Raw genomic sequence first — 57671 nt, forward strand, 5'->3', positions numbered from 1 at the left:
GATGGTGAGATGGTGAGATTTTACAGTAGCATTCTTGCTTGTATACCCAATTGTTCATTTCTGCTTTTCTGGTTAGACATTACCAACCCATTAAAATCTCAGCCCCCTGAGATTCAAAAATCATGAAATCATAGAATCCCATAATTCAGTGAATGTTAAAATTCCGACCGGTATGATTACAAGCTTCTTGTGAGATAGGAAATTACTCACTGTCGCCAATTAAGGGCAATCTATTACGGATTCCATAATCTTAGAATCTTTAAATCCTGCAATCACAGAATATACATTTACCCCCTTTACTTCAGACCATGCACTTTAACTGTGACGTCGGGAAAGGAATCACAGAATCCCCTAATCATAGGATTTTGTAATTCAGTAATCCTTAAATATTGAAATCCTCCGATGCAAACCTTATAGTAGCAACTCAATCCTATGATTCATGGATTTTAAAATCTCAGAATCCTATGATTACAAACTTTTTGAATCCTAAAATCTCAGAGTTTTGGGATGCAAGTAATTCACCGAACGCTTCATCAAGAGGGTGTTATGGCAGCGAAAATTATTTCCTTCCTCAACGGGAAGGGCGGGGTAGGGAAGACCACGACGTCCATTAACATTGCTACCTGTCTTGCAAGACAAGGTCACAAGGTCGTGATGGTCGATACCGACCCACAAGGAAGTATCAGTAACTGGTACGACGATAGCAAATGTCAGTTCGACCTGGCTGAAGCCGCCTCTGAAAAAGAAGTCTACACCGTACGTAAGCAACTGAAAGAATATGATTACGTGGTAATTGATGGAGCTGCTGCAATTTCAGCAATTTCTTCGGCCGCTGTTATGGTCAGTGATTTGGTACTGATACCAGTGACACCGTCACCTTTAGATTTTGCAGCCTGTGGCGCTATTCTTGCCGTCGTCGAGGCACGCGAAAACTTGCAGCCGGTGATTGCGCGTTTCCTGATCACTAAAAAGGTCGCATCCGCTAAGATGCTGGAAGTCCTCAAAGCCTCGATTGCTGATACAGGCGTTCCTGCATTGCGTACCGGCACTACTCAGCGCCAGGTTTACATACGTACAATGATGGACGGCGGCACTGTTTTCGATACAACGGATGGTAACGCGAAGGGCGAGATTGAAATCATGACAAAAGAAATTACGGAGTTGTTGAAATGAAAATGAAACTTGGCCAGCACAGACAACTGACTACAGCACTGGACGCTGTAGCTAAGCCACCAGCTTCAGTTAAAAAATTGCAGACCAACATTGACGAAGAGTTGCACCGCCGCTTCAAAACCAGCTGCTTCCTGCAGGATCGCGAGATGAAAGACGTATTGACGGAGTTGATCCAGGGCTGGCTTATCAATAACGAACGCTCGTGAGTCACTGATCTTGCGCCGGAACGGGTCAAAGCAGGCCCGTTTCTGGCAAATACCGCACTAACCCTCTGCAAGATAACAAATTTCTACTCTTTGATATTTTCCTGAACACCCTCCCAGCATTAAAGAAGATCCCAAGATCAAATAATGTTTTGTTTCTTTTTAAAGTTTAGATCTTTCTCTTTAAGGGCTGTTTTTCACTTTATATATTAATAAGTTACACGTGCAATTGTGGAGAGGTTTCCTGTCTGGGGTGGAGATAATTCCTGTTGGATGTGGATCCTTTTCATGATCAATGTAGAGCTTTTTCCTGTGGATAAAGTCTTTATGGATCAGGAGATTATCGACGTGGAGAGATTTCCTGTGGATATCCTGCCTCATCCGATGCTCCTACGCCTATTCTAGCCAATTCTTCGCTAACTTACCGTCAGAAAACAGTTTTTCTACAAGGTGGAGGGATTTCCTGATCTCTTATTTTATCCATATGTGGAAGAATTTCCTGTGACAGCGTCACGTGATGCCCTAACTGTCACTTTTGGATCGTGAACCCACTAGATCTGGCAAACCAGCTTCACTTTATTCACAGTAAAAGAGCATATGTGGAGAGATTATCTGATCCCTGATTCCTCTTATGTGGAAGAATTATCTGATCATCTTACGTGACAAAGAGAAGTGAATAAGTCACTTAATCACGTTAAATCAATTAGTTAATATAACAGGTGACAGTGTCACATACTTATATGTGGAAACATTACCTGATCTCGTAACAATAATGATGCTCGTAAATTTGATCGGATAAATGATTTCTCACCCACAGGTGGAAAGATTTCCTGATCCCTTGGCAGACTATACGTGGAGACATTTTCTGTGATCCCCCCTGAACACTTATGTGGAGAGATTTCCTGATCTCGCGATCGCCTTATGCTACATGTGGAAAGATTATCTGATCCCTCTGGGAGACATATGTGGAGATTTTTCCTGATGATCGTCCGGGGCAGGGCACTTTTGCCGCTTCTGAAGAAGTGAGAAGTTGATCACAAACCGATTACGTATGATTAATAGACATTCTCGCGACTCATGTGGAGTGATTTTCTGTAGTCCGGAATGAATTCTGGCTTTTCATGTTCCTCAATAATCGCGATCTTCCAAAATGATCTTCCACGGCATATGTGGAGTGATTTCCTGTAAAAAGTGTGATGATCCAAGATGTTAAAAAAAGGATCCTTTGTGGTTCTGAAATCAATATGTGGAGGTTTTTCCTGATCTGTCTTTTTCGATCCTTACTTAAGCAATTGAAGTATAAGGAATAAATAACACCTGTTTTTACTTTACGTTAGTATTTTTTATGTGGAATAATTTACCTACTTTCCACCTATGGATCCTGCTACATGGAACTGAATAAACTGACCGTAGTTCAGGGGAACGATCTTCTGGAAGGCGCTTACAGCGTCACTCTGGATGAAATGCGCCTGCTGAACCTGGCTCTGGCACAAATTGATAGCAGGAAACCGCAACCGGACACGTTGTACCGTCTTTTTCCTCAGGATTATCAGCGTATCTACGGGGTAAACCCGACCAGCAGCCACCGGCAGCTGCGCGAAGCGGCGGAAAGCCTGATGAAAAAACCGGTGACGATCTATAAACCGGACGTCAAAACCGGCAAGGTGCGTACCGTGCAATTGTCCTGGTTCTCGCGTCTGGAATACGTCAGCAGTGACGATCACAGCGCGGTGGTACTGAGGTTTGGGCAGGATGTTGCGCCGTATCTCTATGAACTCAAAGAATCTTTTACTAAGCTGAATTTTGCCAACATTGCAAAACTCGATACACCGTTCTCCGTTCGTCTGTATGGCTGGCTAATCAAAGCCAAGAACCTCTATGGGCGCCGCAGCGGTAAAGCCATTGAAGTGACCCTGGATCTGAACTGGATGCGCGAGAAGGCCGGTTTGGCGGGCAAATACGAGGACTATCGTGACTTCCGCCAAAAGCTGCTGGAGCCAACGATTAACCGGATCAATGCCAATACGGATATCTCCGTAGTCTGGGAGCCGGTGAAGCAGGGCAGAACGGTCATGTCCATCAAGTTCGCCTACGTGGATGAATCCACGCCAGAGGCCAGCAAACCACTGCGTCCGCGTTTACCACGTCGTCCGCGTGCTGTGGCAGGCTCTGCGCTGGAAGGTGAATGGGCGCGACGCTGTATCGGTATCTTTGAAGAGTATCGCGATAAATTAAGTGCTTACGATGTGGATGAGAAAGCGACATTGCCGGATCTGCGCAAGCTTGCGGGCTGGTACAAGATGATTGGCGAGAAGAACAAACAAAAAGAGATCCTCTCGGAAGTCAGCGCCCGTAGCAAGAAAACTGCCGCCTAACCGCCGCACTGTTGTATCAGTCATCACGCGTATCTGTCACAAGATACGCCGTTTTTTATAGCCCGCGATCCCAAGGTCTTCGCTGGTCTTTCTTTTAGGATCAGCTTCTTCGCGGGGCTAAAGAGTTAGTAAGTACTTACTGGGTGTGATCAGGAAAAGTTTCCACATAACCGTTTTGGCGACTTTTACAGCAAGCTCTTTAAAAGCTATAAGCCATAATTTTTCGTTGTTAGACAAGGACAAACCCCAACCTTACTCTTCGTCATGTTTTGTAAACTGCATGCACACTTATTGAAGAGGGATGTCTTTTGGCTACAGTACCGAATTCTTTCAAAATCGCATTACTGGCCAGCGCCGTAATGTTTTCTTCTTTTGGATTTGCTGATGACGTGCTCAAAGAAGGCATCACGCCAGCTACCGATGCGAGTCAGGTACCTGCTTCGGCAAAACTGCGCACCGACACCGTGATCGCAGGGATCTCCGAACCGCAGGGGATTTTCAACCCGTACTTCTTCGTAAACGGGTGGGATGAGAACGTCACTAACGTAATCTTCGCACGCCTGGTCGACTGGGACAGTCAGGGCAAGCTGGTTCCCGGTCTGGCTGAAAGCTGGACGGTGAGCCCGGACGGTAAAACCTACACGATAAAGCTGCGCCCGAATCTGAAATTCAGTGACGGTTCACCGCTGACGGCAGAGGATGTCGCATTCACCCTGACCGTGTTGTATGACCCGAAATACGATGGCGACACAGACATCACGCTGGCACACATCGCAGGCGGTGATGACTATAAGCAAGGCAAAGCCGACAGCGTCAGCGGGCTGAAAGTGGTGGATCCGCTGACCCTCCAGGTGACGACTACCCAGCCGGGCGCGACCACGCTGCAAAAGATCGGCGGCCCGGTGCTGTCGAAAGCGTATTACGGTAAAGGCTATCAGCGTGGAAATCTCGATTATCTGCGCACGCTGCATGGCAAACCGCTCGGTAACGGCCCGTATGTCTATGACAAATACATTCCGGGGCAGGAGATCCGTTTCCACGCCAATACCAATTATTACCGTGGTGTCCCGCCAACCCCGCGTTTCATCTACCGCGTCACCAATCCATCGACCAACTTCCAGTTATTCCAGACCGGTGATACCGATTACGATGCGTTCACTTCCCGTCCGGATGATATCGAACAGCTGAAATTACTCGGCTTTGCCAACATCAACCTGTATGGATCCAGCGATTACAGCAAGATTGAATTCAACCTTAAACGTCCGGCGTTGCAGGATGCGAAAGTGCGTCAGGCACTGATCTACGGGCTGGATCGTCAAAAACTGATCGACGTGGTTTATCAGGGCTACGGTACTGTAGCCATCGAGCCAATCTCGCCGATCTCCTGGGCTTACAACACGGAAGGCGTGAATCCGTATAAATTCGATCCGGCGCAGGCGAAGAAATTGCTCGATGAAGCGGGCTGGAAAACCGGCAGCGACGGCATCCGTGTAAAAGACGGAAAACGTCTGGAACTGACGCTGTTAGTAAGCAAAAAAGTGCTGAACGATGCGCTGATCCCGATCGCTAAAGAGGATTATCAGAAAATTGGCGTGCTGCTGAAACCTCAGGTGGTGGACTTCAATGCGCTGATGTCGCAGCGCAAGGCCGGTAATTACGATCTTGCGTCCTTCAGCACCAGTACGCTGAACGATCCGCACGATGGCGTATGGGACTTCTACAGCACCGAGGCCGCCGTTCAGGGCTATCACAATGCCGAAGTGGATAAGCTCATCAACGAGGGTAATGCCACGCTGGATATCGAAAAACGTAAGCCAATTTATCATGAACTCTATAAGGTGCTGGCTAACGATCCCCCGGTCATCTTGCTCGGTAACCGTAAGATTCTGTCGGCCAGCAGCGCCCGCGTGACCGGCTTCAAACCGGACATCTATAACGGTCTGACCGGCAGCCTGCCGGATGTCAAAATCGTCAAATAATCAAAATCACGTTGCTGCCGGTCTTGACCGGCAGCTTCAATGAGAAAGTCATGAGAAATTTCATTCTGCGTCGTTTGCTTCAAACCATTCCGATGTTGTTCCTCGCTTCATTGCTCATCTTCATGCTGTTTGCCAAAACGCCGGGCGATTTCATCGACGGAAACATCACCCTTACGGCACAACGCGCTGCCGAGCTGAAAGCGTTATACGGCCTCGATCAGCCGTTAATCAGCCGCTATCTGCACTGGCTGGGGAATCTGTTACAGGGCGATCTCGGGTTCTCGCTGCAATATCAGATCCCCGTCAGCCAGCTTTTGAACCAGTACATCTGGAACTCCTTCCTGCTGGCGACTATCGCGATGGTGCTCTACTGGGGGATCGCGCTGGCAGTGGGCATTGTCTCGGCGATGAAACCCTATTCGCTGTTCGATCACGTGGTCAGCGTGGTGATTTTCGCCGCAATGTCCTTTCCGACATTTTTCCTCTGTCTGCTGCTGATCAAATGGTTTGCAGTGGATCTGCACTGGCTGCCGGTGGGCGGTATGACCAACACGGGTAGCGACGCCACAGGCTGGGCCTGGGTGATGCAGGTGGCGGCGCACCTGGTGCTCCCGGTGGTGGCGCTGGTGATGCTGCAGGCGGGCAGCCTGACACGCTATTTCCGCGCCAGTATGCTGGATGTCGTGCGTATGGACTTCATTCGCACCGCGCGCGCCAAAGGGCTGCGCGAACGCACGGTTATCTTGAAACATGCGCTGCGCAATGCGCTGCTGCCGATCATTACGCTGCTGGGATTCGAGCTGCCGGGGCTGTTTTCCGGTGCGCTTATCACTGAGAAAGTCTTTAACTGGCCGGGAGCGGGGCACATTCATATCGATTCGCTGGCGGCGCGTGATTACCCGGTGCTGATGGGGTTCACGCTGTTTCTGGCGGTGTTAACTATTCTGGGCAACCTGATTGCCGATGTGCTTTACGCGTGGGCTGACCCGCGCATTCGTGTGAGGTCGTGATGTTCGGATCGTTATTTTCAACTAACCGCCGGCTGCGCGACGCACAAATCCCGGTGATGGCACAAGTGACACCGTCACCCTGGCAGCAGGCGTGGAAGGCACTGCGCGAGAACCGGCTGGCGATGTTTTGCCTGATCTTACTTGTGGTGATGGCGGTCTGGTGCGTAGTAGGCCCTTACTTTTCGCCCTGGCGGGAGGATGCCACCGATGCCCTGATGATTAATAAAGCACCGAATGCGCAACACTGGCTCGGCACAGATTTTCTCGGGCGTGACGTTTACACCCGTCTGCTGCTGGCAGGGCGCATCTCGCTCATCATCGGGCTGTTGACGATGCTGCTTTCGGTGACACTTGGCTATCTGCTGGGTGCGGTATCGGGTTATCTCGGCGGCGTGGCCGATAAAATCATCATGCGGTTTGCCGATCTGGTGATGACGATCCCCAGTTTGCCACTGCTGATTGTCATGGGTGCGATGCTGTCGGAACTGGATTTCTCGCCGGATTCACGCGTCTACATGGTGATTGTCATGCTCAGCCTGCTGGAGTGGCCCAAGCTGGCGCGTCTGGTTCGCGGCCAGATCCTGTCACTGCGCGAGCGTGATTTTATGCTCGCGACGCAGGTGCTCGGTCTGTCATCGCGCCGTCGTTTGTTCGGCCATTTATTGCCGAATACGGTCCCGATTTTGGTGGTCATGGCCACGATGGCCGTTGCGAATGCCATCCTCAGCGAATCCGCACTCAGCTATCTCGGTCTGGGTGTGGTGCCGCCGACGCCGTCGTGGGGAAATATGATGGATGCCGCCAACAGCCTGATCGACTTCCAGCGCCGTCCGTGGTTGTGGATGCCACCGGGTATCGCGATTTTCATCACCGTGATAGCCATAAACGTACTGGGCGATGGCCTGCGTGATGCGCTCGATCCCAAAATGAAACGGAGCAAAAAATGACTCAGCCATTGATCCGTTTTAATCAGCTTTCTCTCTCTTTTTCCAGCGATCAGGGGCGCGTGCGTGCGGTGCAGGACGTTACGTTTGACGTTCAGGCCGGACAAACCGTCGGCATTGTTGGCGAATCCGGCTGCGGCAAAAGCGTCACCGCCATGTCGCTGATGGGGCTGTTACCGCCTCAGGCGGCGCGTATCGACGGCGGCGAAATCTTATTTCAGGGGCGTGATCTGCTTAAATTGCGTCCGTCGCAAATGGCCGATCTACGCGGCAATCAGCTGGCGATGATCTTTCAGGAACCGATGACGGCGCTAAATCCGGTGCTGACGATTGGCGAACAGCTGGTCGAGCCTCTGATCCGCCACCGGGGTGAGTCACCGCGAACGGCGTGGGCGCTGGCGACGCAAATGATTACCGACGTCGGGCTGGCGCGCGCCGAAAGCCTGATGAAGAGTTACCCGCATCAGCTTTCCGGCGGCATGTTGCAGCGCATCATGATAGCGATGGCACTGAGCTGCAAACCGCAGCTGCTCATCGCCGACGAACCGACGACCGCGCTGGACGTCACCGTGCAGGCGCAGATCCTGCGTTTACTGCGCGAACAGGCACAGCGGCATCATATGGCGCTGATGCTGATCACCCATGATTTAGGTGTGATTGCGCAAATGGCCGACCACGTGGTGGTGATGTACGCCGGTAAAATCGTTGAGCAGGGGGCGACTGCTGAGGTGCTGCGTAACCCGCTGCATCCGTACACACAGGGGCTGATAGCCTCCAGGCCGACGCCAGGCGAACGCCGCCGCCGGTTATATTCCATCCCCGGTCAGGTGCCAGATTTGGCCGCCTTGCCGCCTTACTGCGCGTTCACCGATCGCTGTGACCGCGCGACAGAGCGTTGCCGTCAAGGCATTCCGCCGCTGGAAGGGCAGTCGCGACAGGCCGCGTGTTTTTACAGCGGACTGAGTCCGGCGAATGAAATGAAAAGCGGGGAGTTGCCGTCATGAGCACGGAATATCTGATTGAAGTCGATGGGCTGAAAAAACACTTCCCGATCCGCGATGGCGTATTCGGGCAGGAAACCGGCCAGGTGCGCGCGGTGGATGGCGTCAGTTTTAATATCCGCAAAGGCACCATTTTTGGCCTGGTGGGAGAGTCCGGCAGCGGCAAAACGACCGTCGGGCGCACGTTGCTTGGGCTGTATGACAAAACGGCAGGCAGCGTGAAATTTCGCGGGGAAGATCTGCACCGGCTAAAACCCAAACAGCTGAAAGCACTGCGGCCTAAAATTCAGCTGGTGTTTCAGGATCCCTACAGTTCGCTGAACCCGCGGATCCGTATCGGTGACGCCATTGGTGAAGCAATGCTGGAACACAAGTTGTGTACGCGCGCACAACTGCACGCCAAAGTATTGGAAGTCATGAAGATCTGCGGCCTCTCGCCGCTGCATTACAATCGCTTCCCCCACGAGTTTTCCGGCGGTCAGCGCCAGCGTATTGGCATCGCCCGCGCGCTAATCCTGCAACCGGAATTTATCATTGCCGATGAACCCATTTCTGCGCTGGATGTGTCGATTCAGGCGCAAATCATCAATCTGTTCTCGGATTTACGTGACGATCACGGTGTGACGTTTCTGTTTATCTCCCACGATCTGGGCGTGGTTGAGCATCTTTGTGACGATGTGGCGGTGATGTATCTTGGTCAGCTGGTGGAAACTGCCAGTCGTGACGCACTGTTTCGCCAGCCTTTGCATCCCTACACGCAGGCGCTGCTGGCCGCGGTGCCGACCCTCGACCCTGACAGCGAACCGGTGGCGATGGTCAGCGGTGAAATTCCGGATCCCTCCAGACCTCCTGCCGGATGCCGTTTTCACACCCGCTGCCCGCTGGCAACCGAACGTTGCCGCGCGGAAATCCCGCTCTTGCGTGACGTGGAAAACGGCCATCGCGTGGCCTGTCATCTGGTCTGATTCACCTTACTTTTGCGCCGGTGAGGAGGTTATTCCTCCAATACCCGGCGGCTTTCCATCTGCATTTTCTTTCCGACGGCCTTAGTCACTTCGATCACTTTCTGCGTGGCGGGTGACAAAAATGCCCCTTCCAGCCACGTGATCCCCACGCGGCGTTCCATTACCAGCTGCTCGTTATCGATACGGATCAGACGCGAAATAAACTCTTCTTCCGCCAGAATATTTTCAGAGAGAAAACTCAGCAACCCGCTTTTGGCGATCAAACCGGGAACGGACGCCAGCGAGCTGATTTCTACTTTGACGTCCGGCGGCGGGCAATGGTTCTCGTAAAAGATCCCGTCCAGCCACTGGCGCATCGACACGGTTTTAGCCGGTAAGATCCAGCCGAAGCGGCTGAGGTCGCGCAACGAAGTGGGTTTGCCAGCCAGCGGATGGTCACTGGAGGCGCAGACCACCACGCGGTCGGCGGTGACCGGAAGTTGTACGACCGGGCTTTCGTAATTCACCAGCGGGCCAATAATAATGTCTATCGCGTGGCGTTCCAGCAGAGTGAACAGCACGTCGTTCATGCCGATCTGAATTTCCAGCTTCATGTTCGGCACCTGCGACTGCAACATTTTGCAGATTTCTGGCAACAGGAACTGGGTTGAGGAACCTGAAATCCCCACGCGCACAATACCGCCTGCACCGCTGCTCAGTTCATTCATCACTTCCGTTATCTCATGATACGAACTTTGCAGCGCCAGACCACGCTGATAAAGAATGCGACCCGCCTCGGTGAGCTCCAGCCCGCGACCTGCCCGTTTGAACAGTTTTATGCTGAGTTCTTTCTCCAGACGGGTGATAGATTTGGAAAGTGCAGGCTGAGTTATATTTAAATTTTGTGACGCAAGTCTCAAATTCATTATCTGCGCTGCTGTCACAAAGTAGTCCAGGTCTCTGTTATTTATCATGTATTCCTGAAATTCATCGATTTGGTAATAAAATATAGTAGAAGGCATGAGAGGCAGGGTCAATAATCTCGCGATCTTCGGGGTCGCAGGCCTGGCGTGGCCGGTTATTGCGGCAGCGAATCCGCCTGTTTTAAGTAAAATAAGAATCTGAGTACATCTATGAAAATTGTCAATTTCGTCATCAATAAAGAACACACAAAAAGTTTTGGCATCCTTAACGCTGACGGCATCGTCGACGTGGGCCTTCACGCCGGGTGCCGGGATATTAACGAATTCATGGCGCATTACCCGCTCGACTCACTGCAACGTTACGTCGCACTGTCTGCTGATCTTCAGTTGAACGACATAAGTTTTCTGCCGGTCATTGACCGTCCGGGTAAAATCTTTGGCGTGGGCATGAACTACGCGGAAAAGCGTAAAGAATTTAACGAAACGAATCCGGCACCCACGTTGTTTATCCGCTTTGCGGATTCTCAGGTAGGGCATAACGGCACCGTGATTAAACCGGCATCAACGAATGAGTTTGATTACGAAGGCGAGCTGGCGATTGTTATCGGGCGCACAGGCCGCAACATTTCAGCGGAAGACGCGCCTGCCCATATCGCGGGCTACAGCTGCTATATGGATGGCTCGGTGCGTGACTGGCAGCATAAATGGTACACCGCCGGAAAAAACTGGCCGTCTACCGGGGCGTTTGGCCCGTGGCTGGTGACTGCGGATGAAGTGGGTGACCCGCAGAATCTGAAAATTAAAACCTGGCTGAATAACCGTCTGGTGCAGGACGACACTACCGCCAACATGATCCACACCATTCCGCAGATCATCGCTTATATCAGCACGTTTACACAGCTTTCACCGGGGGATGTGATCATGACCGGTTCTCCGGGCGGCGTCGGTAAAACCCGCGTTCCTCCGCTGTTCCTGCATCAGGATGACGTCATCGAAGTGGAAATCGAAAACATTGGCCGTCTGACCAACCGTATTCAGGATTCGGCGCTGTCCGGGATCGTTCAGTCCCAGACAGCGGCCTGAACACATCAACGTGTTTGATTAACCAGAGGCGCCGTCTGTTCGGTGCCTTTTCCTTTTACGACCATCAGATATGTCAGCGTAAATGACAGCCCCAGAGACAGCGTCACGCCCATCAGAACATAGATAAAGTACGGGCCGATGTAGGCGGGCAGGCTGAAAATACTCGACAGAATATAGCCGTACAATCTCACTCCAAAGAAAGCGATGAACGCAGATGCCACCGAACTGCTGATTGTCGTCGCGATAAACGCTTTTTTGTAGCGCGTCAGTACGCCGAACAGCGCCGGTTCGGTGATCCCCAACAGCCCTGAAATCGCTGCCGACAGCACCACGGATTTCTGTTCGCGGGTTTTGACGTGGAAGTAAATCGCAAAGGTTGATCCGGCAATCGCCATGTTGGCCATAAACATCATCGGCATCAGCATGTCCCAGCCCTGATCGGTGAAGTTTTGCAGCGCGATCGGCGTCATGGCGTGATGCATCCCGGTGAGGATCGCCACCGGACGGATCGCCCCAACGATAAAGCCTGCAAACACCGCCGAGACGTCAAATAATCCCTGGATCCCGAACGCCAGCAGTTTACCGAGGTAAATCCCCGCCGGGCCGATGACCGTAAGCGAAACCAGCGCGGCGATAAACAACGTCAGGGTGGGTGTGAAAACGGTTTTCAGCACGTCCGGCATGATTTTATCCACCCAGCGGTGGATGTAACTCAGCGCCAGTACCGAGAAAATCACCGGGATCACGCTGGCCGAATAGTTGAAGACCGAGACCGGCAGCACATCCATAAAATACAGCGCGGTCGGTGCGCCAGCGGTATGGCTGGCCAGCGCTTTCGCGGCGTCGATGAGCGTCGGATACATCAGGCATGCCGCCACGGCGGCTGCGAGGTATTCGTTGGTTTTGAAGATCCTGGCTGCGGAGACCGCCAGGAAAAAGGGCAGAAAGTAGAAAACACCGCTGGCGATCAAATCAATGATCATCACCGTTTCGCTTTTTCCCGAGATAATTTTCAGCGCAATCAGTCCGGCAAGTAACCCTTTGATCATCCCCGCACCTGCGATGGCCGGAACGATCGGCCCGAACACGCCGGAGACTGTGTCCATGAACAGCGAGACCAGGCTTTTGCGTCCTTTTGTGGAAACATTTCCTGTTGCCCCGGCGACCGGTTCCAGCTGTGACACAATAGCTTCGTACCACACATTAACCTTTGGCCCGATGATGATCTGAACCTGATCGCTCTGGCTTTGCGCACCTAAAACGCCCGGCAGATTTTTAATCTCTTCCCACGCGACTTTATTTTCATCCACTAAATCAAAACGCAGACGCGTCATGCAATGCCAGACTTTATTTATATTTTCTGCACCGCCAACCAGTTTAATTACTGACTGCATTGTTTCTGTATTCACCCTGGAACTCCGCGACGAAAGGTTTTGTCAGATGGGAATGAAGTGTAATGACGCACGTTTTTAAAAACAAACCAATAAAACCGGATCTTCATCACATAACTGCATTGCAAAGCCAGCTTATCAGCGGTAAAAGCAAAATTGGTACGGTTTTAAGGGGCTATTCGAGGTGCTTTCAGACCAAAATAAAATCATCAATTTAAGGTTTACAAGCGGGGCGAAAATACGTTGAAATAACCTCAATACGAATATTCCTTTGCCATTTTATTCTGCTGGCAAGTCAGACTTTCATTATGAATAGTATTAAGGATTTCTCATGCAGCCTGTGCTGATTACGAATATTGAATGCCAGATTACCCGCCCGGATCGCCATAATTTAGTGGTAGTGAGAATTGAAACCGACGGCGGCGTTTTCGGGCTGGGCTGTGCGACGTTCCAGCAACGTCCGCTGGCGGTCAAACTGATGGTGGATGAATACCTGAAACCGTTGCTCGTTGGCCGCGATGCTAATCATATCGAAGATTTGTGGCAGATGATGATGGTCAACGCTTACTGGCGCAACGGGCCGGTGATTAACAATGCTATCGCAGGCGTTGATATGGCGCTGTGGGATATTAAAGGCAAACTGGCGAATATGCCGCTGTACCATCTGTTTGGGGGGAAATCGAAAGATGCGGTGACCGCGTACAGCCACGCCGCCGGGGAAACGCTGGAAGAACTCTACGTGAAAGTGGACAGTCTTCTGGCCGAAGGTTACCGCCATATCCGCTGCCAGCTGGGCTTTTACGGCGGTAATGCGCGTGATTTCCACAGCACGCGTGAACCGTCGGCAGGCGCGTATTACGATCAGGATCAGTACACAGATAACACGCTGGCGATGTTCAAAGCACTGCGTGAGAAATACGGCAATCAGTTCCATATTTTGCACGACGTTCACGAACGTTTGTTCCCGCAGCAGGCGGTGCAGTTCGCCAAAGCCGTCGAGCAATATCGCCCTTACTTTATCGAAGATATCCTGCCGCCGGATCAAAACGAATGGCTGGCGCAGATCCGCAACCAGACCGCTGTTCCGCTGGCGACCGGCGAGCTGTTTAACAATCCCGCCGAATGGAAAGATCTGATTATCAACCGCCGGATCGATTTCATTCGCTGCCACGTTTCACAAATCGGCGGCATCACCCCTGCGTTGAAACTGGCGCATTTCTGTCAGAGCTTCGGCGTACGGCTGGCATGGCATTGCCCGCCGGATATGACGCCCATCGGCGCTGCGGTGAATACGCATCTGAATATCCATCTGCATAACGCTGCGATCCAGGAGTTTGTGGCCTATCCGGCGAATACGCAGCGGGTTTTCCCCGGCGCCCAGGCACCTGAGAACGGCTACTTTTATCCGAGTGAAGAGGTGGGGATCGGTGTGGGATTTGACCAGCTTGCGGCGGATGAGTTTCCGGTGGTGTATCGCCCGCATGAATGGACGCAAAGCCGCCTGCCGAACGGCGTGATCCATACACCTTAGGTCTGGCGGAAGGCCAGATTGTCCTGATTAAACGGGATGACGTAGGTACAGGAATAATCGATATCCACGATATCGCTTAACGCATATACCCGGCCGCCCTGTAAAATGCCTCTGTTGGTAATGTGCATGGCGGCGATGCCTTTTTTGCAACCGAGCGTTTGCGCCTGCTCTTTACTGACCGTCACCGCCTGATAGCGGGTGAGGGAATGCGAAATCGCATAGCCTTTGCTCAGTATGTATTGCTGGATCGAATGCTCGATGGTTGTCTGATTCAGATCGGCAAAACCCTCTGCAGGCATGCGTGAGTATTCTATCTGCACATTGCGCTGATTAATGCGGCGCAGGCGGGTGAATGCCCAGATAAAATCGTCGCGGGTTAATCCGAAAACCTGCTGTTCTTCTTTGTCAGGCCGCCGCTTGTGCAGCTCGAGCATTTTGAAACTGATGTCGGTGAATTTCTTCTCAGTGATCGAGTTGTACACCAGCGGATTACTGCTGACGCCCGGATTAATGTAAATCCCCGAGCCCTGAACGATCCGCACTGCCCCGATACTCACCATTTTTTCCAGCGCCTTACGCACTGTGAAACGCGAAACCCCGTACTCCTCCGCCAGCTGGCGCTCCGGCGGCAACTTTTCAGGGAGTGATCCGCTGTGCTGATAAATCTTGCTCAGCAGATCCTGAGCGATAAATTCACTTTTTTTCATCGGCGCTTCTGTGAGAACGGGTAAAAAGGGTATTTGAACATGGGGCAGCGGGGAGGGCAAATTGTGGTGTTATCCCTTTTAGGGATGAAGAGCATCATCAATCCTCTTATTCATTGCTTTACTACAGCTGTTCAGTGAGTCACGCTGAACATCTCCCTGCCGCCATCCTGATCCTATACCCGATCATGAATATCGTTCATGTTCAGTGAAATTAAATCACTTTTCCTCAATCAACGACTCAGGCATAAATTGTACATCGCTGTTAACCTAATAAAACATGAAGACTGCTAAAAAACCAAAAAAACGGGGAAGCCCTGAAAAGCAACCAATAAAATCAGGTTTTATATCAGAAGTCGGGAAGTCAAATTACAATGAATAAAGAATTTACTTTTACTCTTAAGAGCATTCGTTTCGACGAAAATTATAACCCCTCGGAAAGTACGCGTATTACAACCAACTTTGCCAATTTGGCAAGGGGTGAGAAACGCCAGGAAAACTTGCGCAACACTCTGGTGATGATTGATAACCGTTTCAATTCCCTGGCACATTGGGATAACCCGAAAGGTGACCGTTATTCAGTCGAACTTGAAATCATTACGGTTCAGTTGAATATTCACATTGAAGGAAAGGCTGATTCCTTCCCGGTGATTGAAATACTGAAAACCAATATCGTTGATAAACAAACCAGCGAACGCTTTGAAGGCATTGTGGGGAATAATTTTTCCTCTTATGTGCGAGATTTTGACTTTAGCGTATTACTGCCTGAGCACAATAAAAAGCAAACTGAATTTAGCCTTCCTGACAATTTTGGCGAATTCCACGGCAATATATTTAAATGCTTCCTTAACTCAGATGTTTATAAAGACAACTTTAATAAAACACCGGTCATTTGTCTGAGTGTTTCAAGTAAAAACACCTATTACCGTACGGGTAATGAACATCCGGTATTGGGCATCGAATATCAGCAGGATGAACTTTCTCTGACGGATGAATATTTCTCAAAAATGGGATTGCGTGCGCGTTATTTCATGCCTAAAAACAGTGTTGCGCCTTTGGCCTTCTATTTTTCTGGCGACTTACTCAGTGATTACACGAATCTTGAGCTGGTCAGTACCATCAGCACGATGGAAACTTTCCAAAAGATTTACCGACCTGAGATTTACAATGCGAATTCAGCGGCAGGAAAAGAGTATCAGCCAAGCTTAAATTTCCAGGATTATTCTTTAACGCGAATTGTTTATGATCGAGAGGAACGTAGCCAGTTAGCTATTGAGCAGGGGAAGTTTACTGAGGAAAACTTCATCAAACCCTACCAACGTGTTCTTGAACAATGGACTGCTGCTTCCGTTCTTTGATTAACCAAAATTACAAGGTCATCTATTATGAAAAAGTTATTACCTACGTCAACTGCTGGCAGCTTACCTAAGCCTTCCTGGCTTGCGCAACCTGAAGTACTTTGGTCACCTTGGAAATTGCAAGATCAGGAATTAATTGACGGCAAAAAAGATGCCCTGCGTTTGTGCCTGGAAGATCAACAACAAGCTGGTATTGATATTGTCAGTGATGGCGAGCAAACGCGTCAGCATTTTGTCACAACGTTTATTGAGAATCTCAACGGCGTTGATTTTGAGAAGCGTGAGACGGTTAAAATTCGTAATCGTTATGAAGCCAGTGTACCGACAGTCATTGGCCCGGTAAGTCGCCAAAAATCCGTTTTTGTTGAAGATGCCAAATTTTTACGCCAGCAAACAGATCAACCTATTAAATGGGCTCTGCCAGGGCCGATGACGATGATTGATACGCTGTATGATAACCATTATAAAAGCCGCGAAAAGCTTGCGTGGGAATTCGCTAAAATTCTCAACGAAGAAGCCAAAGAATTAGAGGCCGTGGGTGTCGATATTATTCAGTTCGATGAGCCCGCATTTAATGTTTTCTTTGATGAGGTGAATGATTGGGGAATTGCCACGTTAGAGAGAGCCATCGAAGGGCTTAAATGTGAAACTGCGGTACACATTTGCTACGGCTATGGCATCAAAGCCAATACAGATTGGAAAAAAACGCTCGGGACAGAGTGGAGACAATACGAAGAGATTTTTCCAAAACTGCAAAAATCTAATATCGATATTATTTCACTGGAATGCCAAAACTCTCATGTTCCGATAGAGCTTCTGGAACTTATTCGCGGGAAAAAGGTGATGGTTGGCGCCATTGACGTGGCGACGAATACCATTGAGACCCCGGAAGAAGTCGCGGCGACGCTTCGAAAAGCCCTGCAGTTTGTAGACGCCGACAAGCTCTATCCTTGCACCAACTGCGGTATGATCCCATTACCTCGTTCAGTTGCAAGAGGTAAGCTCGATGCGTTAAGTGCAGGGGCAGAAATCGTGCGAAAAGAACTCCTGGCAAAATAACTTCGCCAAATAAAGAGTTCACTAAACGAGCGTTCTGTCCGGGTTGAGCGACCAGACCGGTCGCCAACTATCGCCGGTTGAGCGATGAAAGATTTATAGCGATTCCATAATTTTCGCCAGTACATCCGCCGGTCTTTCAAGCACCGCCAGATGAGTTCTGGCGTTCTTCAAACGTTCCACCTCAAAGAATTCATGCGTCATAGCGAAATGCTGTTGTAAAGCAAGGTATTCGTCGTTTCTGTCGAGGGAATAGATGTGGGTAGCCTTCGGTGGATTGTCGAGTTTATCGAGGCGTTGCAGCGGCGAGCCGTGTTTATGATAGGCATCTGCGATCACCTGCCCTGCAAGTCGCCACAACTGATAGCTGGAATCTGCCATTTCAGTTTTTAGATGATGGATCATCACCGGTGAGTCGCTTTCTGCTAACCAAAACTCGAACAACTGGTTCCGTGCAGACTGCCAGCTATCTTCATGCTGCATCTCTTTGATTGACGTGTAGAACTCCTTCGCAGGCTGATTCATGATCCAATCAAGGAATATCATCCCTGGCACACGTTCTTTTAAACGTTCTGCCAAATCCACCGCTATCCAACTGGCATGTGCGACAGAAACCGGAATGACCCGGTTCAGGCCGAGATGTTCAATGAGTGCCAACGCTTCTGTCAGTAATGCAGCCCCGTCAAAATCCTGACCATCGGTCGTTGATTTTCCATGACCACGCCAGTCGATAATGACAACACGGAAGAAAGCTGCCGCCAGCTCAGAAAAGTCATTGAAGACGGTTTTTGGCTGGCACCAGCCGGGCATAAGGAACAGAGTTGTGTCGCCCGTACCGATATCCTGATAATCGATATCACCATGGCTGGTATGCAAAACAGGCATGTTTTCGTCCTCTCGCGAAGTGAGGAACCAACCTACCCGATCCCGCACTAATTAAACAAGCTTGTTCTTGCTAAATACCCTCCGTGTTTTGTGTCATCACGGTGCGTTCGCGATCTGCGACCTCCGGCTTACCTGCGTCGCTTCGCCACCCATTGCTTCAGCACGCTTTCGGCGCTGACCGTCAGGATGCCGAGCATAATGAGCAGGGCACCGATAATGAAATTCACCTTAAGCGGTTCGTGCAGGAAAATGACACCGGCGATAATGCCGAACACCGGTGTCATAAATGACAGGATCCCCAGCCGCGAGGCGTGGTAACGGCGCATCAGGCTGAACCAGGCGAGATAGCTGGCGAAGGTAACGACTACGCTCTGAAACACCATACTGGTGACCGACACCGGCGTGAGATGGAATTGGATCTGGCCGGTCAGCAGCGCCAGTCCGCCGAGCAGCACGAAAGCCCCGGCCAGCTGATAGAACAGCGTCATGGTGGCGCTGCCGGAGGAAAGTTTACTGCGGCGTACCACAATGGTGGTCATACCCCAGAATGCCCCGGCCAGCAGGCCGAAGAAATCGCCAAGCAGCATATTGCTGGCCTGCGGTGAATTCGCGGTGTGACCGCCAAACAGAAATGCCACAATCACGCCGATGAACGTGACGCCCACGCCCGACCATTGCAGACCGCTCAGCCGTTCTTCCGGTACCAGAAAATGCAGCCCCAGCGCGGCAAAGATGGGCGCGGTATAGAGAAATACCGCCATGTGCGCCGCCGTGGTGAATCGCAGCCCTTCGGCGACAAACATAAACTCGATCGAAAACAGCAGGCCGACCAGCAAACCGGGGCCGAAATTTTCCGCGCTGAACGGAATTTTACGTTGGCGCACCAGCAACAAAATCAGTACCGCCAGTCCGGCGATGCCGGAGCGCAGCGCGACCTGCAACAACGGCGAGATGTCAGCGGCAGCACTTTTGATCGCCACCTGCTGCACGCCCCAGATAACACACAACACCACCATCACACTGCTGGCGAATCCGTCCAGCGGTTTACGCGCATCCATTTCCTGTCACCCCTTAAAAATCGAGCCGACAGCTTAGCGCGATTTAGCGATTCAGATAACGGTTCAGTGTGCGGTGTCCGATTTTTTCCACCTCAGACTGCTGAGCGTAACCGCCATAATCGATAACACGCTCAGCGCAGCAGCAGGCGCGAAGACGCTCCACCCGGCGCGTTCCATATACGGCATCCCTTCAGCCAGAACACGTCCCCACTCCGGCACCGGTGGTGGGCGCCCAATCCCAGAAAGCCGAGAGATGCCAGCGCCAGCGCGATGCCCGGCAGACGTAACATGGCGTGGCGCAATAAGGAGCCGGAGAGGGCAGGCAGTACATAAAATACCGTGCGGCGTAAAGTCCCTGTGCCCACCAACGGCAGCATTTTCATGTAAGGACGCGCCTGAATTTCTGCCACCAGCGCGGCGGTATGCGCGGCGAGCGGGGCCCAGCTGACGGCCGTAACGGCGATGATCGCGCCGGTCGCGGTCGGGCCATTGACCGCAGCGATCACTAATCCGGCGATCACCGGCGGCAGCGCGTTGGTCACTTCGATGGGGCCGGTCATCGCCCGTGGGAAAGCACCGACCGCCATGCCAATGACCAGACACATTAGCGACACGGCCAGCGCCTGTAAGCAGGTATTGAGCGTCCCGTGTGCGACGCGGGCGAGAAGGTCACGCCCCATCGCATCCGCCCCGAAAGGCAACCCCAGCGACGGCGGCTGCAAACGCAGATAGCCGGACGTCAGCGGATCGCGTGGTAAACCGGCAATCACCATCGCCATCAGAAAGGCCAGACACAGCAGTGGGATCCACGCCCGTTGTTTGTGCGCTGGCGCGGCCTGCGCCGGAACCGGCATAGCGCCGAGCAACAGCGCACGCCCAAGCAACAGCCGTCGTGCGCCGCCTGCCAGTATGCCGATGACGGACGCCAGCAGTAGCAGGATCATCACGCCGGTCTGCAACGCCGGTAAGTCACCGGCCGCCGCTGCGCCGAGCGTAGCGCGACCAAGACCGGGGATGGCGAACACTTTTTCCACCGCGACAGCACCACCGGTCAGCGCCACCAGCACCAGACCGGTTAACGGCATCACGCCCGGCAGTGCGCGCATGATGACCGCCAGCGCCGTGTGGCGACGTTTGATGCCGAGCACGCTCCACGTCGTCAGCCAGCTTTCGTTAAACGTGCCGGTCAGCGCATCGGAATAAAGACGGCCAAGGTAACCGCCCGCAGGCAAACCCAGCGCCAGCGAGGGCAGCACGGCGTAATGCCAGCCCATCCACCCGTAGGGCGGAAAAAGCGACAGCCAGACCGCACCGACGATCAGCAACAGCGAAGACAGTAAAAACTCTGGCAGCGCAGTCAGCAGCGCCGCCAGAAAACCCGCCGGACGCGGCGTACCGCCCTGCAATCCACGTTTAAGCGTTCCCGCACATAGCAGCAATGCAATGATCATCGCCACCAGTGCAGACGTAGCCATCAGCGTCAGCGAAACACCGGTTGCCCGCAGCATGCCTGGCAACACCGGCAGTCCCGACACCCACGATATCCCGGCATCACCGCGTAACAGACCGCCGAGCCAGTGCAGCAGCGCGTGCCACGGCCCCTGATCCAGCCCGAGCGAGAGACGGATCGCGTTCAGCGTCTCCGCCGTGGCTTCCTGATCGCCGGAGCGGGCACGAAGCAGGGACAGTGCCGGATCGGTGCCTGAAAGCCATGGCAGCAGGCCGATCAGCACCACAATCGCGGCCAGCGTCAGCAGGCGGGAGATCAGTGGCAACAGCGTCGTCGGCTGGCTCTGGCGAAAACGGCTGACGCCCGCGCAGGTGCGGCAATACAGCGACTCGCTCATCAGTCGGTCTCTTCCACGCGCTGTGTTGCGGCGTTGATCAGCGTGCGTTCACGCGGGTCACGCACGGCATCGCGCACATTGGCGGCTTCGCCCTGAATGACGCGCTCGTGCAGCATCGGGATGGCGGCATCGGTGGCGAGGATCAGGTTTTCAGCCTGCATAATGGCCTTGCGGCGTTCAATGCCCGCCGGGATGACCGACGCACGTTGCAGCGCCTGATCGATTTCCGGGCGGCAAAGCTGGGCAATGTTAAACGAGCCTTTACAGGCAAAATCGCTGTACAGATACGCCACCGGATCGCCGGAATCGAGCACCGTGGCGCGGGAAAGAATAAAGGCATCGAATTTACCCGCCAGCGCATCGGCCTCAATTTGTGAGTATTCGCGCACTACCTGTTTGACGTTAAAACCGGCGGCGGTCAGCTGCTGCGCCAGATACACCGCCACTTCCGGCAGTTCGGCACGATCGCTGAAGGTCGCCAGCGTGATGGTTTCACCCGCCGGTTTGCGCGCGGTAACTGGCGCGCTCACCGGCTGTCGCAGCGGTGCCGCCCAGGGTAACGCCGGGCCGAGCAGACCCTGCGCCACGTCGGCGCGTTTTTCGTAGACGTTATCCACCAGCTGCTGACGGTTTATTGCGTCACGCACGGCGGCACGCAGCGCCGGTTCCTGCATCACGCCAAGCTTTGTATTCAGATACAGGGTGTTGGTGCGGGGCATCGGCACTTCATGAATTAAGCGTTGATCGAGCAATGGCGCCTGCGAAACCGGAATAGCTTCAACGATATCTGCCGTGCCGGTGCGCAGGGCCGCGCCACGGGCGGTACCGTCCGGCACAAAACTGACGTCAATGCCGCTGGCTTTGGCTCTTTCACCCCAGTAGCCATCGAAACGTTCGAGGCGTGCGCTGCTGGTGCCGTTAACCTGCACCAGTTCGAACGGGCCGGAGCCGGTGTGACGCGGATCTACCACGCCGCTGGCGCTGTAGGCTTTTTGCGATAACACCGCCAGTTGCGGGCTGGATAAACGCTGCGGCAGCAGCGGATCCGGCTGCGCCGTGGTGACGACAACCGCCCGTTCGCCGTCGGCAGCGGCGGTCAGCTGCACGCCATCCAGAATGCGGGGTTTGGGTGCCGCGTGCGCTGCAACGGTCAGCGCGTTCACCACGGTGGCCGCATCCAGCGCGGTGCCGTCGTGGAATTTGACGTCAGGGCGCAGCTCGAAGCGCCAGCTGTTTTCACCGGTTTGCTGCCATTTTGTTGCCAGCGCTGGCTGGGCTTCACCGAGTTTATCGAGAACGACCAGCGTTTCTGCCGTACTCCAGCGCGACAGTTTGAACGCGTCATCGCTGAGCGGCGTCAGACCGGATCGCGGCGGTTGTAACATCGCCAGACGCAGGCGCGCATCCCCGCTGTTTTCGGGGATTTTATCGGCCTCGTTGAAGCAACCGGTCAGTAAAAGTGCAGCAGAAAGCAGCCCGGCCAGCGGGCTTATACGTAACGGTGACATCAGAAATTCCTTGTCAGATTGCGGGAGGAGGCAGCTGGCGGCAGATTCGCCACATCGCCAGCGCGCTTAAAAAAGGAACGGCGGCCAGCGCCAGCCACGGGATCACCGCGCCGGGCGAAGGCGTCAGGGCGGTATCGAGCAGCCCGCCAAGCATGAAATTGCCCGCCAGCACCGCGATGCCGCCCATAGAGGAGAGTGCACCATAATGTGCGCCCAGATTATGTTGCCCGGCAAAACGCGGAATGAGATCCATCCCCACCGGCACAATCAGCATCTGGCCGACGGTCAGCAGCGTGATCAGCAGTACCGACGGCAGCAGGCGCAGCCAGCCATCCGGCGGCACCGTCCACGCAAACAGCGCGACTGCGGCGAAGGCTGAAGAGAGCAGCATAAAACCGGCGGGCAGGATGATCCGCGCGCCAATCCGGCGGGAGAAACGCGCCAGTGGCATTTGCAGTACGATCACCAGAATCGACGCCAGCACAAACAGCGGTCCGAGATCCTGCTCACCGCCGCCGGAACGTCGCAGCTCCACCGGTAACGCCAGATACAGCTGGTTGTAGCTAAACAGATAAGCACTGTAGGCCACGATAAACGCCACGAAGCGCGGCTGACGGAAAGTCTGCCACCACGGGACAATTTTCAGTTCAGCAGCACGTTTCGGCGCTGCGGGCAGGGTGAAGAACAAGACCACCAGCGCCAGCAGGAACAGGCCCGAACCGGCCAGCGCCACCGGCTGAAAACCGTAACCGGACAGCAGCGATCCGAGCAGTGGCCCGAGCACTGCGCCCAGTTCCGCACACACGGCTGACAGCGCGAACCATTCGGCGCGGCTGCGTTTCCCGGCTTTCTCACTGTGCGTCCCTGCCTGCGCCAGCAGCGCTTCGATAGAGGGCGAGAACAGCGCACCGCCGATACCGGTCAGACAGGCACCGATAATCACCGGCGTCAGCGTATCGGAAAGCCCGAGCAGCAGATAACCGGCAATACGCACCATGCAGCCGCAAAGAATAACCACTCGTGCGCCGAAGCGGTCGGACAGCGCGCCGCCGAGTAAAAACATCCCCTGCTGTGAAAAAGTTCGCAGGCCAAGCACCAGCCCGATAGCCCAGCCGGAGAGCAGCATGTCGTCGCGCAGGAAGATGGCGAGAAACGGCACGACGGCGTAAAAGCCAATGTTGAACACCAGATTACTGCCGAGCAGTAACGGCGGCCAGGGCGCGCCAGTGCGCGAAAGAGTGCGGGTAAACATCCGGTTATCCGTTAACGGTCAAAGGTAAATGGGGGATCGCCTGCAACAGCTGGCGGGTATGCGGGTGGTGCGGTAAACGCAGAATATCTTGTGTTGCGCGGTCTTCGATTATCTGGCCAGCGTGCATGACCAGCAGCCGCTCGCACAGCCCGGCGGCCATCGAAATATCGTGCGTCACCATCAGCAGCCCCATGCCGTTTTGTTGCGTCACCTGCTGCAAGAGCTGCCTGATTTGCGCGCGCAGCGGCAGATCAAGCCCGCTGACCGGTTCATCGGCAATCAGAAATTCAGGGGAAATCGCCAGCGCACGGGCGATCGCTACGCGTTGCGCCTGGCCGCCGGACAATGCGCCCGCTTTGCGTTGCAGCAGCGTTTCATTCAGCCCGACCTGCGCCAGCACTTCCCGCACGCGCGACCAGATTTCGCCGTTATAGCCAAGGTGTTTCAGCGGCCCGGCCACAATCTGCCCGACAGTATGCCCAGGCGGCAGCGAACTGGCCGGATCCTGCGGAATATATTGCACGCGGCGGCGGTACTCGCGCAGTGAACGCGCGGAGCCGGGGCGGAGTTGTACGCCGTCGCAGAACACCTCGCCGCTGTCAGGCGCATTCATCGCCAGCAAAATTTTGAGCAGTGACGATTTTCCGCAGCCGGAGGTACCCACCAGCCCGATGCGTTCATGGCGACCAATACTGAGCGACAAATGTGAGAACAACACATTACGCTCCACGGGTGCCCGCCAGAAAGCGCGCGGCAGTGACAGATGGCGGCTGACGTTGTGAAGATGCAGAAAAGGTTCGGTCACCAGATGCAGGGAAGGGGACATCAGACAGCCACTCCGCAAAGAGATGCAATTTGCGAAGGCAGTGCGGCCTGTTTTGCCGCCTGAACCAGACGCTGAGTGTAAGGGTGCTGCGGTTGAGACAGTAACTGCGCCATGCTGGCGGATTCGACCAGCCGGCCATTTTCCATTACCAGCGCATGCTGGCAAAGCTGCGCAGCCACCGTGATGTCATGGGTGATAAACAGCAGAGCCCGTGCTTCACTGGCCTTGCGCATCACATCGACGACGCTTTGCTGGGTCAGTACATCAAGCGCGGTGGTCGGCTCATCGGCGACCAAAAGGGAAGAGGAAGACTGCATTGCCAGCGCGATACACAACCGCTGGCGCTGGCCGCCGGAAAGCTCCGCCGGATAGCGGGCCGCAAAGCGCGGAATATCGCCGAGCCCGACGGCCTCCAGCATGGCAGTGATTTCACCGTCGCAGGCAGCAGGCAGGGCGAGACGTAATTGTTTACCGAGCGTCATCAGCGGATTCAGTGCGGTGGAAGAGTCCTGAAACACCGTCGCCACGCGACCCGCCTGAGGCCGCACTACCGGATGTTTTCCGCAGACTTCCACACCGTTGACACGGATGCTGCCGCTGATACGCACACCCGGTGGCGGTGTACCGGTGATGGTTTTGGCGGTCAGGGATTTGCCGCACCCGGACGCGCCGAGCAGACAAACGCGCTCGCCCGCGTGGATGCGAAAGTTGACGTCCGAGATGCGTTTTTCACCGGCGATCCATAACGTCAGCCTCTCTACCGCCAGAACCGGTTCGCACTTTTTCGCCTTTTCTGCTGTCATTCCCTTCAACCCGCTCATCGTCATCGACCACTTGATATGTGATAACATAACAAAATGTGTCAATTTGATGCAAAAGGTTTTGCGATTTTTTATTCTCGCCGGGAATTCACACGGCAATAACAGGGTCTTTATTTAATCCTTATTTCGGCAGGATTGTATAAGACAAAAAATGTTTGAAAACCGCTCTTAGTCAGAATCAGCGCTTATTCTGCTTTGTGATAATTGCCTTGCTCGTCGGCACTTTCAAAAATCATTGAAACGGAATTGACGCAGTGACGCAGATTCTTCTCAGTCAGATATTCACCCTCAAAGACATGCCCCAGATGCGCTTTACAGCTGGCACAAACGATTTCCGTCCTGCGTCCATCGGCATCCGGTACACGTTCTACCGCACCCGGAATTTCATCGTCGAAAGCAGGCCATCCGCAATGGGACTCAAATTTGTGTTCTGACGAATAGAGCGGCGCAGAACATCTTTTGCACACATAACGGCCTGGTGAAAAATGGTCGTTATACTCGCCGGTATTCGGGCGTTCTGTCCCTTTGTTTTCGATGACAAAACGTTCAAAATCATTCAGTTCTCTGTTCATTATAATTGCTCCTGGCAGGTGACATTGCAGCGACAGTGTATCTCTATATTGTGGCTATAGAGTATAGCTGCAAGTGCCTTCCTGCCTGTGACGTGTTACTTCACCCCACCCCCCAGCGACTGCCACAGCGTAATCCGGTTTTCGAAATCGGTCTGTTGCAGGGCGATCAAATCCTGCTGCGCCGACCATAATGAACGCTGGTTGGTAAGCACCGTCAGGTAATCACCGGCACCGGCTTCATAGCTGCGGCGTGAAATATCGTAGCTGCTTTGTGCGGCTGCGACGTATTGCTGCTGCGCATCCCTTTGTTCATCCAGCGTCGCGCGGCGGGCGAGGGCGTTGGAGACGTCTTTGAAGGCGCTTTGAATGGCTTTTTCATAGGCGGCGATCAGCCCCTTTTTCTCCGCTTCGGCATAGCGTAACTGCGCGGTGTTGCTGCCGCCGGTGAACAGCGGCAGGGAAAGGCTCGGGGCGAAGGACCACACGTTGGTGCCATGGCTGAACAGGTTCGAGAGCGAGCTGCTGCCGACGCCTGCGCTGGCGGTCAGCGACAGCGACGGGAAGAAGTTCGCCCGCGCCGCGCCGATATCCGCATTGGCGCTTTTCAGATTGTGCTCAGCTTCCTGCACGTCCGGGCGGCGCAATAACACGGAGGACGACACACCCGCAGGCACCAGCGCGATGGCCTGCGGTGACAGCGATTCGAGCGTATCCGGCAGCAGGTTTTGCGGCACGGTGTCGCCCACCAGCAGGTTCAGCGCATTGATGTCCTGCGCGACCAGCGTCTGATAGCTGGCGACGCTGGCACGCGCCTGCTGATAAATCGCCATCGAGGAGCTGACGTCCGGCCCGGAAGCCACTCCCTCTTTCTGTCGCAGCTGTGTGATGCGTAACGAATCAGCGGCGCTGGTCATGGTGTCCTGCGCGAGTTTCAGGTTGCCGTTGTCTGCCGCCAGCGTGATCCACGCGGTGCTGGTTTCGGCAATCAGCGTCAGGCGGGTATTGCGGGCGGTGGATTCGCTCGCCAGCCAGGTCTCTTTCGCTGCCTGACTCAGACTGCGGTTACGGCCAAATAAATCGATTTCAAAGCTGCTCACCGCGCCATCTGCCGTGGCGCTGCTGCTGACGCCTGCATCCTGCGTCCGGCTGCGGGTTTGTGACAGTTCGGCATCTGCGGAGGGGAACAGGCTGGCGCGCTGCTCGCCGTACAGAGCGCGGGCGGACTCGATATCAGCAATGGCTTCCTGCAAATCCCGGTTGCTGGTCAGCGCCCGTTCGACCACGTTGTTCAGGCGCGCGTCAGTCATGATGTGCTGCCAGTCGGTCAGCACGTTACTGGCGGCGGGCTGGGTTCCCTGCGCCGCCCATACGGACGGCACCGGCGCGGCAGGGCGCTGATAATCCGGATCCAGCGAAATACAGCCTGCCAGCAACAGGGACAACGAAATAATACTCAGACGAAAAATCATGTCTTACTCCTGCGCGTCTTGGTGGCGGGTGAACACTTTTTTTACCAGCACGAAGAACAGCGGAACAAAGAAAATGGCCAGCAGGGTGGCAGTAAGCGTGCCCCCGATGATGCCGGTTCCGATCGCAATGCGGCTGTTGGCGCCTGCGCCGGTGGCAATCGCCAGCGGCATCACCCCGGCGATAAACGCCAGCGAGGTCATCAGAATCGGTCTTAAACGTGTGCGGGCGGCGGAGACAGCGGCGGCGGTCAACGTGCTGCCCTGTTTAAGCGCGGCTTCGGCGAACTCGACGATCAGAATGGCGTTTTTCGACGAAAGTCCGATGGTCGTCAGCAGCGCCACCTGGAAGTACACGTCGTTATTCAGGCCGCGGAACGACGCTGCCAGTGAAGCACCGAGCAGGCCGAGCGGAATAACCAGAATGACTGAAAACGGCACCGACCAGCTTTCGTACAGCGCGGCTAAGCACAGGAACACCACCAGAATCGAGATGGCATACAGGCTCAGCGCCTGGCCGCTGGCGAGCTTTTCCTGCAACGATAATCCGCTCCACGCCCACGTCGAACCTGCGGGCAGCTGATCCGCCAGTGCTTCCATTTTTGCCATGGCGGCACCTGAACTGAAGCCGTCGGTGTTTTCGCCCTGAATCTCAAACGAGGTGGAACCGTTGTAGCGCGAAAGGCTTTCGGGGCCGTAGCTCCAGCGGGTGGTCGCGAAAGCGGAGAACGGCGTCATGCTGGTGCCATCACTGCTGCGCACAAACCATTTATTCAGGTCTGTCGGTTTAGAACGGAACTCATTGTCGCCCTGAATGTAGACTTCTTTGACGCGTCCACGATCGATGAAATCGTTGACGTAGGTCCCGCCCCACGCGCTGCTCAGGGTGGCGGTGACGTCACTGAGCGACAACCCGAGCGCAACGGCCTTGTTGTTGTCGATATCGACCTGTAGCTGGGGCATTTGCGGTAAGTCGTTGGCGCGCACCGACTGGAGTTCGGGGCTTTTGCCCGCCAGCGCCAGCAGTTCGGTGCGCAGTTTCATCAGTTCATCACGGCTGGTGCCGCCGGCAGACATCAGTTCGAAGGTGAAACCATTGCTCTGGCCGAGGCCGTCAACCGCCGGTGGCGTCATGGCGATGACTTTTGCATCACGGATAACCGATAAATCCCGCATCGCGCGTCCGGCGATGGACTGCGCGGTGTTGGCGCTCCCCGGACGGTCGTCCCAGTTTTTCAGCGAGACGAACGCCATCCCGGCGTTCTGACCGCTGCCGCTGAAGTTAAAACCGGTGATGGTGAAGATAACGTTGGTGTTGTCTTTCTCTTTATCGAGAAACCACTGCGTCACGCGGTCGTTCACCGCTTCGGTCCGGTTGGAGGTTGCGCCTGCGGGCAGGGTGTATTGCACCATGATTTCGCCCTGATCTTCGGTTGGCAGAAAACTGCCTGGCAGGCTGTACATTACGAACGCCATCACCGCTGACATGGCGCCGTACAGCAGCACCATCGCCACCGGGCGGCGCAGGCCATGCATCACGCCATTCTCATAGCGGTTTTCAGTGCGGGAGTAGAGACGGTTGAAGCCGCCGAAAAAGCCGGTTTTGGCCTGCGGTTTATGGCGCAGGAACGCGCCGCACAGTGCCGGAGTTAACGTCAGCGCTACCACAACTGAGAGGATCATTGCGGAGATAATGGTGACAGAGAACTGGCGGTAGATAACGCCGGTCGAGCCGCCAAAGAAAGCCATCGGCAGAAATACGGCGGAGAGCACCAGCGCAATCGCTACCAGCGCACCGGAGATTTCACCCATCGATTTTTCAGTGGCTTCGCGGGCGGAAAGCCCTTCCTCATGCATTATTCGCTCGACGTTTTCCACCACCACAATGGCGTCATCCACCAGCAGCCCGATGGCAAGTACCATGGCGAACAGCGTCAGGGTGTTGATCGAATAGCCAAACAGCGCGAGCACCCCAAAGGTGCCGAGCAGAACGACGGGTACCGCCAGTGCCGGGATCAGCGTGGCACGAATATTCTGCATAAACAGATACATCACCACGATCACCAGCACGATGGCTTCGACCAGCGTTTTGACCACGTCCTGAACGGAGATTTTGATGAAGTCAGTGCTGTCTTTCGGATACGCCACGTCATAGCCTTTCGGCATGCTGCGTTGATATTCCGCAATGGTATTTTTGACCAGTGTGGCCGTATCGAGGGCATTGGCACCGGGTGCCAGCATCACGGCGACACCTGCTGCCGGATGGCCGTTCAGCTGAGATGACGCGGTGTAATCTTCGCTGCCCATTTCGACGCGGGCGATATCGCTGATGCGCACAACCGCGCCGCCGGTGTTGCCCTTGACGATGATATTGCGAAACTGTTCCGGAGTTTGCAGCCGTGACTGCGCACGCACGGTCGCGGTCAGTTGCTGAGTGTTTGAAGAAGGCAAACCGCCGATTTTACCGGCTGAAATCTGCACGTTCTGCGCTTCAATCGCGCTTTGCACGTCGGACGGCATCAGATCATAGGCCGCCAGTTTGGTCGGATCCATCCAGATGCGCATGGCGTATTCCGCGCCGAACACTTGCAGACTGCCGACGCCGCTGACGCGCGCCAGTGGATCCTGCATGTTACTCACCAGCCAGTCGGCGATGTCAGAACTGGTGGCTTTGTCGGTTTTGTCGTACACCGCCATGATCAGCAGGAAGCTGGATTGCGATTTGGTGACGGTCACGCCGGCTTCCTGCACTTCCGTCGGCAGGCGCGATTCGGCCTGCTGCACCTTGTTCTGCACCTGAACCTGTGCGGTATCGGCGTTAGTGCCTTGCTGGAAAGTGACGGTGATATCCACCGAGCCGTCCGAGCTGCTGCTGGAGCTAAAATACAACAGGTTATCAAGGCCGGTTAGCTGCTGCTCGATGACCTGCGTGACGCTGTTTTCGAGGGTTTCGGCAGAAGCACCGGTATAGGTGGCTTTGATTTTAACCGACGGCGGCGCGACGTCCGGATACTGCGCCACCGGCAGCGTGCGGATCGCCATTATCCCGGCCATCATGATCAGAATAGAAATCACCCACGCGAACACCGGGCGCCGTACAAAGAAGCGTGAAAACATCAGGCTGCTCCTTCAAAGCTTTGGGTGGTGTTGTCATGGACGACGGCGGGCTGCACTTCTACCGGTTTGACGGTGTCACCGGCGGCCACTTTATCGTTGCCTTCTACCAGTACGCGATCTCCGGCCTGCAGGCCTTTTGTAATCACCCAAAAAGTGCCGGTCGCTTCACCGGTTTCCACATGGCGTTGTTCAACTTTGTTTTCCGCCGTGACGACCAGCGCGGTGGCTTCACCTTTGGCGTCGCGGGTAATGCCCTGCTGCGGCGCCAGAATCGCATTTTCGACCACGCCTTCATCGACCGCGGCACGAATAAACATGCCCGGTAATAACAGGTGTTTCGGATTCGGGAACACGGCACGCAGGGTGACAGAACCTGTGGCTTCATCGACGGCCACTTCGGTCAGCTCCAGACGCCCTTTTTCGGCGTATATCGTGCCGTCTTCCAGCGTCAGCGTGACGCCGAGCGTATCGCTGTTGGTCGCCAGTGCGCGTTTGCGCAGGCTCAGTAAATCGGCGCTGGAGCGGGTAAGATCGACATACATCGAATCGAGATTGCGCACGGTGGCGAGTGCGGTGTCCTGCGACGCGGAAACCAGCGCACCCGGCGTGACAGAAGAGATGCCAATGCGTCCGTCAATGGGGGAGGTGACGCGCGTCCAGTCGAGATTGATTCTGGCGGTTTCCAGCGAGGCGGCTTTTTCATCGACGCTGGCGCGGTCTTCCGCACACGCGGATTGCGCATCATCGGCGTCCTGCTGCGACACACCTTGCTGTTTCACCAGCGTGGCATAGCGCTTCGCTTTCTGACAGTCGGAAATCACCAATGCTTTGGCGCTTTTCAGCGCGGCGGCGGCCTGATCGTAAGTGGCTTTATAAGATGAGGGATCAATCTGATACAACGCCTGACCGGCCCTGACGATATCGCCTTCGGTAAACAGACGTTTCTGAATAATCCCGCCCACCTGTGGCCGCACATCGGCGGTCAGCGTGGCGGTAGTGCGCCCGGTTAATTCGCTGACCAGATTAAACGGCTGCGCTTTAAGCGTGACAATGCCCACTTCGGTGGGGGCAGGGGCTTGCTGAGCCGTCGGCGAAGTATCGCAACCGCTCAGCCCGAGAATAACGAACAGGCAGGTGAGTTTTATGGGTCTTATTGGCATGATGGTTTTCCGTCAGTCTGAAACAGGCATAAAAATCCCGGTGACCGCATTATAAATATAATGCGGAAATATAAAGGGCAGATTGCGTAAGGCTTGTATTAATAAGAGTAAAGAGTGGGGTCGTATTATAATTTATTTATTTTATCGGTAGCTTCATTAATAATATTTATGATTTTCGCCAGTTTTTCGTCAGACGGATTTTCATTATATTTCTTTGTCCGCAGCGTTATTTTTAAATTCTCGATGGCATAAATAACATCAGATCGCGGCGGAGGATTATTTTTCATCACGCGGGTTTTTATTTTCTCCTCCACGACGCGAATTTCTTTTCTTCTGGCGGCCAGATACTCAGATCCGGCAGGCGTCATAGAAAACTGTTTCTTGCCGCCGTCGATTTCCGCCACGCTGGCGTAGCCTTCTTCGACAATCAGCGACAAGATTGGGTAGATCACGCCGGGGCTGGGGATGTAGGCACCCATTGAATAACCTTCGATGGTTTTAATGATTTCATAGCCGTGCGCCGGATTTATCTGGATCAGATGTAACACAAACAACGTCAGTTCCTGACGCGTGAACAGTTTGCTTTTGCGGCGTGCTGCCGGTTCTGACGTCTTCATCATGTTCCCTTTTCCGTTCATCAGCGACGGCCTCAAGATATATCTTGTGAACGTTGAGGGTCAAGCCTGCGACGGGTCGTAATCGTTGCGTAAGGATAGCGTTAATTGATTGTTTTTAAACAACTAAGTTTCCATTCTTGCAGAGTGAGTTATTAAAGCCTGACAAAACTTAACATTCTTCTTCCGTTGCTATCTGACTGAATCTAAATAAAAAATAAGTTGATCACGCAGGTGACGATTTCATTATGTAAGCGTTGCGAAAAAGCGCAGTTTGTCAGCCGCACTGACGTGTTTTGATGCTGTTTGCAATGTCTGTGGCCACGTCGCGCATCAGCGCCTGCTGAGTGGCGACCAGCCCGGAATACCCTCCCTGCGACGTTTTTTGATGCTGCGTCCGGCAGGTGAGTAACTGTTCTTCTGCCGAACCCGCATCGAAACTCAGCCGCCAGGTGACGGCAATGCTGGCGCGATTGCCCGGCCAGGCATCGAACTGTTGAACCGCCACGCTGATGCCCACCACCGGTTTGTCCTGCGGCGGCGTGAGTCCGCTGACCTCGACGGTGTTGAGTGAGCGTTCAAGCTGGCCGGTGAGCGCGCTGCGCATTTCCTCCGGAAGCGGCGAGGCCCACAGGGCGTTATCCGAGATAAAAAGTTCGCCGTCGCCTTTGCGCATGACCAGCTCAGGTTGATTCAGTTGTTCCGGCAACGTCACCGGATGCATGCGTATCGCAAACGGCGCAGCGACGACGGCGGGCGGCGCACGGTCGCCATCCACCAGCGTGTAATAGTGCGGCGGCGTGGAAGATGCACAACCGCTTAACATCAGCAGGGCACAGGCAATGTTGAGGGCAGCGGTCAGCTTCATGGTTTTTCCTTCGGGTCATTCAGTCTGCCGGTCAGCAGCGCCTGCGGCTGATGCGTCAGTAAACCGGTAAGCGTGCGCAGGGAATAGAGCGTGCGCTGAAATTCGGCCAGCGTTTGTAAGAGCGGCGAGTCGGCCACCAGCAGCCTCTGCGCGCCGTTCATCGTCTGATCCAGCTGGCGCAGGGTTTGGATGGTTTGCGGCAAAACCTGCCCGTTGACCTGAATTAGCGTCTGATTGAGATTCCCCAGCGTGGCGTTGAGATTATTGCCGATTGACTCAATGGGCATTTTCGACACTTTGCCAATCAGCGTCGCGACCTGCTCCTGTAAGTGATCGAATCCGCCGTTCAGCGTTGGAATGCGCAGAGGCCGCGCGCTGAGATCAAAAGCTACCGGTGCGGCGTTGGGGACAAAATCGAGCGAAATGTAGAGCTGGCCGGTCAGCAGGTTGCCGGTGCGCGCCTGTGCCCGCAGTCCGTGCTGTACCAGATCGCGCAGGAAGACGGCGGCCTGTTTTTCGCCATCTTTTTCAGGCTTGGGCAATTTCTCCAGCACGCGGCCTAAGCGGTTCGGGTAGACCTCGAGAGTGACCACTGAGATAAACCGTGAGCCGGAGGGTTCAAAATCCAGATCGATAGCCGTGACTTTGCCGAGCTTCACGCTGGAGAATTCCACCGGCGCGCCGGGTTGCATTCCGCGCAACGACTGCTGAAAACGCAGCTGAAGAATTTGCGGCGTACCGTCCTGCGGTGCCATCGCCGACGGCTGGTCGTCGGCCAGCCGGAAAACGCTGTGATCGGCAGAAGAGGGTGCGTTCACTGAATCGGGAGGATTGGCGAACGCAATGCCCCCGGCAATAACCGAGGCCATGGTCTGCGTTTTTAGCTGCAAACCGTCTGAATTGAGCGACAAATCGACGCCGCTCGCATTCCAGAAACGGGTGGATGACGTGACAAACCTGTCGTAAGGCGCATCGATGAAAATATTCACACTTACACCTTTGCCGTCCGGGCGCAGCGCGTAAGACGACACGCGGCCTACCGGGATCCGCCGGTAATACACCGCCGAGCCGATATCCAGTGAGCCGAGATCGTCGGCCACCACTTCAAACTGTTTGCCTGGCATGCCGTTGATCAGCGTCGGCGGCGATTCCAGCCCGGTAAAAGTGGTGCCGGATTGCTTCGACGTGCCGGTGTCGAGGCTGATGTACGCGCCCGACAGCAGAGTGTCGATCCCTGAAATTCCGCCGATTCCGACGCGTGGACGCACCACCCAGAATCGGGTGTCGGCTTTGGCCAGATTTTCAGCATTTTTCATCAGCGAGACGGTGACCAGCACGCGCTGGCTGTCCGGGCTCAGGACGATAGACTTCACCAGTCCGACGGTGACATCTTTGTATTTCACTTCAGTTTTCCCGGCCTGTAAGCCGCTTGCCGTCTGAAAGGTGATTGAAACCTCCGGTCCGGAGGAAGCCCATAGCTGAAGCAATAGAAACAGGCCAGTTAATGCGGCAGCCGCGGGCACCAGCCAGATCAGCGAAGGGCGCAGCCGCCGCGGGATAACCTCCGGCGGCGGTGAATCATAGTCACTCATGCTTATTATTTTCCCAAAGCAAACGCGGGTCGAACTTCATTGCTGCCAGCAGGGTGAACATCACCACGGCTCCAAAAAAGACAATGCCGATGCGCGGCTCGGCGGTACTAAATCCCGGAAACTGCACCAGCGCGGCGATCAGCGCCACCACCATGACATCGAGCATCGACCAGTAACCGATATGTTCGGTCATGCGAAACAGGCGCGACCGCCGGATGCGCCCTGAGACATCACGCCGTTTTGTGGCGATCAGCAACCCGCCGAGAATGCCAAATTTGGCGCACGGCACCAGGACGCTGGCGGTGAAAATCACTATCGCGATGCCGTAAGAGCCAGACGCCCAGAATCCGGCGATGCCGCCAAGAATAGTGCTTTCGCTGCCGCGTCCGGCGAAGCTGTTGTACATCACCGGTAATAAATTGGCGGGCAGATACAGCAACAGTCCGGTCAGCAGCAGCGCCCAGGTTTGCGTCAGGCTGTCGGGCAGACGCGTGTGCAGCGGCGCATGACAACGCGGACAGGGCAACGCATGTACGCCACCGACGTGTTCACAGGCCAGCCCGCACACGTGGCAGCGCACCAGCCCCAGAGATAACGCCTGTCCGGCGGGCGTCATCCGTGCTTCCCCTTTACGGTTTTCAGCATCCACAACGGATGAAAATCCTGATGATTGATCACCGGCAATAACAGGCATAAACCGAGCAACGCCCAGGTGCCGGGACCGGTGGTGATACTCACCAGTCCGGAGAGTTTGATGGCGGCGATGAGAATGCTGAGCAATGCCACTTCCGCCATGCTCCAGGGCGCGAGCCCCGCCAGCAGCCGCATCGTGGGCGCAAACCCCGGTGCGGCTTTTCTCCGGCAGGCGTGAAACAGCACCCAACTCAGCAGCAGGATTTGCAGGCACGGGCAGACGATAATCAGCAATGCCACCGGAATGGCCAGCGGTGAGGCGTAGCTGTGCGCCAGCGCCATCGCGGTTTCGGCTAATGTCGTCGCCTGCGACTGGCCGTGGAACTGGATCTCCAGCACAGGAAACAGGTTGGCGATGATAAAAAACAGCGCCGCTGTCACCGTTAAGGCGAACCATTGTTCCAGACTCAGCCAGCTTCCCCGATACAGCACGGCCCGACAGCGCTGACACTGCGCCGCCTCGCCGGGCCGCACCGGTTTTCGGGTATAGAGGCTGTCGCAGTGTTTGCAAATGACCTGCTGCGGATAGATTTTCATCGAATAATCCTGCTTATTTCAGCTGGTCTTGCAGCTGTTCAGCGCCTTTGTCGAGGCCGGTTTCTGCTGCACTCAGCGCACCCCAGCTCGCGCCGATATTGAGCGAATTTGGATATTGCTTCGAGATATACGCCTTGAGCAGCTGGTTGGATGGTGCATCGTAAATTTCCACCGCATAACTCACCGAGCCGGTAAACGAGCCCTGTTTACCACGCACGGATTGCACGATGTTGTAAGGGCCGCCCATCAGATCAAAGCGGGAGAACGTCCCGAGCACCGGCGTGGTGGTTTCGGCACCTGTGAGGGTCAGACGAATGCGCAGAGTGCCGGGCGTGATTGCGTTGGTCAGCGGAAAGTGCTCTCCAACGCTTTTGCCGAACGCCTGCTGCATGTAGGCCGCCAGCGCCTGTTTCTGCTCAGGCGAGACGTCGTCGAACTGCGCATCCGCGCCCTGATAAATCACCACCGGATCGAGGATCGCGCGCGAATATTTATTCCAGTCCGTCGGGGCGCTGAAGCTGTAAGCGATATGGCCGGACTCATCCTGAGTATCAGGTTTCATCTGGGAAGAAGAAGTGACCCCGGTGTAGGGCACAGGCTGGGTACTCGCGCACCCTGTGAGAAAAGCTAAAGAAATCAAAGCCGCCAGAGAATAGCCGTTTGTTAACGCAGACATTCGTCATACACCTTCTGTGAATAATCGTAGCGGGACGTCGGTTTACTTTTACATCAAAACCGTACGGTACGGTATATTTATGAGTGATGACTTGAGTGATGTCAAGAAAATGTACATGCCGGTACAGTTATCAAAAGATTTCAGGGCGGAACGTGTTAAATATCTTGAAAGAAAATGTGTAATTGTGTAAATAAAAGCGTCAAACATAATTGATAATCATTTTCATTTAACTTGTTCTGCTTATCCTGGGAAACTGACTTTCATGGCTGCACATACCTTTACTCTGCGCTCGCTCGCCTGCGCCTTGTCTTTTGCCACGGTGGCGCTCAGTGCGTCTGCTGTGGCGGAAATCCAAACCATCACCGATGTGATTGGCCGTCAGGTAAAAGTCGATCTGCCTGCCAAACGCGTAGTGGTGGGCTTTTACTTTGAAGATTACATGTCGGTTGGTGGCGAAAAAGCCTACGACTCGGTAGTGGGTATTTCACGCGAAGCGTGGGAAGGCTGGGTTCCGGCAAACTGGGAAATGCATGTTGCGCATCGCCCTTCGCTGAAAAACATTTCTGACGTGGGAGAAGTTGAAGCACAAAGTTTCTCGGTCGAGAAAGTGCTGAGCCTGAATCCGGATTTGCTGGTGCTGGCTGACTGGCAGTTTAAGGCGCTGGGGCTGGATGTGGAACGCATTGAGAAGCAGGGCATTCCGGTGGTGGTTATCGATTACAACGCGCAAACCGTGGAACGCCATGTGGCTTCGACCCGCGTGCTGGGTACACTGACCGGGCAAGAAGCGCGCGCGAACGAAATGGCCGATCTGTATGCGTCCTCGTTGAAAAACGTCGCTGACCGCATAGCGGCTTCCGGCAAGCCGAAGCCAAAAGTGTACGTAGAATTTGGCAACAAAGGCCCGGAAGAATATTCCTTCACCTATGGCAAAAATATGTGGGGCGCTATGGCGACCGCGGCGGGTGGCGACAACATTGCTGCACCTTTCGTTGAGTGGTGGGGGCCGATTAACCCTGAGCAGGTGCTGGCCTCTAAGCCTGACGTGATTTTCATTTCTGGCCGTGAGAACAACAAGAATCCGTCGGCGCTGCCGATGGGCGTGGGCATCAGTAAAGCCGATGCGCGTGAGAAGCTGAAAGGTTTTGAGAATCGTCGCGGTTGGGCGGAGTTACCGGCGGTCAAAAACGGGCAGTTATACGGCGTTTATCAGGGCGCATCCCGCACGATTTCTGATTTCGCGATGGTGCAGTACATGGCGAAACAGCTTTATCCGGCGCAGTTTAAAGATATGGATCCGCTGGCGAACTACCTCAACTTCTACAAAAAATATCTCCCTGTGACGCCGCAAGGCACGTTTGTGGTTGGTCTGAAAGACTGATTCCGATGTTGCGTCGTACCGAAGCGCTGCCTCTGAGCAGCGCTTCTTTCGTTTTTTGAAAGGGGATTTTGATGACTATTTCTGCCGATCGTAGTGAGGCGATTATTGCTCACCGCGCGCGTGAACGTAAGCGCTGGCGCTACGTGCTGTTATTTCTGCTGATTACTGCCGTCAGTCTGGTATTCGATATCGCTACCGGCCCGTCGATGTTGTCGCCTTCTGAAGTCATCCGCTCACTGACCGGCATCGGCGAACGCGCGGCAATGACCGACGCGATTGTGCGTGAATTCCGCTTACCGATGGCGCTGATGGCGCTGGTGGTGGGTGCCGCACTCGGCGCGGGTGGCGCTCAGATGCAGATATTGCTCAACAACCCGATGGCCAGCCCGTATACGCTCGGCATGGCAGCGGCAGCTGGTTTCGGTGCAGCGCTGAGCCTGGCGTTTGGCGGATTCGGTCTGCACCCGATGATTTCCGTGCCGATTGGCGCGTTTATCTTTTCAATGATTGCCGCGCTGTTTCTCTTCATGCTGGCCTCAATGCGCACGGTCAGAACCGAGACCATCATTCTTGGCGGCATTGCGCTGCTGTTCCTTTTCCAATCGCTGCTGTCGCTGATACAGTTTTTGTCATCGCCAGAACTCTCGCAGCAGATCCTTTTCTGGCTGTTCGGCAGCCTGACCAAAGCGACGTGGCCGACGCTGGCGCTGACCGCAGTCGTCACGCTGGTGTGCTGCCTGATGCTGATGGCGGATTCGTGGAAACTGGCGGCGCTGCGCATGGGGGAAATGCGGGCACTGAGCCTTGGCGTTAACGTCCGGCAACTGCGGATGAAAATCCTGATTATCGTGGCGGTGATGACGGCGACGGCGACCAGCTTCGTCGGTGTCATCGGCTTTATCGGGCTGGTCGCGCCGCACATTGCCCGCATGGTGGTGGGTGAAGATCAGCGTTTCTCCTTGCCGATGTCGGTGCTGGCTGGCGCGCTGATGCTTTCGGCAGCGTCGGTGTTGTCTAAGTCGATCGTTCCCGGCGCGTTATTCCCGGTGGGTATTGTGACGGCGATTGTCGGCGTGCCGTTCCTGCTTTGGCTGATCTTTGCGCCGCGCAGGAGAACCCTATGATTGAGCTTGAAAACGTCGGTATTCACCGGCAGGGGCGCAGCATTCTCGGCGGAGTGAGTACGCAGCTGGATGCCGGTAAAATTCATGTCATTATCGGCCCGAACGGCACGGGAAAAACCACGCTGCTGAACGCGATGTTTGGTGAACTGACGCTGGCAGAAGGGCAGATACAGTGTGGCGATCAACGCTTATTGCCGGGGAAAGTGCGCGGTAAATCGCTGCATGGCTGGCGCGACACAATTGCCTATCTGCCGCAGGACACCACTGCCGATATCGATCTGACGGTGCTGGAAGTGGTGGTGCTCGGTCGTCTCGGTAAGCTTTCATTGCACATTGACGATGATACGCTGGATGCCGCGATGCAGCGGCTCGAGCAGGCGGGTATCGCGCATCTGGCTGGCCGTGAAATTGCTTCGCTGAGCGGCGGGCAGCGGCAGATGGTGCTATTTGCACAGGTGATGATGCGCGAGCCGAAAGTGATGTTGCTGGACGAACCGGTCAGCGCGCTGGATCTAAAGCATCAGATTTCATTGCTGAATCTGGTACGACGTGAAACCCGCGCGCGTGGTTGGGTCACCGTGATCGTACTGCACGACCTCAATCTGGCCTGTCAGTATGCCGATAACTTACTGGTGATCGCACAGGGCAAAATTCAGGCAGCAGGCACGCCGCGGGAAGTCATCACAGCAGAACTTATCGCCCAAACCTATGGCGTCGAAGTTGAGGTGTTGCAGGACCGTCTGGGTAATCCGGTGATTCAGCCGGTGAGCGGAGGGTAAGAGAGGGCTTCACAGTGGCGGCAGAGAGCGCATCCTTGCGCTGCCAATCCCTTAACTGCCCGACTGTTGCGGGGCAGGGTCATCCTGTAGATTCTTTTTAAAATGCTTTTCGATCTGTTCCAGCGTTTTGCCCTGGGTTTCCGGGGCGAAAATGATGGCGAATATCCCGCCGCCGACGCCGATGGCGGCGAAGGTGAAGAAGGACATCGTCAGCCCGAAGGTTTCCAGCAGTATCGGGAACATGAAGGCAATCGAGAAGTTGGTCATCTGCATGGCGAATACAGAGATGCCGTTCGCCATACCGCGGATGCGCATCGGGAACATCTCCGACAGCAACAACCAGGTGACCGGCGACAGCGCGCCCTGCTGGAAGCTCAGGAAGATCAGCATTCCGCCCAACACCAGATAACTGCGCACCACGTCAGGATGGCCGTTTACCGTTTCCGGCATCAGCCAGGTGACCAGACCGATAGCGAGCAGCGTACAGGTACACCCGATTTGCCCGGTCAGCAACAGCGGACGGCGACCAAAACGGCTAAGCAACATAATGCCGACAAATGTCATGATCACCGAAATCACGCCGTTGGCGATGGTCGCGAGCAGGGCGGCGTTGGTGCTCAGACCTGTTGCCTGCAACATCGTTGGCGCATAGAACATAATGGTGTTCACGCCAGACAGCTGCTGGAGCATGGCGATACCAATGCCCAGCGCAACCAGACGTTTCATCCATACCGAAATCGTTTTCTGGCGGCGGCTGTGCTTCTCACTTTTCGAATCCATCGACTTGCGGATTTCGCCCAACTCTTTCTCCACGCGGCCCGATTTACGCGTACGCTCCAGCACATCGCGTGCTTCACGATAGCGGCCATGCATGGCGTACCAGCGCGGCGTATCCGGCAGGAACAGCATGCCGACCCACAGGATCACCGCCGGAACACAGGCAACGCCGAGCATCCAGCGCCATGTGGTTTCACCGCCCCAGACTTCGTTTATCGCCGCGTTACTGGTGTATGCGATCAACTGCCCAGAGACGATCATCAGCTCCTGTAACGTGACAAATTGCCACCGGCGGTTAGACGGCACGATTTCGGCGATATAGATTGGCACAATCGCCGCCGCGCCGCCCACCGCCAGCCCCAGAATGAAGCGGAACATGATCATCAGCTCAACGTTCGGCGCCATGGCGCAGCCCAGCGAGCCCGCCATGAATATCAGCGCCATCGCGAGGATGATTTTTTTACGCCCGAAGCGGTCAGCGAAACGCCCGGCAAAGATGGCGCCTACTGCTGAACCGAGGATCAGGAAACTGGTGACCATCCCGGTGGTTAATGATGTCAGATGCAGGTCGTGCTTCATGAACAGCAAAGCACCGGCAATCACGCCGGTATCGTAGCCAAACAGCAAACCCCCTAAAGTGGCAATAAAGGCAATCACTTTTACCAGCGGTTCAGTGGGCTGCGAGGCTTTTGCCCCATCATTCCGACCGCCGCTGTTTATTTTCTCAGTCACAGATGCTCCCTAAACATTACTCTCATTATGGTTATTGTGTGATACAGATCACGCCATAATAATTTAACGCATAATCAGGATTTTGACAGGAAACCAGTGAAATGAAGGAAAACGGACAAAGGTTGACCGTTTTTTTACGGGGAAGGGCTTAACTTTTTTGGGGCTTTATATTCATGAGATTTATTGATCAGATTAAATAAATATTTGCCTGAAATATTACCTGTGCAGAAAAGATGGCAAGACAACTATATTTACCCAAAAGTGAGTAATAAAGAGCATTGACTTGATATCCCACAAAGAAGAATTTGGGTTAAGCGTGGGATGATTTATTTTTTTCCGAGTCAATGTTATGAAAAATATAGATAAAAGTGACATCATTTCACACGTCACGCGGCGTGATTTTGTCAAAGTGAGTAGTATGGTGGCTGCGCTTCCACTGGTTGGATTTAAATTCGCGCATGCGGCAGAGAAATCCGCTCTTACTCCTTCAGGTGTATCTCCGCTTCCGGTAAATGTCATCCCGACTTGCAGTACTTTCGACTGCGGCGGTAAATGCGATATCCGTGCGCATGTGCAGGATGGCGCAGTCATTCAGATTACGACGCGGCCCGATGCCGAGCTTGATCCGCAAATGCCGGTGATGCGTGCCTGCGTCCGTGGCCGCAGTTACCGCAAATTTGTTTACCATCCGGATCGTCTGAAGTATCCGATGAAACGCGTGGGTAAACGCGGCGAGGGTAAATTCGTGCGGATCAGCTGGGATGAAGCCACGACGCTTATCGCCGAAAATCTCCAGCGCATTACCCAAAAATATGGCCCGTCATCGCGTTATGTGCATGTGGGAACGGCCGTCAGCGGCGGCACGTTTTCCGGCGATACCATGGCCCGCCGCTTGCTGAATCTGACCGGTGGTCATCTCGGCTATTATCATTCCGTGAGTATGGGCAACACGGCCGCCGCGACGCCTTACACTTACGGCACGGCTGCCAGCGGTAACTCGCTGGATACGCTGGTCGACACGCCACTGGTGATCCTGTGGGGCCATAATCCGACAGAAACGATTTTTGGTCACACCAATCACTATTTCCAGCAGATGAAGCAAAACGGTACCCGCTTCATTGTGGTGGATCCGCGCTATTCCGACACTGCGTCGTCTCTGGCTGATGAATGGATCCCGTTGCGTCCATCAACCGATAACGCGCTGATGGATGCGATGATGTACGTCATCATCACCGAAAATCTGCATGATAAAACCTTTATCGAACGTTATACGCTTGGGTTTGACGAAACTTCCATGCCCGAAGGGGTGCCGGCGAACGAATCGCTGGTAGCGTATCTGACAGGCGCGAAAGACGGCGTCAAAAAAACACCAGAGTGGGCGGAAGTCATAACTCATGTTCCTGCGCAAACCATTCGCCAGCTGGCTCGTGACTACGCAACGACCAAACCGGCGGCACTGATCCAGGGCTGGGGACCGCAACGACATAACTGTGGCGAACGCACCGCACGCGGTTCAACGCTGCTGGCGACCATTACCGGCAATGTGGGCATTAAAGGCGGCTGGGCGGGCGGCTACGGCGGTATCGGTAACCGTAAATTCACCACGGGACCGGAGATGCCGGATAATCCGGTGAAACAAAAAATCTCAGTAATGAACTGGGTGCAGGCCGCGGATGATGCGAGTCAGGTGACGCCGCAGGTCGGACTGACCGGCGGGGAGAAACTCGACAGCAATATCCGTATCCTTTTCTCGCTTGCGGGGAATTATCTGGCGAATCAGAACCCGGATATTCATCAGGCCACCAAAGTGCTGGAAGATGAATCCAAAATTGAATTCATTGTTGCCAGTGATCTTTACCTCACCCCAAGCGCGAAATATGTCGATCTGCTGCTGCCTGAAACCAGTTTTATGGAACGCTGGAATATCGGCGAAACCTGGGGCACCGGCAATTACCTGATGTTATCCGAAAAACTGATCGAGCCGCCCTTTGAAAGCCGGTCGGATTACGACTGGTTGCGCGAAGTAGCAGCCAAGCTGGGTGTCGAAAAGGAATTCAGCCAGGGACGTACAGAGAAAGAATGGATTGCCCACATTTGGGAAAATACCCGCCAGGCAATGCCAGATGAAAAACTGCCGACCTTTGAGCAACTGCAGGTGACGCGCCGTCATCTGTTTAAAAGCGAACCCTATATCGCGTTTGAAGCCAATATCCGCGATCACAAAAATCATCCTTTCCTGACGCCTTCAGGGAAAATCGAGATTTTCTCCCGCCGTCTTTATGACATGCACAACCCGGAAATTCCGGCGCTCTCGCATTACGTGCCTGCTCATGAAGGGCCGGAAGATGCACTCGCTAAAAAATTCCCGTTGCAGCTGATTACCTGGAAAGGCAAAAACCGCGCGAACTCTACGCAATATGCCAACCCGTGGTTGCAGGAAGTTCAGGTACAAAAATTATGGATCAACCCGGCTGATGCACAGCAGCGCGGCATTGCGCAGGGCGACAGCGTGCGTATTCACAATGATCGCGGAGTAACGCAAATTCCGGCGGAAGTCACGCAGCGAATTATGCCCGGCGTGGTGGCTATGCAGGCCGGTGCCTGGTGGCAGCCAGATGCTAACGGTGTCGATCACGGCGGTTGCGCCAACGTACTCAGTTCCGCGCGTATCACCGCGCTGGCAAAAGGGAATTCCCATCAAACCATGCTTGTGGAGGTTGTTAAAGCATGAGCCAGTTTATTGATTACCCACCGGTCAGCGACCGTCAGCTCGGCTTCTTTATCGACTCTTCACGTTGCTCCGGCTGCAAAGCCTGTCAGGTTGCCTGTAAGGATAAAAATAACCTCGAAGTCGGGCGTCGTTTCCGACGGATTTATGAAATCAAAGGCGGCGGTTTTATCCCGACAGGGCAGGGTGGCATGACCAACAACGTGTATGCGTATACGTTATCGCTTTCCTGCAACCACTGTAAGGATCCTATTTGCACTAAAAACTGCCCGACCACAGCGATGCATAAACGTCCCGGTGACGGCATTGTGCAGGTCAATACCGATAAATGTGTGGGTTGTGGATACTGTGCCTGGTCGTGCCCTTACGGTGCCCCGCAGCTTAATGCGCAAACCGGCCAGATGTCGAAATGCGATTTCTGTGTTGATTTGCAGGCAGCCGGTGAGCAACCCGTGTGCGTCGCGACCTGTCCGTTGGGGGCGATCAAATTTGGTCCGATCGATGAATTACGGGCGAAATACGGCAGTCTTTGTGATCTTCAGGGGCTGCCAGATTCTGCACTGACTCACCCTAATCTTGTCATTAAACCGCACCAGGGTGCAGAAAAAGGGAGTCAATAATCATGCAGGAATGGCCACTGATCATCTTCACGTTGCTTATCCAGCTTTCCGTGGGCAGCACAATTTTCACTACGTTTACGCTGATTTATGGCGCAGATAACCTGAACGTGCAGGAAAAATGGCGGGTGGCGATACCGGCCATGATGCTGGCTTTTATTGCCGGGGCGCTGGGGCTGATGACCTCGACAGCGCATCTGGGGTATCCGCTAAATGCATTTCATGCGCTGAGCCATATCAGCAGTTCCTGGCTTAGCCGGGAAATTGTCTTCGCCAGTCTCTATCTGGGAATGCTGGGGCTGACTACGCTGATTGCGTTGGTGTCGAAACGTATTGTCACCGCGTTTATGGTGATCGCCTCACTACTGGGTGTAATTGATCTGTTTTGTATGAGCGCAATTTACGTGCATTCGTCCGTCGCAACCTGGATGCACTTCAATACTTACGTGATGTTTTATACAACGGTTCTCAGCCTTGGGGCGATTGTCGCCGTATGGCGGATTTCGCGATGCCCATGGCTGCCGTGGCAACTGGCCCGGCGTTTAGCCGTGGTCTGCGGTGGCATCCTGATTGCTGCCACGCTGGTGCGCCTGCTGGAACAGCCGTTGTATCTGGCTTATCTGCACAACGTAAGCACAGATGCGGTGACTTTCCCTCATCAGCCACTGGTGGCCTTTACGCAGTCAGGCACATTCCGCTTAATCGCGTGGGTGATTCTGACGATCGGCACTGCTGTGACGGCCTGTAGCCTGCAAACTCACCGTATCGGGCGGGGTTTGCTGGCAACAGGTGGCATTTTGGTGCTGCTGGCCGAAATTATGCTGCGTTTTAGCTTCTTTACCATTAACTGATGAAGGTATTTTCGACTGAAACCCGCCCGCGCTATACCGGCGCCGGGCGGGCTTGCGTGCGCAACACGGTAAAACACAGCCGGTGCAGTGCCTGCGAAGAGGTCTGTCCGACAGGTGCTTTCACGTTAACCGCAGAAGGGAAGATGGAGATAAACCCGCACGCCTGTATCGGCTGTGGATATTGTCTTTTTAACTGCCCGGTCGATGCCGTTGAGGGCATTGCGCCTGCGCAAAGGCATTATCGCGATAACCGGCTGGTGCCGCCGTTCAGTCCGGTTGCGCCATGCACGGAAGAATTACTGATGTGGCACAGTGAATACGGTATTCGCCTGGTTGAAATGGAACCCGATACCGCTTCTGTTTGGTTTCAGGCGGTCGCGATGCTGAATGTCCGGTTGAGACAGATGGGTGAACCCCTGTGGAATATTGTTCCGCCTTCGCCACAAACGCTAAACGGTTCGCGCCGTCACTGGCTGCATCTTAAAAATGCAGGGGACTTTACCGGATGCGTGACAGCGGGACGTCGCTTCAGACGATCCAGGCTTACACAGGTTAGTGAATACAGTCCTGAACTCGACCAAAGCCGCTGCACGCTCTGCGGTGCCTGTGCAAGGATTTGCCCCGAAGAAGCCATCCGTTTCGATGATCTCTCCATGACGTTGGATCCGGTCAAATGCACCGGTTGTGGTAACTGCGAGGCGGTGTGCTTCGACCGCGCTTTATCCGTGCGCGAAAACAGGGAAAGTACAATCCGCATTTTACGGATTGAGCAAGCCCGTTGCGGGGTATGTCGCCGGGACTATATCGCCTGGACGGAGGAGGAAAACGCGTGTCCGGTTTGTCGCCGTCATACTTTTGGAATGCGCGAAGCCTGAGATGAAAATCCCGCCGAAACTGAGTTACACTTCTGGCTCACTTTTTAGTCTTTCTGCCCAAAAGTAGTCTGTTTTCGCTGCAGAGAAGCCTTTTTACAGGGCGACAGAGCGTCAGGTTTTGCCTGAAACGGCGCAAACCTATATTCTATCGGCCAATTTACTGAGACAGTTGCAATGAGGTCTATATGATTATCAAACCACGCATCCGTGGCTTTATCTGTGTTACTGCCCATCCTGAAGGTTGTAAGGCAAACGTTAAAGAGCAGATCGATTACGTGACCCGTCAGGGCAAAATTGACGGCGGTCCGAAGAAAGTCCTGGTGATCGGCTCCTCTACCGGCTACGGCCTTGCTGCACGTATCTCCGCTGCTTTCGGCTCCGACGCTGCCACGCTGGGCATTTTCTTCGAGCGTGCAGGCGACGAATCCAAAACCGCGACGGCTGGCTGGTACAACTCTGCCGCTTTCGAAGAATTCGCTGAAGAGAAAGGCCTGTATGCAAAAAGCATCAACGGCGACGCGTTCTCTGATGAAGTGAAGCAAAAAACCATCGAGCTGATTAAACAGGATCTGGGTCAGGTTGATCTGGTGGTTTACAGCCTGGCTGCGCCGCGCCGTACTCATCCGAAAACCGGCGAAGTATTCAACTCCACGCTGAAACCAATCGGCAAACAGGTCACCATTCGCGGCCTGAACACCGATAAAGAAACCATCAACGAAACCACGCTGGAACCGGCTTCTCCTGAAGAAATCGCGGGTACCGTCGCGGTCATGGGTGGCGAAGACTGGCAGATGTGGATCGAAGACCTGAAAGCCGCCGGTGTGCTGGCTGATGGCGCAAAAACCACTGCGTTCACCTATCTGGGCGAAGAAATCACCCAGGACATCTACTGGAACGGTTCTATCGGCGAAGCGAAAAAGGATCTGGACAAACGCGTTCTGGATATCCGCAGCTCACTGGCCGAGAAGGGCGGCGACGCGCGCGTTTCCGTGCTGAAAGCCGTTGTGACTCAGGCGAGCTCCGCTATCCCTGTGATGCCGCTGTACCTTTCCCTGCTGTTCAAAGTGATGAAAGAGAACGGCACGCACGAAGGTTGTATCGAACAGGTTTACGGTTTGTACAAAGACAGCCTGTACGGCACTTCTCCGTTGCTGGATAAAGAAGGCCGCCTGCGCGCTGACCTGAAAGAAATCACGCCAGAAGTGCAGGGCGAAGTCGGTAAACTGTGGGATACCGTCACCAATGAAACGCTGTCCGAACTGACAGATTTCGTCGGTTACAAAAGCGAATTCATGCGTCTGTTCGGTTTTGGTCTTGACGGCGTCGATTATGCCGCTGATACCAATCCTGACGTGAAAATCAAAAATCTGGTTCAGATGTAATCTGAATTTCAGGTAGCTGATTGATGAAAACCCACTCCCGCCGAAAGGTGGGGGTGGGTTTTTTTATGCCTGATTCGACTTAAACTCTGTTCGCCGCACGCGGATTCCGTTGCATCAGTTCGAAAGTCTTAGGATCGTAATACCGGCTCGGCCAGATGATGCTGGGGTGGATGCCTAGCGCCTGAGCAATGATGATTTCACCTTTTGGCCAGGGTCTTGCGAGCGCATTTGACAGCGTCGAGGAGCCCAGACCGGCAGCGCGGGAAACGGCGGCGAGCGTTGTGCCTTTCTTGCGTAATGCGGCAATGATATCGGCCTGATGCCAGTCGTGATTATTCATAATCACGTACTCCGGCTGCGGATTTTGCCGCTGCGGGCGCACTATAGCGTAATATAGAGAGGTAAACCAACAGGCTACATGCGGAATTGAGGTTTGCTTTCCAGAGAAAGTTTATGCGTTGCATGAGATTACATTTAAAGAAACCACTCCCGTGGAAAAGTGAGAGTGGTTTCTTTTATTCCGTAACGGCTAACCTGAAACATCAGTCATAAGCCGCTTTATGATTGATATGGTAGAAGGTCGCGGTGGCGGCCATCACGTGTTGATCTTCTTTGCCCGGCTTGTGTGATTCCACATTGGTGATGTGATAGCCGGCAGCCCCTGCGTCTAACGCTTTTTTAACAAATGCGTTATTGAGTTCCTCCATGGAGGTGGCCCAGGAAACCGTGGTCACACCGACGGCTTGCAGGGAGGCGATTTCACGATGCGATAATCCTGTACGAACTAAAACAGGCGTAACCGTCTTAGGGTAGAATATGGATATGATATCGTTCACTAAGTTTTTCATGGATTTACCCCTCATCAGGTCAAGTTCTACATCGGTTATTCCGCGAGTGCCTTTAATCAACCAGGATGAATAACCAGGCTGAAATATTCGTCAGGCACGATCCCAATAGATACCTTTTCGTGTTTCAACCTTTAGCTTTAATTGCTAATTAGTTGTTAAGAAAACTTCCGCCATAATTAACGCACTTTTTAATGAAGATATTTGCAGATGGTTACAGGTCAGGTGTTTTTGAAATGCGCACGAAAGGGGAGAACCAGAGCATTTAATCAGAAGTGATATCAACCTGAGCGCGGATACACTGCCATTCCTGCGTTCTAAACCTTGCCCAAAACGTTATGCCATCACATCCATAACCCTCTGACCTGTGTGCGTTTTTAATCGATGACGTGCTCACTCAGCATGGTCTTTTATGACAGATTCAATTAGAATGATAAGCATTATCATTTGTGATAATAATTTTCCGGCGCGGGTGGTTTTAAAGGATGTATGAAAGCGCCCGCCGCTGTTGTTTTATCATCTTGTCTGAGAGGATTTATGGCACGCTTCACCTGTCCCTTAATGAAGAAACGCATCCTGCCGCTGGCATTGTTAATTTCACTGATCACTTCCGGCACCGCACTGGCCGAAAGTACTTTTACCGTCGATCGCAAACCGGTCAGCAAAGGCGCTTACGAGCTGGTTTATCGCTCACCGCAGGCGCTGTATCTGGCGACATCGGGCAGCCGGAAACTGGATAAAGGCGGCGCGTTATACCGCATTGATCCGACGACCCTCAGCATCACCCAAACTATTCCCAATGAGCTGAAACCTTTTGGTCTGGCGATGAACAAGAAGACGGATACCCTGTTCCTCGGCAATACGGTTAACAGTGCCATCACTGCCGTGGATGCAAAAAGCGGGGAAGTAAAAGGGTCGTTGGTACTGGATAAACGTCCGCGCACCGAAACCGAGCGTCCGCTGGCGCCTCGCGAACTGGTCGTCGATGAGAGCACCGACACGGTATATATGGGCGGGCTGGGCAATCAAAGCGTGGTATGGGTAATTGACGGCGGTACGCTGCAACTGCGCAAAACCATTGAAGGGCTGGGGAAATACGCCACCGGTCTGGCGCTCGACAGCGCCGCGTCGCGTCTGTATGTCACTAACGCGGACAACGAATTCATCACCATCGATACCAAAACCCAAACGGTGATTTCGCGCGTAAAACTGGATGCGGATGCTGAACACTTTTACCTGAATATCACGCTGGACCCGGCTACGCACCGCGCCTTTGTCACGGATTCAAAATCACCGCAACTGCTGGTGGTGGACACAGAAAATAGCAAAGTGCTGCATAAAATCGATGTGCCTGTCTCACTGGCGGTTCTTTTCAATCCGGTTCGTAACGAAATTTACGTCACCCACCGCGAGGCAGGAAAAGTCAGCGTGATCGACGCCAAAACCTACAAGGTGCTGCACACCATCGACACGCCGGTACACCCTAACAGTCTGGCGCTGTCCGAAGATGGTCAGACGTTATTTGTGAGCATAAAGCAGGCTTCCTCGAAACAGAAAGAGGCCAGCGAACCGGATGACGTTCTGCGCATTCACTTCACCGGTTAAATAAAAAATGCCGCGCGGATGACTCCGTCGCGGCATTTTTTTGGCTCACGTCAGATCAGAAGTGAGTATTGAGGCTCATGTAGTAAGTACGGCCTGGTTCGTTGTAAGTGGCTGCACCTGCACCGTACATATAGGCGTTGGTGGTGGCATTGCCGACGGTCTGGGCATTGCCCTGACGGAACTGACGTTTATCGAACAGGTTGTCGATCCCGGTGGTGACGCTGACATACTTGTTCACCGTATAAGTCCCGCTCAGGCCAAACACCGCGTAAGGGCTGACTTCCTGTTTTTCGCTGCCGCTGATTGCTTCACCTTTGTAGTTGTATTTCTTCGGCTTCTGACGGCCATACCAGGTCATGGTGGATTGCAGTGAGAGGTCTTCCGTTGTCTGCCAGCTCAGCGTGGAGTTGATCGTGAACTCAGGAATGATCGACAGATAATCGCCGGTCTCTTTGTTCTTGCTCTCAATCATGTAAGTGCCGTTGTTATTCCACGCGACGGTCTCTGTCACCGGAATATTCAGCGTTCCTTCCAGCCCCTGAACTACCGCTTTAGGCACATTTTCCCAGCGATATACGTCGGTTTTACCATTGGTTGAGGTGCCGCTCGGCAGATATCCCGCTTCGATCTTGTCGCGATAATCATTGCGGAAGTAGGTCACACCGGCCTGATAACCGTTGCGGTGGAATTCCAGCCCGATCTCTTTATTGATGCTGGTTTCAGCTTTCAGATCGTCATTACCCAGCAGGTAGCAGCCGCCAGCGCTGGCGGCGCAGCCCTGACCTTTGCTGTACAGCACATAGTTCGGGTTTGTCTGGTAGAGACTTGGCGCTTTATAGGCGCGGGCGATCCCCATTTTCAGCGTGAAGTCGTCACCCAGTTCCTGAGAGAGATTCAGGGACGGGCTCCAGTTGTTACCGACGATCGAGTGATGATCAAAGCGCAGGCCCGGCGTCAGCATGGTGCTGTCGGTCAGCTCCATGTTGTTTTCAGCAAATAACGAGAAAATCTCTGCCGAGGAGTACGGGCTGCGGTTGGCACTGTCTACGCCATCAATGGTTCCACCGAGCATCGCCTGGGTATTAGAGGAGGGATCTTTCATTTTTTGCTGATTCCACTCCGTACCCAGTGTCGCGGTCTGCGGGATCATGAAATCGAAAGGCACGCTGACTTCACTGTGCAGCAGCACATCTGTCAGATTAGTGGTGCTGAATCCGTCATTGGCAAAAATACCTTCGGTGCCGCCAGCCAGACCTTCGTTCATGCGCGAATTTTTGGTTTTTTCGTACTGAACGTAGTTAGTGGTGGTCACCCCGTTGTCCCAACCGCCGCGATAAGTGACGGCATAGGACTGACGATAAATCCGGTTAGTCTCTTCACCGTACATGCTTTTCACCAGATCGCTGGTGTTGGTATTTTGCGTATCACCGGCATAAAGGTTGCCCTGACGGCCACTTGACGCTTCAAATTCCAGTGACTGCATTCGCGCGAAATCCCAGCGCAGCAGGCCATTGATATTTTTATCGATGACCCCTTCACGTCCCGCTGGCAGGGTATCGGCGTAGGTGCCGGTGCGCAGTGACTGGTGCCCCTGATTGATGTCCTGAGCATCAGCCTGCGTTTTACTGTAGCCACCAAACAGGCGGAAGCTGAACTGATCGCCGAGCGGGCCGGAAAGGCTGAAATCGGTACGTTTGGTCGAACCCTCGTCATCGTGCTGCGGCATATTCATGTAGGTGTTCCATGAACCGTGCAGCTCTTTGGTATCGCGTTTAGTGATGATATTCACCACGCCGCCTGCCGCACCGTTGCCGTAACGGGCCGCCGCCGGGCCACGGATCACTTCGATACGTTCAATCATTTCCGGCGGAACCCAGGCGGTGTCGCCACGGGTGTCACGCTCGCCGCGCCAGCCTTGTCTGACTGAGTTTCTGCTCGTGACCGGCAAACCGTCGATCAGCGTCAGGGTATTTTCCGGACCCATCCCGCGAATATCAATCTGACGATTATTGCCGCGCTGGCCGCTGGTGGAATTACCGGTCAGGTTGACTCCGGGCATGGTGCGGATAAGTTCATTGATATCGCGCGCCGGAGGCCGTTTTTTTATCTCATCTGCGGTAATGGTCGAGACGCCCGGTGCCTGTAAATTCTGCTGGGCGGCGGTGACCATAATGGTGTCGCCACGGGCATCTGTGGTTTCACTGCTGTCAGCCGTTTCCGACGTATTTTCAGCAGTGGGGGCAGGCGCGGTCGCGGCGCTTACAGAGGTCGAAAAAGTGGTGGCGCCGAGGCCTAATCCTAAAAGTGTCGCTAAAGAGTAGTGTGACAATTTGTTGTTCATTTGCGTTCCTGGTCCGGTATATCCGTTAACCGCTGGCTGCACAGGCTGCATGTAAAGAGGTAAAAACCAGTGGTGGGATCGGTTGTCGTGTGTGTCGTCAAAACTGCCCAACCCTGATGGGCTGACACACACTATTGCAAATGCAAACAATTATCAATACCATTCCCTTTATCGTTTGACTCAATCCTGACAAATTTCTGGATGATGTAACTCGTTATAAATTATTAAGTTATTGGTATGTTAAACAAAACAACCACAACGGTATTAGGGACGTTTAAAATGGAACCAGAGTCTGAAAGTGGCACACTTCTGGCAAGTCAGCATGCGGGAAGTGACAGCTGGTGGCTGGATATTGCCCGACGCGGAACGCCCTGGATTGAATCCACCGGACGGGGAAACTGGAAGGTGACTTTCTTCTGGCGCGACCCGCAGGGCAGTGAGTTTTCCTCGGCGTATCAGCGCGTGTGGATCAATATTACCGGCAAAACGGATCATCATCAGCCCAACCCTCCGCGCAGTTTGCAACGTCTGAGTGGCACCGATGTCTGGTTCTGGCAAACAGAAATGGAAGCGGGCTGGCGCGGAAGCTACAGCTTTATGCCTTCCACCGAAAGCCGGTCTTTTTCCCCGCAGGATGACGATCCCCGCGCCAATATGATGGCACTACGCCACTGGTGGCGTGACCGCTTTAAGACCGCCACTTCCGATCTTCTCAATGCCCGCCGCAGCTGGTCCGGTGGCCGGGGACACCCCGTGTCCGGGCTGCATATGCCGGATGCACCGCCGCAACCTGCCTGGCGTGATTTCGACCACTTCGCCACCGGTTGCGGCCTGTGCACGCCTGCGCCGCCCACCGTCTTACAAAAACACCAGTGGCATAGCCCGCGCCTTGGCAACAGCCGCACCGTCTGGGTTTACACCACCGGTGAAAACGATCCGGCGTCGCGTCCGCTGGCTATCCTGCTCGACGGCCAGTTTTGGTCTCAGCAGATGCCGGTCTGGGAACCGCTGCATCAGCTGACGGAGCAGGGCGCGCTGCCGGAAGCGGTCTATCTGCTGATTGAGGTGATCGACACCGAACATCGCAGCCGCGAGCTGACCTGCAATGCCGATTTCTGGCTGGCAGTGCAGGAAGAGTTGCTCCCGCAACTGCGCGCGTGGGCACCTTTTCGTGATTCGCCGGAAACCACCGTCATCGCTGGTCAAAGTTTTGGTGGCCTTTCTTCCCTCTACGCCTGCCTGCACTGGCCGCAGACGTTTGGCTGTGCGCTGAGTCAGTCCGGCTCATTCTGGTGGCCGCAGCGGGGTCAGTCTGGCGAGGCGTCGGGCTGGCTTTTGCGTCAGATAGAAGAGGGCGTTGGAAAGGGCGCGCCGCTGAAAATCTTTCTGGAAGCGGGCGTGCACGAGCCGTTGATCCACCGGATGAATCAGCAACTGGTGACGTTGCTCCACACGTCTTCGCATCAGGTGCATTACCGCGCCGTGGCGGGCGGGCATGATGCGCTGTGCTGGCGCGGGGGACTGATGGACGGCCTGGCGATGTTGTGGTCGCCACATTTTGTCACGACTCAACCCGCGCATGAACCGCAAGGAGAATGCTTTGGAAAATTATAATCCGTTTGATGACGACAGGGCGGTCTGCTGCGTGCTGATCAATGATGAACAACAGTACAGCCTGTGGCCGGAAGCGCTCGCGGTGCCTGACGGCTGGCGCATAGCGTTCGGCCCCTCAGTCAGAACGCACTGTGCTGAATGGCTGGAAAAACACTGGCGCGATATGCGTCCGCACTCGCTGCGTCTGCATGATGTGACCGTTGCAAAACAGGAGGCTGCCGGTGTCTGACACGTCTGTATTACCCGTAGCCAGTCAGACTGACTGCGCGATGCCGCTGGTGGCGGCGCAACCCGGCATCTGGATGGCGGATCAGCTTTCGCCGCACGGTAACGCTTACACTGTCGCGCATTATATTGAAATTGATGGCGCGCTTGACGCTGATGCGATGTTGCAGGCCATTGTTCAGGGGCTGAACGAAGCCGATACCCTCACGATGCGCTTTGAAGAGCGTGACGGCATTGCGTTGCAAACACCGTGCGCGCCGTCACCGGCTTTTGCCCCGGAGTGCATCGACCTGCGTCAGTCCGCGGATCCTGAACAGGCCGCGCTGAACTTAATGCGTCAGGATCTGGCGCAAGAACGGCGCATTCTCAGCGGTAAAATGCTGCACCGGCATGTGCTTATGCGGATCAATAACGCGCGCTGGTTCTGGTATCAGCGTTATCATCATATTCAGGTCGATGGGTTCAGCTTTACTGCTATCGCCCGTCGTATTGCCCAACTTTACACCGCGATATCACAGGGGCGGACACCGGTCATTTCGCCGTTTGCACCCTTTCGCGACGTGGTTGAGGAGTATGCGCACTATCAGCAAAGTCCGGCGTTTACACGTGACGCCGCATTCTGGCGCGAAAAAGCCAAAACGCTGCCCGCGCCTGCAACCGTCTGCCCGCAGCCTCTCGCCGGGCAGGTGCCTTCCGTGCGTCAGCACCGGCTGTCATGTCATTGCGAGGCCGCGCAGATCGCTGCGCTGGTCGGGATGGAGACGGCACAGCAACTGACGGCCAGCGATATCGCCATCGCCCTGTTGGCGCTTTGGGTATCACGTCTCAGTGGTCAGACGGCTTTTTGCAGCGGTTTTATCTTTATGCGCCGTATGGGCTCGGCGGCATTGTGCGCAACCGGGCCGGTGATCAACGTTTTGCCGGTGGCTATGCACGTCAATCCCGATATCACCCTGACGGAACTTGCCGTCAGCCTGCGCCATGAGCTGAAAACTGTCCGCCGCCATCAGCGCTACGATGCCGAGCAAATCTCGCGAGATCTCGGTCTGGCCGGAGATATGCAGCCGCTTTACGGCACCGTATTCAACTTCAAAATGTTCGATTATCACCTTGATTTTAACGGTGTAGCGGGCATCACGCATGATCTGGTTTCCGGGCCGGTGCGCGATCTGGAGATTTCACTGCATATCGCGGAAGACGGGGCGTTGACGGTCGATCTTTTGGCCAATGCCGAACGCTATGACCGCGACGAATTACACGCTCATTTGCAGCGTCTGCCCTTGTTGCTGAGGCAGTTTGCACAGGATGCCACGCTGAAGGTCGGCGCAGCGGATTTGCTCAGTGATGCGGACCACAAGTTGCTCGAAAGGGTCAACGCCACCGGACACGACGTCGTAAAAAGTACCCTGAGTCAGCAACTGGCGCAGCAGGCGGAACGAACGCCGCACGCGCCTGCGTTGGCGGATCAGCACCATCAGTTCAGCTATACGCAAACCCGCCAGCAGGTTGCGGCGCTGGCGCAGCAGCTGATTCAGCAGGGCGTGCAGCGTGGCGATATTGTCGCCGTCGCGCTGCCGCGCTCGGTGTTCCTTTCACTGACGCTGATGGCGATTGTCGAGGTCGGCGCAGCCTACCTGCCGCTTGATACCGGTTATCCCGATGAGCGTCTGCGGATGATGCTGGAGGATGCCAGTCCGCGTCTTATCGTGACGCACCCTGACCAGCTTGCCCGCTTTAGTGGTCAGGGGCGGGTATTGCTGGTGGAAAGGCCGCTTGAACTCGCGCCGCCGGTCTTAACGGTGAACGCCCCGACGCCTGAACACGCCGCTTATCTGATCTTCACTTCCGGTTCGACCGGCCGCCCGAAAGGCGTGGTGGTCGGGCATCAGGCCATCGTCAACCGGCTGCTGTGGATGCAGGATCACTATCCGATCGGCAGTCAGGATGTCGTGTTGCAGAAAACACCCTGCAGTTTTGATGTCTCGGTCTGGGAATTCTTCTGGCCGCTGATGGCAGGCGCGCGTTTAGTGATGGCGCCACCGGACGCGCACCGGGATCCGCAACAATTACTGAGCCTGATTGAACAGCATCAGGTGACCACGCTGCACTTTGTGCCGTCCATGCTGGCGGCGTTCGTCAGCGCGCTGGACACGCCGCAGGCCGTCGCTCAATGCGCGTCTCTCAGGCAGGTATTTTGCAGTGGTGAAGCGCTGCCCGCTGAACTTTGCCGCCTGTGGCAGCGCAAAACCGGCGTGCCGTTGCACAATCTCTACGGACCGACGGAAGCGGCGGTGGACGTCAGCTGGCATCCGGCATGGGGCGATGCGCTGGCGGCAGTAAAAGGAGCGAATGTACCTATCGGCCTGCCGGTATGGAACACCGGATTGCGCATTCTCGATGCCCGGCTTCAGCCGGTGCCACCGGGCGTGGCGGGCGATCTTTATCTGACCGGCGATCAGCTGGCGAAGGGTTATCTTGGCAGGCCAGATCTGACCGCCAGCCGTTTTGTGGCGGATCCGTTTGGGCATGGCGGGCGCATGTACCGCACCGGTGATGTGGCGCGCTGGCTGCCTGACGGCACAGTGGAATACCTCGGGCGCAGCGACGATCAGCTGAAAATCCGCGGTC

At 54.6% G+C, this 57671-nt stretch carries 47 protein-coding genes and 1 pseudogene (1 of these 48 running past the window's edge); 24 read left to right on the forward strand and 24 right to left on the reverse strand.

Going from position 1 to position 57671, the window contains the following annotated elements:
• The first annotated feature begins 546 nt into the window (after positions 1-546).
• The 8 genes from parA to TU92_RS03180 all read left to right on the forward strand — a co-directional run bounded on the left by parA (position 547) and on the right by TU92_RS03180 (position 9650).
• Positions 547-1173, forward strand: a complete 627-nt coding sequence (parA, locus tag TU92_RS03145) for a ParA family partition ATPase (protein ID WP_056779683.1) — start codon at positions 547-549, stop codon at positions 1171-1173.
• Positions 1170-1379, forward strand: coding sequence for a plasmid partition protein ParG (locus TU92_RS03150; protein ID WP_056779680.1), 210 nt, complete (start codon positions 1170-1172; stop codon positions 1377-1379). Before parA ends, TU92_RS03150 begins: the two co-directional genes overlap by 4 nt.
• Before the next feature lie 1385 nt (positions 1380-2764).
• A complete protein-coding gene (locus tag TU92_RS03155; protein WP_112164516.1) occupies positions 2765-3751 on the forward strand; it encodes a replication initiation protein in 987 nt (328 codons plus the stop codon).
• A 359-nt stretch (positions 3752-4110) separates the two neighbouring features.
• Positions 4111-5730, forward strand: coding sequence for an ABC transporter substrate-binding protein (locus TU92_RS03160; RefSeq protein ID WP_244207786.1), 1620 nt, complete (start codon positions 4111-4113; stop codon positions 5728-5730).
• A 50-nt stretch (positions 5731-5780) separates the two neighbouring features.
• On the forward strand, positions 5781-6740 hold the full coding sequence (locus TU92_RS03165) for an ABC transporter permease (RefSeq protein WP_112164559.1): 960 nt from the start codon (positions 5781-5783) through the stop codon (positions 6738-6740).
• Entirely contained in the window at positions 6740-7687 is a 948-nt protein-coding gene (gene opp4C / locus TU92_RS03170; RefSeq protein WP_167457494.1) for an oligopeptide ABC transporter permease, read from the forward strand. Before TU92_RS03165 ends, opp4C begins: the two co-directional genes overlap by 1 nt.
• Entirely contained in the window at positions 7684-8688 is a 1005-nt protein-coding gene (locus TU92_RS03175) for an ABC transporter ATP-binding protein (protein WP_112164519.1), read from the forward strand. The genes opp4C and TU92_RS03175 overlap by 4 nt, the downstream gene beginning before the upstream one ends.
• Positions 8685-9650, forward strand: a complete 966-nt coding sequence (locus tag TU92_RS03180; RefSeq protein WP_112164520.1) for an ABC transporter ATP-binding protein — start codon at positions 8685-8687, stop codon at positions 9648-9650. Before TU92_RS03175 ends, TU92_RS03180 begins: the two co-directional genes overlap by 4 nt.
• 29 nt (positions 9651-9679) lie before the next feature.
• Here the strand turns inward: TU92_RS03180 and TU92_RS03185 are convergent, their stop codons facing one another.
• The gene (locus tag TU92_RS03185) at positions 9680-10651 is read right to left on the reverse strand and encodes a LysR family transcriptional regulator (RefSeq protein ID WP_341866417.1); all 972 of its coding nucleotides are present in this window, start codon (positions 10649-10651) and stop codon (positions 9680-9682) included.
• A 111-nt stretch (positions 10652-10762) separates the two neighbouring features.
• Between TU92_RS03185 and TU92_RS03190 the strand changes: the two genes are divergently transcribed.
• Positions 10763-11635: a fumarylacetoacetate hydrolase family protein gene (locus TU92_RS03190; RefSeq protein ID WP_112164522.1), complete on the forward strand. Its 873-nt coding sequence runs from the start codon at positions 10763-10765 to the stop codon at positions 11633-11635.
• A 5-nt stretch (positions 11636-11640) separates the two neighbouring features.
• On the opposite strand, the gene TU92_RS03195 is transcribed toward TU92_RS03190, so the two are convergent.
• Positions 11641-13029: a PTS transporter subunit EIIC gene (locus TU92_RS03195; RefSeq protein WP_112164523.1), complete on the reverse strand. Its 1389-nt coding sequence runs from the start codon at positions 13027-13029 to the stop codon at positions 11641-11643.
• A 328-nt stretch (positions 13030-13357) separates the two neighbouring features.
• Between TU92_RS03195 and TU92_RS03200 the strand changes: the two genes are divergently transcribed.
• Positions 13358-14557 (forward strand): enolase C-terminal domain-like protein, encoded by a 1200-nt coding sequence (locus TU92_RS03200; protein ID WP_112164524.1) that lies wholly within the window; start codon positions 13358-13360, stop codon positions 14555-14557.
• Here TU92_RS03200 and TU92_RS03205 read toward each other — a convergent pair.
• Positions 14554-15264 (reverse strand): GntR family transcriptional regulator, encoded by a 711-nt coding sequence (locus tag TU92_RS03205; protein ID WP_112164525.1) that lies wholly within the window; start codon positions 15262-15264, stop codon positions 14554-14556. The genes TU92_RS03200 and TU92_RS03205 overlap by 4 nt on opposite strands.
• A gap of 371 nt (positions 15265-15635) precedes the next feature.
• On the opposite strand from TU92_RS03205, the gene TU92_RS03210 reads away from it, so the two are divergent.
• On the forward strand, positions 15636-16619 hold the full coding sequence (locus TU92_RS03210; protein ID WP_112164526.1) for a DUF1852 domain-containing protein: 984 nt from the start codon (positions 15636-15638) through the stop codon (positions 16617-16619).
• Between the two features lie 27 nt (positions 16620-16646).
• Complete coding sequence (locus TU92_RS03215) at positions 16647-17678, forward strand: methionine synthase (RefSeq protein WP_112164527.1); 1032 nt, start codon at positions 16647-16649, stop codon at positions 17676-17678.
• Between the two features lie 93 nt (positions 17679-17771).
• Here the strand turns inward: TU92_RS03215 and TU92_RS03220 are convergent, their stop codons facing one another.
• From TU92_RS03220 to TU92_RS03300, 17 genes and pseudogenes are all read right to left on the reverse strand, one after another.
• Positions 17772-18560 carry an alpha/beta fold hydrolase gene (locus tag TU92_RS03220; protein ID WP_112164528.1) on the reverse strand — a complete coding sequence of 263 codons (789 nt, stop codon included), beginning with the start codon at positions 18558-18560 and terminating at the stop codon, positions 17772-17774.
• A gap of 128 nt (positions 18561-18688) precedes the next feature.
• Positions 18689-19618 carry a DMT family transporter gene (locus tag TU92_RS03225; RefSeq protein WP_112164529.1) on the reverse strand — a complete coding sequence of 310 codons (930 nt, stop codon included), beginning with the start codon at positions 19616-19618 and terminating at the stop codon, positions 18689-18691.
• Positions 19619-19681: 63 nt separating this feature from the next.
• Positions 19682-21465, reverse strand: a pseudogene (locus TU92_RS03230) (ABC transporter permease subunit).
• Positions 21465-22973: an ABC transporter substrate-binding protein gene (locus TU92_RS03235; RefSeq protein ID WP_112164530.1), complete on the reverse strand. Its 1509-nt coding sequence runs from the start codon at positions 22971-22973 to the stop codon at positions 21465-21467. Before TU92_RS03235 ends, TU92_RS03230 begins: the two are co-directional and overlap by 1 nt.
• Positions 22974-22986: 13 nt before the next feature.
• Positions 22987-24225, reverse strand: a complete 1239-nt coding sequence (locus tag TU92_RS03240) for an MFS transporter (RefSeq protein ID WP_112164531.1) — start codon at positions 24223-24225, stop codon at positions 22987-22989.
• A 4-nt stretch (positions 24226-24229) separates the two neighbouring features.
• Positions 24230-25051, reverse strand: a complete 822-nt coding sequence (locus tag TU92_RS03245; protein ID WP_112164532.1) for an ABC transporter ATP-binding protein — start codon at positions 25049-25051, stop codon at positions 24230-24232.
• A complete protein-coding gene (locus TU92_RS03250; RefSeq protein WP_208640461.1) occupies positions 25051-25854 on the reverse strand; it encodes an ATP-binding cassette domain-containing protein in 804 nt (267 codons plus the stop codon). Before TU92_RS03250 ends, TU92_RS03245 begins: the two co-directional genes overlap by 1 nt.
• 203 nt (positions 25855-26057) lie before the next feature.
• A complete protein-coding gene (locus tag TU92_RS03255; protein WP_112164533.1) occupies positions 26058-26444 on the reverse strand; it encodes a methionine-R-sulfoxide reductase in 387 nt (128 codons plus the stop codon).
• Positions 26445-26539: 95 nt separating this feature from the next.
• Positions 26540-27910 (reverse strand): efflux transporter outer membrane subunit, encoded by a 1371-nt coding sequence (locus TU92_RS03260; protein WP_120078254.1) that lies wholly within the window; start codon positions 27908-27910, stop codon positions 26540-26542.
• A 6-nt stretch (positions 27911-27916) separates the two neighbouring features.
• A complete protein-coding gene (locus TU92_RS03265) occupies positions 27917-31027 on the reverse strand; it encodes an efflux RND transporter permease subunit (protein WP_112164535.1) in 3111 nt (1036 codons plus the stop codon).
• Complete coding sequence (locus tag TU92_RS03270; protein WP_112164536.1) at positions 31027-32187, reverse strand: efflux RND transporter periplasmic adaptor subunit; 1161 nt, start codon at positions 32185-32187, stop codon at positions 31027-31029. The genes TU92_RS03265 and TU92_RS03270 overlap by 1 nt, the downstream gene beginning before the upstream one ends.
• Before the next feature lie 125 nt (positions 32188-32312).
• Positions 32313-32735: a PadR family transcriptional regulator gene (locus tag TU92_RS03275; protein ID WP_248291962.1), complete on the reverse strand. Its 423-nt coding sequence runs from the start codon at positions 32733-32735 to the stop codon at positions 32313-32315.
• Positions 32736-33078: 343 nt separating this feature from the next.
• Complete coding sequence (locus TU92_RS03280; RefSeq protein WP_112164537.1) at positions 33079-33669, reverse strand: PqiC family protein; 591 nt, start codon at positions 33667-33669, stop codon at positions 33079-33081.
• Complete coding sequence (locus TU92_RS03285) at positions 33666-35261, reverse strand: PqiB family protein (RefSeq protein ID WP_112164538.1); 1596 nt, start codon at positions 35259-35261, stop codon at positions 33666-33668. Before TU92_RS03285 ends, TU92_RS03280 begins: the two co-directional genes overlap by 4 nt.
• Positions 35254-35877, reverse strand: a complete 624-nt coding sequence (locus tag TU92_RS03290; RefSeq protein ID WP_112164539.1) for a paraquat-inducible protein A — start codon at positions 35875-35877, stop codon at positions 35254-35256. Before TU92_RS03290 ends, TU92_RS03285 begins: the two co-directional genes overlap by 8 nt.
• Positions 35874-36491, reverse strand: a complete 618-nt coding sequence (locus TU92_RS03295) for a paraquat-inducible protein A (protein WP_112164540.1) — start codon at positions 36489-36491, stop codon at positions 35874-35876. The genes TU92_RS03290 and TU92_RS03295 overlap by 4 nt, the downstream gene beginning before the upstream one ends.
• Positions 36492-36504: 13 nt before the next feature.
• Complete coding sequence (locus tag TU92_RS03300; protein WP_112164541.1) at positions 36505-37167, reverse strand: DUF3313 domain-containing protein; 663 nt, start codon at positions 37165-37167, stop codon at positions 36505-36507.
• A 262-nt stretch (positions 37168-37429) separates the two neighbouring features.
• Between TU92_RS03300 and TU92_RS03305 the strand changes: the two genes are divergently transcribed.
• The 3 genes from TU92_RS03305 (at position 37430) to TU92_RS03315 (ending at position 40451) form a co-directional block, all read left to right on the forward strand.
• A complete protein-coding gene (locus tag TU92_RS03305) occupies positions 37430-38548 on the forward strand; it encodes an ABC transporter substrate-binding protein (protein ID WP_112164542.1) in 1119 nt (372 codons plus the stop codon).
• A 71-nt stretch (positions 38549-38619) separates the two neighbouring features.
• Positions 38620-39672 carry a FecCD family ABC transporter permease gene (locus TU92_RS03310; protein ID WP_112164543.1) on the forward strand — a complete coding sequence of 351 codons (1053 nt, stop codon included), beginning with the start codon at positions 38620-38622 and terminating at the stop codon, positions 39670-39672.
• The gene (locus tag TU92_RS03315; protein WP_112164544.1) at positions 39669-40451 is read left to right on the forward strand and encodes an ABC transporter ATP-binding protein; all 783 of its coding nucleotides are present in this window, start codon (positions 39669-39671) and stop codon (positions 40449-40451) included. Before TU92_RS03310 ends, TU92_RS03315 begins: the two co-directional genes overlap by 4 nt.
• Before the next feature lie 51 nt (positions 40452-40502).
• Here the strand turns inward: TU92_RS03315 and TU92_RS03320 are convergent, their stop codons facing one another.
• Positions 40503-41960: a sugar porter family MFS transporter gene (locus TU92_RS03320; RefSeq protein WP_112164545.1), complete on the reverse strand. Its 1458-nt coding sequence runs from the start codon at positions 41958-41960 to the stop codon at positions 40503-40505.
• 349 nt (positions 41961-42309) lie between these two features.
• On the opposite strand from TU92_RS03320, the gene TU92_RS03325 reads away from it, so the two are divergent.
• The 5 genes from TU92_RS03325 to fabV all read left to right on the forward strand — a co-directional run bounded on the left by TU92_RS03325 (position 42310) and on the right by fabV (position 48413).
• Positions 42310-44691, forward strand: a complete 2382-nt coding sequence (locus TU92_RS03325; protein ID WP_112164546.1) for a DMSO/selenate family reductase complex A subunit — start codon at positions 42310-42312, stop codon at positions 44689-44691.
• Positions 44688-45308, forward strand: coding sequence for a DMSO/selenate family reductase complex B subunit (locus tag TU92_RS03330; RefSeq protein ID WP_112164547.1), 621 nt, complete (start codon positions 44688-44690; stop codon positions 45306-45308). Before TU92_RS03325 ends, TU92_RS03330 begins: the two co-directional genes overlap by 4 nt.
• Before the next feature lie 2 nt (positions 45309-45310).
• The gene (locus TU92_RS03335; RefSeq protein ID WP_112164548.1) at positions 45311-46156 is read left to right on the forward strand and encodes a dimethyl sulfoxide reductase anchor subunit family protein; all 846 of its coding nucleotides are present in this window, start codon (positions 45311-45313) and stop codon (positions 46154-46156) included.
• Positions 46156-47031 (forward strand): 4Fe-4S binding protein, encoded by an 876-nt coding sequence (locus TU92_RS03340; RefSeq protein ID WP_112164549.1) that lies wholly within the window; start codon positions 46156-46158, stop codon positions 47029-47031. The genes TU92_RS03335 and TU92_RS03340 overlap by 1 nt, the downstream gene beginning before the upstream one ends.
• A gap of 185 nt (positions 47032-47216) precedes the next feature.
• Complete coding sequence (gene fabV / locus TU92_RS03345; protein WP_112164550.1) at positions 47217-48413, forward strand: enoyl-ACP reductase FabV; 1197 nt, start codon at positions 47217-47219, stop codon at positions 48411-48413.
• A 79-nt stretch (positions 48414-48492) separates the two neighbouring features.
• Here fabV and TU92_RS03350 read toward each other — a convergent pair whose 3' ends face one another.
• Together TU92_RS03350 and TU92_RS03355 are read right to left on the reverse strand one after the other, a co-directional pair.
• Positions 48493-48753 (reverse strand): helix-turn-helix domain-containing protein, encoded by a 261-nt coding sequence (locus tag TU92_RS03350; RefSeq protein ID WP_208640462.1) that lies wholly within the window; start codon positions 48751-48753, stop codon positions 48493-48495.
• Positions 48754-48955: 202 nt separating this feature from the next.
• Positions 48956-49261, reverse strand: a complete 306-nt coding sequence (locus TU92_RS03355) for a YdgH/BhsA/McbA family protein (RefSeq protein ID WP_112164552.1) — start codon at positions 49259-49261, stop codon at positions 48956-48958.
• A 558-nt stretch (positions 49262-49819) separates the two neighbouring features.
• On the opposite strand from TU92_RS03355, the gene yncE reads away from it, so the two are divergent.
• Positions 49820-50863 carry a 7-bladed beta-propeller protein YncE gene (gene yncE, locus TU92_RS03360; RefSeq protein WP_112164553.1) on the forward strand — a complete coding sequence of 348 codons (1044 nt, stop codon included), beginning with the start codon at positions 49820-49822 and terminating at the stop codon, positions 50861-50863.
• A gap of 55 nt (positions 50864-50918) precedes the next feature.
• On the opposite strand, the gene TU92_RS03365 is transcribed toward yncE, so the two are convergent.
• A complete protein-coding gene (locus TU92_RS03365; RefSeq protein ID WP_112164554.1) occupies positions 50919-53204 on the reverse strand; it encodes a TonB-dependent siderophore receptor in 2286 nt (761 codons plus the stop codon).
• A 279-nt stretch (positions 53205-53483) separates the two neighbouring features.
• Here TU92_RS03365 and fes point away from each other — a divergent pair, with 279 nt between their 5' ends.
• The 3 genes in view from fes to TU92_RS03380 are tightly spaced (at most 40 nt apart) and all read left to right on the forward strand, a layout consistent with a single transcriptional unit that may run on beyond the window.
• A complete protein-coding gene (gene fes, locus TU92_RS03370) occupies positions 53484-54818 on the forward strand; it encodes an enterochelin esterase (RefSeq protein ID WP_112164555.1) in 1335 nt (444 codons plus the stop codon).
• A complete protein-coding gene (locus tag TU92_RS03375; RefSeq protein ID WP_279633903.1) occupies positions 54805-55047 on the forward strand; it encodes an MbtH family protein in 243 nt (80 codons plus the stop codon). Before fes ends, TU92_RS03375 begins: the two co-directional genes overlap by 14 nt.
• Positions 55048-55087: 40 nt before the next feature.
• Positions 55088-57671, forward strand: partial view of an enterobactin synthase subunit F gene (locus TU92_RS03380; RefSeq protein ID WP_112164562.1) — the 5' portion only. 1319 nt of this gene lie beyond the right edge of the window; 2584 of the gene's 3903 nt are visible here — the first part of the coding sequence; its start codon is at positions 55088-55090; the stop codon falls past the right edge of the window.

The sequence above is a fragment of the Rahnella inusitata genome, assembly GCF_003263515.1.
Classification (GTDB): domain Bacteria; phylum Pseudomonadota; class Gammaproteobacteria; order Enterobacterales; family Enterobacteriaceae; genus Rahnella; species Rahnella inusitata.

What these genes read in the sequence shown, in the direction of transcription:
- parA (WP_056779683.1), top strand. Translation starts at nt 547, where the DNA reads ATGGCAGCGAAAATTATTTCCTTCCTCAACGGGAAGGGCGGGGTAGGG.
- TU92_RS03150 (WP_056779680.1), top strand. Translation starts at nt 1,170, where the DNA reads ATGAAAATGAAACTTGGCCAGCACAGACAACTGACTACAGCACTGGAC.
- TU92_RS03155 (WP_112164516.1), top strand. Translation starts at nt 2,765, where the DNA reads ATGGAACTGAATAAACTGACCGTAGTTCAGGGGAACGATCTTCTGGAA.
- TU92_RS03160 (WP_244207786.1), top strand. Translation starts at nt 4,111, where the DNA reads ATGTTTTCTTCTTTTGGATTTGCTGATGACGTGCTCAAAGAAGGCATC.
- TU92_RS03165 (WP_112164559.1), top strand. Translation starts at nt 5,781, where the DNA reads ATGAGAAATTTCATTCTGCGTCGTTTGCTTCAAACCATTCCGATGTTG.
- opp4C (WP_167457494.1), top strand. Translation starts at nt 6,740, where the DNA reads ATGTTCGGATCGTTATTTTCAACTAACCGCCGGCTGCGCGACGCACAA.
- TU92_RS03175 (WP_112164519.1), top strand. Translation starts at nt 7,684, where the DNA reads ATGACTCAGCCATTGATCCGTTTTAATCAGCTTTCTCTCTCTTTTTCC.
- TU92_RS03180 (WP_112164520.1), top strand. Translation starts at nt 8,685, where the DNA reads ATGAGCACGGAATATCTGATTGAAGTCGATGGGCTGAAAAAACACTTC.
- TU92_RS03185 (WP_341866417.1), bottom strand. Translation starts at nt 10,651, where the DNA reads ATGCCTTCTACTATATTTTATTACCAAATCGATGAATTTCAGGAATAC.
- TU92_RS03190 (WP_112164522.1), top strand. Translation starts at nt 10,763, where the DNA reads ATGAAAATTGTCAATTTCGTCATCAATAAAGAACACACAAAAAGTTTT.
- TU92_RS03195 (WP_112164523.1), bottom strand. Translation starts at nt 13,029, where the DNA reads ATGCAGTCAGTAATTAAACTGGTTGGCGGTGCAGAAAATATAAATAAA.
- TU92_RS03200 (WP_112164524.1), top strand. Translation starts at nt 13,358, where the DNA reads ATGCAGCCTGTGCTGATTACGAATATTGAATGCCAGATTACCCGCCCG.
- TU92_RS03205 (WP_112164525.1), bottom strand. Translation starts at nt 15,264, where the DNA reads ATGAAAAAAAGTGAATTTATCGCTCAGGATCTGCTGAGCAAGATTTAT.
- TU92_RS03210 (WP_112164526.1), top strand. Translation starts at nt 15,636, where the DNA reads ATGAATAAAGAATTTACTTTTACTCTTAAGAGCATTCGTTTCGACGAA.
- TU92_RS03215 (WP_112164527.1), top strand. Translation starts at nt 16,647, where the DNA reads ATGAAAAAGTTATTACCTACGTCAACTGCTGGCAGCTTACCTAAGCCT.
- TU92_RS03220 (WP_112164528.1), bottom strand. Translation starts at nt 18,560, where the DNA reads ATGCCTGTTTTGCATACCAGCCATGGTGATATCGATTATCAGGATATC.
- TU92_RS03225 (WP_112164529.1), bottom strand. Translation starts at nt 19,618, where the DNA reads ATGGATGCGCGTAAACCGCTGGACGGATTCGCCAGCAGTGTGATGGTG.
- TU92_RS03235 (WP_112164530.1), bottom strand. Translation starts at nt 22,973, where the DNA reads ATGTCACCGTTACGTATAAGCCCGCTGGCCGGGCTGCTTTCTGCTGCA.
- TU92_RS03240 (WP_112164531.1), bottom strand. Translation starts at nt 24,225, where the DNA reads ATGTTTACCCGCACTCTTTCGCGCACTGGCGCGCCCTGGCCGCCGTTA.
- TU92_RS03245 (WP_112164532.1), bottom strand. Translation starts at nt 25,051, where the DNA reads ATGTCCCCTTCCCTGCATCTGGTGACCGAACCTTTTCTGCATCTTCAC.
- TU92_RS03250 (WP_208640461.1), bottom strand. Translation starts at nt 25,854, where the DNA reads ATGACAGCAGAAAAGGCGAAAAAGTGCGAACCGGTTCTGGCGGTAGAG.
- TU92_RS03255 (WP_112164533.1), bottom strand. Translation starts at nt 26,444, where the DNA reads ATGAACAGAGAACTGAATGATTTTGAACGTTTTGTCATCGAAAACAAA.
- TU92_RS03265 (WP_112164535.1), bottom strand. Translation starts at nt 31,027, where the DNA reads ATGTTTTCACGCTTCTTTGTACGGCGCCCGGTGTTCGCGTGGGTGATT.
- TU92_RS03270 (WP_112164536.1), bottom strand. Translation starts at nt 32,187, where the DNA reads ATGCCAATAAGACCCATAAAACTCACCTGCCTGTTCGTTATTCTCGGG.
- TU92_RS03280 (WP_112164537.1), bottom strand. Translation starts at nt 33,669, where the DNA reads ATGAAGCTGACCGCTGCCCTCAACATTGCCTGTGCCCTGCTGATGTTA.
- TU92_RS03285 (WP_112164538.1), bottom strand. Translation starts at nt 35,261, where the DNA reads ATGAGTGACTATGATTCACCGCCGCCGGAGGTTATCCCGCGGCGGCTG.
- TU92_RS03290 (WP_112164539.1), bottom strand. Translation starts at nt 35,877, where the DNA reads ATGACGCCCGCCGGACAGGCGTTATCTCTGGGGCTGGTGCGCTGCCAC.
- TU92_RS03295 (WP_112164540.1), bottom strand. Translation starts at nt 36,491, where the DNA reads ATGAAAATCTATCCGCAGCAGGTCATTTGCAAACACTGCGACAGCCTC.
- TU92_RS03300 (WP_112164541.1), bottom strand. Translation starts at nt 37,167, where the DNA reads ATGTCTGCGTTAACAAACGGCTATTCTCTGGCGGCTTTGATTTCTTTA.
- TU92_RS03305 (WP_112164542.1), top strand. Translation starts at nt 37,430, where the DNA reads ATGGCTGCACATACCTTTACTCTGCGCTCGCTCGCCTGCGCCTTGTCT.
- TU92_RS03310 (WP_112164543.1), top strand. Translation starts at nt 38,620, where the DNA reads ATGACTATTTCTGCCGATCGTAGTGAGGCGATTATTGCTCACCGCGCG.
- TU92_RS03315 (WP_112164544.1), top strand. Translation starts at nt 39,669, where the DNA reads ATGATTGAGCTTGAAAACGTCGGTATTCACCGGCAGGGGCGCAGCATT.
- TU92_RS03325 (WP_112164546.1), top strand. Translation starts at nt 42,310, where the DNA reads ATGAAAAATATAGATAAAAGTGACATCATTTCACACGTCACGCGGCGT.
- TU92_RS03330 (WP_112164547.1), top strand. Translation starts at nt 44,688, where the DNA reads ATGAGCCAGTTTATTGATTACCCACCGGTCAGCGACCGTCAGCTCGGC.
- TU92_RS03335 (WP_112164548.1), top strand. Translation starts at nt 45,311, where the DNA reads ATGCAGGAATGGCCACTGATCATCTTCACGTTGCTTATCCAGCTTTCC.
- TU92_RS03340 (WP_112164549.1), top strand. Translation starts at nt 46,156, where the DNA reads ATGAAGGTATTTTCGACTGAAACCCGCCCGCGCTATACCGGCGCCGGG.
- fabV (WP_112164550.1), top strand. Translation starts at nt 47,217, where the DNA reads ATGATTATCAAACCACGCATCCGTGGCTTTATCTGTGTTACTGCCCAT.
- TU92_RS03350 (WP_208640462.1), bottom strand. Translation starts at nt 48,753, where the DNA reads ATGAATAATCACGACTGGCATCAGGCCGATATCATTGCCGCATTACGC.
- TU92_RS03355 (WP_112164552.1), bottom strand. Translation starts at nt 49,261, where the DNA reads ATGAAAAACTTAGTGAACGATATCATATCCATATTCTACCCTAAGACG.
- yncE (WP_112164553.1), top strand. Translation starts at nt 49,820, where the DNA reads ATGAAGAAACGCATCCTGCCGCTGGCATTGTTAATTTCACTGATCACT.
- TU92_RS03365 (WP_112164554.1), bottom strand. Translation starts at nt 53,204, where the DNA reads ATGAACAACAAATTGTCACACTACTCTTTAGCGACACTTTTAGGATTA.
- fes (WP_112164555.1), top strand. Translation starts at nt 53,484, where the DNA reads ATGGAACCAGAGTCTGAAAGTGGCACACTTCTGGCAAGTCAGCATGCG.